Below are 57,671 nucleotides of genomic sequence, written 5' to 3'. Positions count from 1 at the left end.
GCAACAGGTCGGTTGCGCGTTCCAAGGCCGCCGGGTCGGCGGATTCGTGCAGCGGGGCCCAGAAGCCCGCGTCGGGCTCGGCGGCCAAGGCCAGTTCCGGCGGGGTGCGCCAGGAAGCGGTGAGGCCGAGACGCCAGGAATGCAGGTAGGTCCGCGAGGGGGCGCCGGAGCGGTCGAACAGGGGATCGCCGACTATCGGATGGCCGGTCCAGGCCAAATGGACGCGAATCTGGTGGCGACGGCCGGTCACCGGGCGCAGCGCGAGAATGGTATGCGCGGGACCCCGCAGCACCGTCGCGAACCGGGTGAGCGAGGGGTAGTTCTTGGCGGGCAGCAAGTCGGCGTCGTCCACGAACCAGCGGCCCGCCTCCTGGCGGATGCTTTCGCGCGGCGCCGCGATCCGCACCCGGTTCTTGCGCCCCACGCTGAGCGGCAGATCGAATACGCCGGTATCGGGCAGGCCGGTGGCCGCGACGACGGCCAGGTACGCCTTGTCGGCGGTCTGCTTGTTGAACTGCCTGGTCAGCTCGCCGTGGGCGGACAGCTCCTTCGCGAAGAGGATCAAGCCGGAGGTCACCTTGTCGATCCGGTGCACCGGATACAGCGTTTCTCCCTCGGCCGCCGCCAGCTCGACGAGATCGGTGTCGTGGCGCTCGCCCATCACGGAGATCCCGGCGGGTTTGTGCAGGGCGAGAATCGCCGCGTCCTCCTCGACGAGGCAACGCGCGCGCAGCTGTGACCAGTCCTTGTCCACCGGACGAGCCTAGGGCGGCCGTCGGGGTCGGGCGCAGATCGGGGCTATCCGCCGTTCTTGCCGTTGTGGCGCAGCAGGTGCGGACGCAGGCGATTGAAGCCGCGCACTCGGACGCTGCGCAACTGCTTGATCGCGAATGCCGGGTCGCCGTTCAACTCCGTGGCGGCGTGGTCATCGATCAGGACCGTGCCCGGCCGCGCGACGCCGGTGAGCCGGGAGGCGATGTTCACCACCGAGCCGTACAGATCCCCGAACCGTTGCAATACCGGGCCGTAAGCGAGGGCGACGCGCAACTCCGGCGTGCCCCCGACCATCATGGTGGACTCCTGGATGGCCAGCGCTATGCGCGCGGCTTCGGCGGCGCTTTCCGTGGCGAACATGACTTCGTCGCCCACGTTCTTGATCACCCATCCGCCGTTCTCGGTGATGGCGGCGGTGGTGGTGGACTCGAACGCCTCGAGCAGCATGGACAGCTCGTCGGGATGCAGATGCCTGGTCAGCCTGGTGTAGCCGACCATGTCGGCGAAACCGACGGCCAGTTCGCGCACCGACTCGCCCGCGCTCGTCCCCGGGTCGAGCGACCGCGACAGCGACGCGGCCAGGTGCCGCCGCCAGGCATAGGTGTTCAGCTGCTCCAACGTGGCTATGGCGCCCTCGGTGGCGGTGCGCACCGTCTCCTCGGGGTCGGCGCCGGGATCGGCTCGGGCGATGCGCTCCTCGATCTCCGCGAGCACCAGGTCGACCTGCCATTCCGCCAGGCGCGCCATCCCTTGGCCGAGCGTGCGCGCGGTCGCCGACTGCTGGCGGGTGTCGGCCGAGGACAACACGGTCAGCTGCTCGAAGTTGCGCACCGCCGCGATGTCGGCGTCGGTGTAGTCCACCGCCTCGTCACCGATGCTCGACGGAAAACCGAGCGCCATCCACAATCGCCGGGTGAGCGCCGTCGTCGTCCCCGACTGTTCGGCGACCTCGGTGCGGTTGTACCGGCGCGCACCGTCGAGCAGATAGGACTCGACGACCGATTGCACCGACTGGGACCTCTCGCTGGGCACCATGATCGGTACCTTACGGCCCTGATCCGACGAGGCGGCTTCCATTGGGCGAGTTCACATACCTCTCCTACGCCACGTCGATTCCGGTGCCGCACCGATAACATGCACGCCCTCCGCGATCCAGCCGGACTGCCGCCGCCGTGACGCGCGGGTTCGGTCCGTCCGGCCGCGTTCGCATCCCGGCGAAGGCCGTCCGCGCAGCGCGTGGCTGCTCACCCGGCAGTGGACGGGGTGCGGCCGCGGAAGGTGCGGCGCAGATCGTCGACCCACTGGGCCGGAATCTCCCACGGGATGAAGTGACCACCGTGGTCGTGGGCGGTGAGGTTGACGTGGTTGTACCAATCGCCGCGGTCGCTGTCGAGGAACGCTTGCACGCGCCGGTCGGTGTCGACGCCCGGCGGGTTCTCGTAGCCGACGAAGGTGATGCCGGTCGGAGCCTCGATGGGCGGCTGCCGGTCGTGCGACGGCGTCCAGGGATAGCGATTGTTGTTGGCGTAGGTGCGGATGGACGTGCCGATGGAATTGGTGACCCAGAAGATCATCGCGTGGGTGAGCAGGTCGTCCTTGCCGAAGACCGACTCGATGTCGCCGCCGTTGTCGCTCCAGCTCACCCAGCGCTGCAAAATCCAGGCCAGCAACCCGGCGGGTGAGTCGGACAGCCCGTAGGCGAGAGTGCTCGGCTCGAGCACATGTGCGGTCAGGTGGACGGCGAAACGCCGTTCCAGTTCGAGGATCCGGTCGTGCACGGCGGCGGGCAGGCCCTCCGGGATGGGATTGCCGCCGGTGATGTCCCAGGCGCGGTCGCCGCTGAACAGGGTCAGCTTCTGACCGGAGCCGATGTGGATGCCGTACAGCTCGTCGGCGTACTTGTGCCCGAGCTGCCCGGTGACCAGCGCGCCGACGTCACAGCCCGCCGCGGCGTACTTCGCGTGCCCGAGGGTCTCGGTCATCAGGACGTGCCAGAGGTCGGCGACCTTCCAGAAGTTCATATCCGGGTTCTTCGGCAGCGGTGCGGAGAATCCGAATCCGGGGAACGACGGGACGATCACATCGAAGGCGTCGGCGGGGTCGCCGCCGAACGCCGCCGGGTCGGCCAGCGGGTCGATCACCTTGGCCCAATGCCAGAAGGTCCATGGCCAACCATGGGTGAGGATCAACGGCGTCGGGTCGGGTCCGACGCCCGGCTTCCGCAGGAAATGCACCGGCACCCCGTCGATCTCGACGAAGTAGTGGTCATAGGCGTTCAGTGCGGCCTCGGCCGCACGCCAGTCGTAATCGGTGCGCCAGTACTCGACCAGCTCCTGCAAATAGTCGCGGGACACGCCGTAGGACCAGTCGTCGTTTTCCGCGTCGACCGGCCAGCGGGTCAGTTCCAATCGCCGCCGCAGGTCGGCGAGCATGTCGTCGGATACATGAATAGGCGTGGGATCCAGCGGGAACGGCCGCGTATCGGCTCCACGCGAAGAGGGCTCCTGACTCACCGGGCCAGTATGCTCCGTGCGCTCTTCCGCGAGGCTGTGCAGAACATCACGGTGGGATTTGACCACCGAGGTAATCGCGCCTCGCGGCAGGCTCCGCTAGCGTCGGGAAGACGGACGGAGATCTGAGCGGAGGGCGCTGTGGTCGGGACCGGGCGGGCTGCGCGGCCCGAGATCACCGAAGGCGTGCTCGAGCACGGCATGCCGTACTTCGCGATCGGTTCCGGTCGGCCGCTGGTCTTTCTCCGGTGGTTCAGTCCCGACCACGCGAATCCCCGCGGTCGGATGCTCGACTCCGAGGTGAGAGTTCTGCGGCCGCTGGCGCGGAGCTTCCGGGTCTACGCGGTGGGCCGCGCGCCCGGCATGGCTCAGGGCATCACGATGGCGGAGATCGCGGCCGAGCACGCCGACGCGCTGCGCGCCGAGTTCGGCGAGCCGGTCGACGTGCTCGGCATCTCCTCGGGCGGGTCGGTGGCGCTGCAACTCGCCGCCGACCATCCCGAGGTCGTGCGCCGCCTCGTCGTCGCGTCGTCCGGATGCCGTTTGGATCCGGTCGCCAAGGAAGGCCAGATGCGTTACGCCGAAGCGGTTCTGCACGGGCGCCGTGCGATGCACCACCTGGCGTCGAGCAGCGTCTCCTCGCCCGCCGCCGCTCGTCTCGCGGCGGCCGCCATGTGGTTGCTGGACCCGTTGAGCCGCCCGCGCGAACCTGCCGACACGTACGCCTTTCTCCGCGCGGAGGACGAATTCGACATCACCGAGCGCCTCGGTGAGATCCAGGCCCCGACGCTCGTCATCGGAGGCGAACGGGACGCCGCCTACAGCCTCGCCACTTTCCGCCGCACCGCCGACGGCATCCCCGATTCCCACCTCGCCATCTATCCGGGCGCGGGGCACGTGAGCGCGCTCAGGCGCCCCCGCTTCGCCATCGACGTCGTCAACTTTCTCGACCAGCCCTGACTCGCCACCGCCGTGCGCCTGGATAGTCGTCGGCTGTTCCTCTCGGCTCGGTCAGGTGACGGCCCGCGGGACGCTGAAAGGGTTCGGCGCGTTCACGGTTCGGGGGTAGGAGTCCAGTAGCCGGCACGGTGGTGTACCGCGGCCGTGCGGATCGCCGCGCGGAGGCGATCGGTCAACTGGGCGGGAGCGGACAGATCGCCCCAGGTCCAGCGCACGACCACCCAACCGAGTGCGCGGAGCCGATCCGCGCGGACGTTCTCCGCCGTGACCACCCGAGCGGTGGGCGGCTCGGCTCGGCGGTGCTCGCTTCCGTCGAATTCGCCGATCACACCGAGATCGGGGAACAGGAAATCGACACGGCCGACACAGATCTCGTCATCGGAGAAGACCCGAGCCTGCACTTCGGGAGCCGGAAGACCCGCCCGGTGCAGCAGGATCCGGCTCAGCGACACGCCGACGTTCGCGCTGCGCCCGTCCAGGAAGTCCAGGACGTGGGCGGCACGGCGGCATCCGGGCCTGCGCCGGGCCCGGCGCAGGTGTTCCCGCAGTTCCGCCGTGGTGGTCAAGCCCTGGCGTAGCGCGGAATCCCCGAGAGCGACGGACTGTTCGAATCCTTCCGAGCGCGCGATGTCCAAGACCGTCCGCGCCGGGGTGGTCACCCGTATGTCGTCGACCAAGGTGATCTCGTCGGGCTCCATCCGAGCCGAATGGACCACCACCCGCCGGCTCAGCCTGCCGCCGTTGATCCGGTTCCTGGTCAGATGGACCCGGTCGAGCGGAATGCCCCAGGTCGTCATCCCGTGCAGCACCGCCGCCGAACAGTGGCTCGTGACGGCGGAGTCGGACGTGGACTCCGCGGTGGCCAGCGTCATCAGCAGATGCCTGCCGGTGGCGCCGAGACCGGAGCCCGGCGCGCTCAGATAGTGCCCGGCGCGCAGCCGCTGCCATTTCCCGGTTCTGCACAGCCGGTGCAATGTCTTGTCGGACAGACCGGATGCCAGCGCCTGCTGACGCGAGATCAGTTGCGGTGCTTCCATACCGACGATCGTGATCGACCGGCGATCCGGGAAACCCCCGCGCGGCGGCGCATGTGGACAACGCACGGGCTGTGGACAACTCCGGGGAGTCAGCCCATCTGGGTCATTCCGGCCGCGACCACCTGGGCTACGTTCAGCACTTCGTCGGCGGTGGGCAGCGGCACGCCGTCGAGCGCGTGCAGCCGGTCGGTGCTGGCGATCGCGAACATCGCCGAGACCCAGGCCGCGGCGCACGCGCGCAGGGTTCCGGGACGGACCGGGCCGGGGGCGCTCGCCTGGAGCACCTTCGCGGTCACCTCCAGCATTTGGTCGCGCAGGCGGCGCAGTTGCCGCCGCACGTCGGGATGGGTGTCGGCCTCCCGCCACAGGATCACCCGCAGTACCGACGAGTGGTGGTCGCGCAGGTTCAGCGCGGCGTCGAGGTTGACCAGGCTCGCCGCCGGATCTCCCGGCGTGACCACGGTGCCGATGTCGTCGATCGGCCGCGCGGGCACCCGCTCGGACATCAAGGCGGACAGGATCGAATCCTTGGTCGGGAAGTAGTAGAAGACGAGTCCTTTGGGGACGCCGGCCGCGGCGGCGATGGCCGCCGTCGCGGTGGCGTCGTATCCCTGTGCCGCGAAGAGGTCCTCCGCGGCGTCGAGGATCAACTGCCGAGCGTCGCCGTCGGCTTTCGCGCTGCGGCGGCGTCCGGCGCGCCGGGTTCCCGGTCGCTGCATCAGTGATGCGGAGCCATGTCGTGCAGACGCCCCGACACCGTCGGCAGCGCCGCGACCGCAACCACCGCCGTCACCACCCCGACTACCCATGCGGTCCAGGATGCGCTGCGGTACGCGGTGAAGTCCATGGCCCACGGCGAGATGAACAACAGCAGGCCGCACAGGCCCATCGCGTAGTCCGCCGACGCCATGTCGGGGCGGGCCATCTGCGCCAGACCGGTGAGCGCGATGAGCACGCCGAGCACGATCAGCGCCCACATGGCGTTGTTGTTGTGGTCGACCCACAGGGGTGACAGTGCGGCGAAGGCTCCGAGCACGACGGCCAGGAGATCCTGCGCGCGGCTCTCGGTGAACATGTGTACCTCCTCAGGCTGTGCGTATGTCCTGACCTCGGTCTAGTCCTGATTGACCGCCCGATCAACATCGGAACGGACACGGTTGTGCGACGGTTGACCGGCCGCTCCGCGTGACGGCCCTCACAGAGGAATGAACCAAGCAGAGGTTAGGGTGAGCTTCGTCGCACCGCCGGTTCCGCGGAATCGGCGGCCGGATTCCACTGAAGGGATGGCCGCATGACCGCGCCGATCGTGATCGTCGGAGCCGGCCTCGCCGGCCTGCGCACCGCGGAGGAATTGCGCCGCGCGGGCTACGCGGGCGACCTCGTGCTCGTAGGTGACGAGTCGCGGTTGCCCTACGACCGGCCGCCGCTGTCCAAGCAGTTCGTACGCGGCGAAACCGATGACACCACACTGCGTCCGAGCGAGTTCTACGCCGAGAAGCAGATCGATCTGCGCCTGAGCACCGCAGCCGTCGGGGTCGACACCGGTGCGCGCCGCGTTCGCCTCGCCGACGGCGCCACGCTGGACTATGACCAGCTGATCATCGCCACGGGTCTGCGCCCGCGCCGTCTGCCCGGCCTGCCCGAGTTGCGCGGCGTGCACGTGCTGCGCGGCCACTCCGACGCCGTCGCCCTGCGCGCCGATCTGAGCGGTGCGAGCACCGCGCTGGTCGTCGGCGCCGGCTTCATCGGCTGCGAACTCGCCGCGAGTTTCCGGGCGGCGGGAGTGGATGTCGTGCTGGTCGAACCGCAGGCGACGCCGCTGGCCTCGGTGCTCGGCGAAGCGGTGGGCGAACTGGTCGCGCGGATGCATCGCGCGGAAGGGGTGGATCTGCGCTGCGGCATCGGCGTGGACACCCTGTTCGGCGACGAGTCGGGGCGGGTGCGCGGTGCGCGACTGTCCGACGGTACCGAGATCGCCGCCGACCTCGTCGTGATCGGCGTGGGTTCGCGGCCGGTGACCGAATGGCTGAGCGATTCCGGGATCGCGCTGGCCGAACCGTCGGCCGGCGGCGGCGTGCTCGCCGACGAGGTGGGACGGACCTCCGCCGACGGCGTCTGGGCGGTCGGCGACGTGGCGGCATGGCTGCACGAGACCGGACTCCGCAAGCGTGTCGAACACTGGACCAACGCCGGTGAACAGGCCAAATTGGTCGCCTGCGCGCTGCTGGGCGCCGAACCGCCCACGGCGGCGCGCGTCCCGTACTTCTGGAGCGACCAGTACGACGTCAAGATCCAGGCCCTCGGCACTCCCGGCGCGACCGACGAGGTGCACATCGCCTCCGACGACGGCCGCAAATTCCTCGCCTACTACGCCCACGGCGGCAACCTCACCGGCGTCGTCGGCGCGGGCATGACGGCCCAGGTGATGAAGGCCCGCGCCAAGATCGCGTCCGGTGCGCCGGTGACCGAGTTGCTCGCACCCAGCTGAGGGCGCGCCCGGCGGGAGCCGCGGAACGGCTACGGCATCGAGCAGGTGCGGGTACCGGTCGCCGAATCCTCCGCGACTATGGCCGCCGTGACCCGCGAGCGCGCGCCGGTTGCGGAGCGTGCGCCGGGGCGCGCACGGCGTGTGGGGGTGTCATGGGGCTGTAATACGGTGGTGCGGTGATCGTCGCGCTCATCGACTCGGGTCTGGGGTTGCTGCCCACTGCCGCTTGGTTGCGCAAGTTGCGGCCCGACGTGGATCTGCTGCTGCAGCTGGATCCGGACGGGGCGCCGTGGGGGCCGAAGCCGGAGGACTGGGTGGTCGAGCGGGTGGTGAACGCCGCGCGGACCTCGCTTCGTTCGGGCGCGGAGGTGATCGTGCTGCCGTGCAACACCGCCAGCGTGACGGCGCTGGAGCACGTGCGCGCGGAGGTCGGGCCCGACGTGCCGGTGATCGGCACCGTGCCCGCGATCAAGCCCGCGGCGGCCGTGTGCCGGTCGGTGGCGGTCTGGGCCACCGCGGCGACCACGGCGAGCCGGTACCAGGCCGATCTGATCGCGAAATTCGGCGGCGACGCCGATGTGGTCGGGGTGGCGTGTCACGGGTTGGCGGACGCGATCGACCGTGGCGACCTGACCGCCGCCCACGAAGCGATCGGCAGCGCGGCGGAGCGGACGCCGCCCGGCGTGGAAGGCGTGGTGCTCGGCTGCACGCACTACCCGCTGGTGACCGACGCGATCGTGGCCGCGTTGCCAAACGGCGTCCGGCTCTTCGACAGCGCGCAAGCCGTTGCCGCGCAGACCATTCGGCGCATCGAGGCGCTGGGCCGCCCCACCACGGGTACCGGGGTGATCCGGGTGCTCAACAGCGGTCGGCCCGGTGCGCTGCCCACCAGCGCGGCCGCCTTCGAGTCCGGCCGCGTACTGGGCGCGCAAGGGTGAACCGCTGCCCGGCGCGGGCGCGTCCGCCACTTCTCGGAACAGGAGCATGGTTCGATGACCGACTCGGTGACCGAGGCCGACGTGCGGGCGGCGTTGCGGGAACTGGCGAATCCGGCTGATGCGACGCAGCTACAGCGGTTCTTCAAGACCGGTCCCGGCGAATACGGCGAGGGTGACGTGTTCCTCGGCGTCCGGGTCCCGGCGAGCCGCCGGGTCGCCGAGCGCTTCGCGACACTTCCGCTCGACGAGATCGACCGGCTGCTCGACAGCGACGTGCACGAAGACCGGTTCGCCGCGCTGGTGATCTTGAACGCGCGATTCGCCAAGGCGTCCCAGCCGCGCTCCTTCGACGACGCCGCCCGTGCCGCCATGGTGCGGTTGTATCTGGCGGCCGTGCGCCGCGGACGGGTGAACAACTGGGATCTGGTGGACGTGTCGGCGGAGAACATCGTCGGCCCGTGGCTGCTGGACAAACCGCGTGACCTGCTGTTCGAGCTGGCGGCCACCGAGTCGCTGTGGGAGCGGCGGGTGGCGTTGCTGTCCACGTTCGCGTTCATCAAGGCGGGTGACGCCTCGACCACCTTCGCGCTGTGTGAACTGCTGCTCGACGACCGGCGCGACCTGATCCAGAAGGCGCTGGGCTGGATGCTGCGCGAAGTCGGCAAGCGCGTCGACCGCGGCCTGCTGACCGGATTCCTCGACCGGCACGCCCCGGCCATGGGACGCACCGCGTTGAGCTACGCGACCGAGCATCTGCCGCCCGATGCTCGCGCGGAATACCGCGCGCGATAGGCGAAGCAAACGATCGGCGAATTATTTCAGGCGAGCGCGCTCAGAACTGGATCTTCAGGTGGTCGGTCACCGGGTGCGCCTGGCAGCCGAGGATGTAGCCGTTCTCGATATCCTCCGGGTCGAGAATTTCGGCGTTGTCCATTTCGACCTTGCCCTCCAGCACCGTGCACGCGCACGAGCCGCACTCGCCTTCCTGGCAGGAGTAGGGCACGTCCAAGCCCTTGGCCAGCATGATGTCCACCAGCGTCTGCTTGCGCGGCCACTTCAGTTCGTGCACTTCGCCGTCGAGTTCGACTTCCACGGTCGCCGCGTCGGCCGCCTCCTCGTCGGAGACCTCGACCGGCGCCTGATCGGCGAACGGATCGCCGGCCAGCGAGTTGAACACCTCGGCGTGCGTGCGCGTGCGCGGCACGCCCAGTTGCCCGAGCGCGTCGTGCACCCGGTCCATGAACGGCTTCGGCCCGCACATGTACGCGTCGTAGCCGCGATACGGGGCGACGAGGGTGGCCAGCGCGTCGGCCGTCGGCAGGCCCTGCAGGTATTCCAGCCAGTGGATCACGGTGAGCCGCTGCGGGTGCTTGTCCGCCAGATCGCGCAGCTCACCGGCGAAGATCACGGACTCGTGGTCGCGGTTGGCGTAGACCAGCACGATGCGGCCGTTTCCGCGGGCCAGAGCCGACTTGAGGATCGACATGACCGGCGTGATGCCGCTGCCCGCGCCGAACAGCAGCAGGTCGTCGTCGAGATCCTTCGGGGTGAAGACGCCGGAGGGCGGCAGCACCTCGATCTGGTCGCCCTCTTTCACGTTGTCGCACACCCAGTTCGACCCGTAGCCGCCCTCGGTCCGCTTGACGGTCACCTTCGGACGGTCGTCGGTGTAGGGCGAGCTGGCCAGGGAGTAGCACCGCGCCACCGAGCCGGTCCGGTCGCTGGGGATGCGCAGCGTGAGGAACTGTCCCGGCTGGTAACGGAACTTCTCGGCCAGCTCGTCGGGAACGTCGAAGACCAGCGAGCGGGTGTCGGCCGTCTCGGCGATGACCGCGGACACCCGCAGCACGACCGAGCGCGAGCCGTGGGGAACCTCGACAGTGGTCATGTCGTCCTCTCGAACCTGGCACGGGCAACCCGCGACGCAAAAACTAGAACGTGTTTCAGTTTCATCGTACGTCGGTCGTCGCCTGGCGGACAAGCTGGGCTTCCAGACCGGCGATCAGCACCTCCATGCCGAAGTCGTAGGAGTAGCGTCCGCGCAGGTCACCGATGTACCGGGTGGCCCGATCGACAACCGGTGGCAGCGTGACATCGGCAGGCGCCGAGCGGTCGCGCGGGTTCACCCGGCTGCGGCCGAACAGGTAGGTGTGGATGGTGGCGTAGGCGGCGAGAATGTTGCGATCGCCGAACCCCGCGTCGTCGAGGATGTCCATGATCGCGGCGATCAGGTCCAGCTGTTTGCCCAGCATCTGCTCGATCAGGATGTCGCCGAGGCCGGGATGCTTGCGCAGCTTCTCGTCGATCTGGTCGACGAGATCGCGCAGCCGATGCTGCCACGTGCCGGATTCGGCAGATGGCGTGCGCACTCCGGTGAGGGCCGCGCTGGCGACCAGATCCAGCAGCTCGCGCTTGTCGGCGACGTAGTAGTAGGGCGCCATCGGGGAGACGCCGAGTTCGCGGGAGAGTCGCCGCATCGACAGCTTCTCCACGCCGTCCTCGCGTACCACCCGCAGCGCGGCCTCGACGATCTCGGACTCCGACAGCGTGCTGCCGCCCCCGTTCGTCTGCATTCGTCCGACTCCCATGCCACCTCTACCACTGCGGGCGTGCTGCCCGTCACATTCTGTTCAGCTGCTTGCCACCCGCAGTCTAGAGCGCCGGGCATCGGTCCCGTCGCCGCCTGTTCCACTCCGCTCGCGGCGGAATCGGCTCCTCGCTCGGAGCGCGCGGCCGCGGGGACTCCCGGATCGACAAATGAAACCTGTTCTTTTGTCAGTTTATGACGTTATTGTGTGAGCACGGACTGCACCGGGCAGTTCGCACACGGATCGTCCTCGCGGAGGTAGCCATGCCGGAATACGGGTCCACCGGACACGCAGACACCGACAACACCGGACGGCTGGAGGCCGCCGCCGCGCGGTCGGCCGAAGAAGCGCCGCTGGTCGAGGAGAGCCTCATCGAAGAGGTATCCATCGACGGCATGTGCGGCGTCTACTGACGGGCGGTCGATGACGATGCTCGATCTCGATACCCGCTGGCAGCTGCATCCGCGAGTGGCGCTGCGTCCGGAGCCGTTCGGCGCGCTGCTCTACCACTTCGGCACGCGCAAGCTCTCCTTCCTGAAGAATCCGCGGATCGTCGAGATCGTCCGGTCGCTGCCGGAGCACACGTCGGCGCGCACCGCCCTGCGCGCGGCGGGCGTGCCGGAGAAGAACGCCGCGGCTTACCTGAAAGCGCTGACACAGCTCGCCGAATCCGACATGATCATCGGTGCGCCGGCCGGCGCACCGACGGCGCCCTCCGTCGCGAGCGCGGCCACGGCGCCGCCGTCGACGGCGGGGGTGGTCCCGCCGTCGGACGCGGCGGTTCGCCTGGTGGACCGCTTCGAGTCCGGTCTCGCCGCGCCGATCTGCCTGACCTGGGAACTCACCTACGCCTGCAACCTGTCCTGCGTGCACTGCCTGTCGTCTTCGGGGCGCAGGGATCCGCGCGAGCTGAGCACCGAGCAGTGCAAGGCGCTGATCGACGAGTTCGAGCGTATGCAGGTGTTCTACGTGAACATCGGCGGTGGCGAGCCCACCGTGCGCCCGGACTTCTGGGAACTGGTCGACTACGCGACCGCGCACCATGTGGGCGTGAAGTTCTCCACCAACGGAGTGCGGATCACGCCCGAGGTCGCGGCCCGGCTGGCCGCAAGTGACTACGTCGACGTGCAGGTGTCGCTGGACGGCGCCGACGCCGAGGTCAACGACGCCGTGCGCGGGCCTGGCTCCTACGCCATGGCCATTCGCGCGCTGGAGAATCTCGCCGCGGCGGGTTTCCGGGACGCGAAGCTGTCGGTGGTGGCGACCAGGCACAACATCGCACAGCTCGACGAGTTCCGCGCCATCGCCGAAAAGTACGGCGCCACCTTGCGTTTGACCAGGTTGCGGCCGTCGGGCCGGGGTGCGGACGTGTGGGACGACTTGCATCCCACGCCCGATCAGCAGCGCGTCCTCTACGACTGGCTGCTGCGCAACGGGGAGGGCGTGCTCACCGGCGACTCGTTCTTCCACCTGTCGGCGTTCGGTGCGGCGCTGCCGGGGCTGAACATGTGCGGTGCGGGCCGGGTGGTCTGTCTGGTCGACCCGGTGGGTGACGTCTATGCCTGCCCGTTCGCCATTCACGATCGGTTCCACGCCGGAAACGTCGTGGCCGACGGCGGTTTCGAGGCGGTATGGCGATCCTCGGAACTGTTCGGGGAGCTGCGCGAGCCCAGTGGCGGCGGCGCGTGCGCGTCGTGCAGCCATTACGACGCCTGCCGCGGCGGCTGCATGGCGGCGAAGTTCTTCACCGGGCTGCCCGCCGACGGGCCTGATCCGGAGTGCGTCCAGGGGTACGGCGAAGCGGCGCTGGCCGACACGGCGCGGATGATCCCGCGTTCGTCGGTCGACCATTCCCGCCGGGTCGCCCCGCGCGCGGGCGGGCGCAAGAGCGGACCGGTTCCGCTGACGCTGAGCGCGACGCGCCCGGCCGGATTCACGCCGGAACGCCGCCCGGCGCGGGCCTGCGACGAGAGCCCGCTGGCGTGAAGCCATGAAGTTTGCCAAAAGTATGCTGAGAGCGCGGGTGTGGCTATCGCCCGGTCGTCGACCGGGCGATAGCCGCTCCGTTGCCGGATGCTGGGAAACTGGTGCGAGCGAACACTCGGCATCGGGTACGGCGCGCGGCCGTTCCGGTGGCGGGCCGGTTTCGCCCGGAAATCTGCCGTTTTTTCCGGACTGTTGATGTCTACCCGCGAAACTCCGCCTAGCATGCCAGGAATGCGCCATGATCGCCTGCCCGATGGATTCGGGGTGCGGATCGATCCCCGGGTACGCGCATACTCCGGCGGGCGGGTTCTGATCGGCGGTTCGCCGGCCAGGTTGCTGCGACTTGCCCCGGAGGCCGCCGAGATGATCGGCGACGGGTACCTCGAGGTGACCGGCCCGAAGTCCGCCGTCGTTGCCAGACGGCTGCTCGACTCCGGAGTGGCCAACCCCCGCCCCCGGCTGCTGCCTTCGCCGGACGACGTCACCGTCATCGTGCCGCTGCACAACAACGCCGAGGGACTGGCGCGGCTGCTCGCCGCGTTGCGCGGGCACAACGTCATCGTGGTCGACGACGGGTCCGACCAGCCGGTGCGGATACCGCGCAACCGTGGCACCAGGTGCCGGGTGACCGTGCTGCGGCACGACCGCAAGCAGGGACCGGCGGCCGCGCGCAACGCCGGCTTGCGGGCGGCGACAACCGACTTCGTCGCATTCCTGGATTCCGACGTGGTGCCGCGCAGCGGGTGGCTGGAAGTGATGCTCGGCCATTTCAGCGACCCCGGGGTGGCGCTGGTCGCCCCGCGGATCGTCGCGCTGGACCCGGAGTCCAACGCGCTGGCGCGCTACGAGCACACCCGCTCCTCGCTCGACCTGGGCAGGCGCGAGGCTGCGGTGCATTCGCGCGGGCTGGTGTCCTACGTGCCGAGCGCGGCGCTGCTGGCGCGGCGCAGGGCGCTGCTGGAACAAGGCGGCTTCGACGAGTCGATGCACGTCGCCGAGGACGTCGACCTGTGCTGGCGGCTGGAGCGGGCGGGCTGGCGGCTGCGCTACGAGCCCGCGGCCCACGTGGCGCACGACCACCGCGTGTGCTTCCGCGCGTGGTTCGGCCGAAAGCTGTTCTACGGCACCGGCGCGGCGCCGCTGGGCGAGCGGCACGCGGGAACGGTGTCACCGCTGTCGGTGCCGTCCTGGACGCTGCTGGCCGCGTTCCTGTTCGCGACGCTCACCAAGTGGGGACTGTTCGGCGGCATCGTAACCCTGGTCACCGCGCTGGCCCGGTTGCGCCGCGTCTTCGCCGGGCTGGACAACTCCACCCGGATCGCCGCGATCTATCTGGCGCGCGGCTTCTTCGCCGGACTGTGGCGTCTGGCCTCGGCGATGTGCAGGCATTACTGGCCGATCACGGTGCTGGCGATGTTCTTCTCCCGTCGGGTGCGGCGCATCGCGATCACCATGGCCGTCGCGGACGGATTGGCCGACTGGTTCACCCACCGCGACTCGGGCGGCCTCGATCCCGTCCGCTACACCGTCTACAAGCGCCTCGACGACATCGCCTACGGCACCGGCCTGTGGCTCGGCGCGTTCCGCGCGCGCAGCGTGGAAGCGCTGAAACCCACCACACCATCCCGTTGATCGACCCGAATCACACGCGATGACCTGGATCTTGCCCGCACCCTCGCCGCGCCGCCGTCCGGCTACGCGGACCGCGCCGAGATACTGAACGGGAGTCCGAATGGCCGACACGCTCATCGTCGGGGGCGGTACCGCCGGGTGTGTCCTGGCGGAGCGGTTGAGCGCCGATCCGGCGCACACGGTGCGGCTGCTCGAAGCCGGTCGGATGTGGAGCAGTCGCGAGGCGATGCCCGCCGAGTTGCTGGACGCCGCGTCGCTGCCGATCGGTCCGGAGGCCCCGTGGCTGTGGCGTTACGAGGTGGTCCTCGCCGACGACCCGCCGGTGCCGGCAACCATCGTGCGCGGCAAGGTGATCGGCGGCTCGGGGGCGGTCAACGGCGGTTACTTCGTCCGTGCCACGGTGGCGGATTTCGACGCCTGGAGCCGGGTGCTCGGCGACTCGGACAGCTGGTCGTTCGATTCCGTGCTTCCGCTCTACTGCCGGATCGAGCGTGACCTCGACTTCGGCGAACAGCCCTGGCACGGCGACCGCGGCCCGATTCCCGTGGTGCGCAGCTCGGATCCCTCGCCGGTCAGCGCGGCGTTCACGGAGGCCTGCCTCGCGTCCGGGTTCGCCGAGGTGCCCGATCTCAATGCCCCCGGCAGCGGGGCGGGGGTGGGCGCGGTGCCGTGCAATTGCGACCGAGGCAGGCGCATCGGCCCGTCGATCGGCTATCTGCTGCCCGCGCTGGCCCGCCCGAACCTGACCGTCGCCGGGGAAACGTCGGTCACGCGAATCCGCTTCGACGGAACCCGTGCGGTCGGCGTGGAGTACGTACGCGATGGCGAGAGCGGCATCGCGTGGGCCGACCGGATCGTGCTCTGCGCGGGCGCGATCGAGTCGGCCACGCTGCTGTTGCGCTCCGGCGTCGGCGACCCGGAACGGCTGCGCCCCCTCGGCATCCCGGTCGTGCACGCCGCCCCGGTGGGCTCCTGGCTCAGCGACCATCCGGAAGTGGGCATCTCCTATCTGCTGCACCTGGCCGAACCGCCGAGCGTCCCGCTGGAGACGGTGCTCGAGGTGGACGATGTCGAAATCCGGCCGTACGCCGTGTCGTTCACACCCGGGGTGCGCAGGCTCGGCGTCACACTGATGCGGCCGCGATCCTCCGGCGTGCTCCGCTTGCGGTCGGCCGACCCCGGCGCCGCGCCGCTGATCGACTACCGCTACCTGACCGCCGACCAGGATCGCGCCCGATTACGCGACGCGGTGGCGACCGCGGGCGGGCTGCTGCGACGAATGAACGCGCGGCCGGTCGATCCGATTCCGCGGCCCGCGGATCTCGATGCCTGGTTACGCGCGAATCTCGCCACTTCGCAACATTTGTCCGGAACCTGTCGAATGGGCCGGGAAAACGATGCGGCCGCCGTGGTGGACGAGCGCTGCCGGGTGCACGGAGTTACCGGGTTGTCCGTGGTGGATCTGTCCGTGGTGCCGGTGCCGCTCGGTCGTGGACCGCAGGCCACGACCATGGTGATCGCGGAAAAGGCGGCCGCACACCTGTGCTCGTGAAGTGAAAGACGGTTCGGTCACAATTTGCCGGGATGTGCACCGGGTGTGACCTGGCGGACAAAGCCGAACATCGGTCGGTCCCGCCCTGAGTGCGCCGGTACAGTTTGGGGCGGAAAGAAAGGCAAATGGTCAGCAACATCGCAGGTGGGCGACCCCCACGGCCGGGCGTGGAGCCGGGCGCCCAACTCGGTGCGCTCGAAGTCTACGCCGCGCAGGCGCACGGATATCTCGGCGCGGGTGGCGATCAACTTGCCCGCCTCGCCGGTCTGCTGCGTCCCGCCGTGCTGGAGTCCTGGCTGCGCAGCTTGCGCGGCGGGGTCGATCCGATGGACGCGGTCGACGGCCGCGGTCTGCGCGGCGCCGATCTGCAGCGCTATCTCCAGGCACATCCGATCGCCGCGCTGATGCCGCTGATCGACAAATTGCTCGTACAGGACACGGCCAGAACAGGTTTGATCGTCGTGGTGGCCGATCAGTTCGGCCGGGTGCTCTCGGTGCACGGTGGTGACGAACAGGTCGCGGCCGCCGCGGAGATCGGCCTGCGCGCCGGTGACGACCTGAGCGAGCGCCGCATCGGGACGAACGCGGTCGGCCTGGTGGTGCGCACCGGGCGCGCCGCGTGGATCCACGGCCCGGAGCACTTCCTGCACCGGATGCACCAGATCACCGGAGCCGCGGCCCCGGTGCACGATCCGGACGGCAGGCTGGTGGGAGTGCTGATGATCGCGGGCGGCGTCCGCGTGGCCAAGCCGGAGATTCTCGCCCTGATCAAAGCCACCGCCACGGCCGCGGAGATGGACCTGCTGCTCACCGCGATACGGTCCGGCGAGCGTCGGAACGACGGTCGCGGCAGGCGTGACCCGGCGCAGCCGCACCCGGCGGGCAGGCTCGCGCTCGACGTGCTCGGCCTCGGTCAGCCGCAACTGAGCGTCGCGGATGATCGAGTGCCCCTGTCGCAGCGGCATGCCGAGATCCTGCTGCTGCTGGCCGAACATCCGGAGGGACTCGGCGCCGATCATCTCGCGCTGTTGCTCGATGACACCGATCTGGACAACGGCACCATCCGCGCGGCCGTGTCCCGCTTGCGTTCGGTGGTCGGTCCGACCGTGTTCGGTTCGCGGCCTTACCGTTTGCGCGTTCCGGTCGCAACCGATGTGGAGGCGTTGCGCGCGGCGCTCGACTCCGGTGATGTCGATTCCGCATTACGGCTCTATGCCGGGCCGGTGCTGCCGCGTTCGACCGCGCCGGGCATCATCGACATTCGCGACGAACTGCGGGTTCGATTGCGCACCGCGGTGCTGGCTTCGGGCGACCCGGCGGTGCTGCGCCGGTGGACCGCGTGTCCGGAGGGGCGCGACGACGCCGCGGCGTGGGCGGCCTACCGGGCCACGGTCGATCGTGACTCGCCGCTGTACGCGCAGATCGAGGCCAAGATCCGGGTACTGGATCGCCGCCTCGGCGCCGATGCAACGCGAATGCAACGTTTCGGCTCATAGTCTGCACAGCCATCGGCGTCGCCGCGGTCGAATGTGATCGCGCATTACGCTTTGCCCTGGACTTCCGGCCCTGGTAGCCGCGTTGGACAAGCGTCCAGAAGTTTTTAGTGCAAATTGTTCCCTTTTATTAACGAAGCGCCTAATGTTCGCAATGCACGGATCACGACCGTGTGACGTAGCTGACATAGCCGTGGCGCCCGCTCCACGGCGATGACGTTGGAGGATTGGCGGCTTTCCGCGCGAGCGTGCCCGAGCACCGCTCGCGCTCTCATCGAATCGCACGTGGTGGTCGACGCCATGCGCCCGGGCTGGGCAGCCGGGCGCAGCGGCTTGTTCGTGCTGCTCGAAAGCGTTCGGACAGCCGTTGTTCCGCCGAGTAGGAGGCTCTGGTGCACGATACGGAGTTGGGTGGGGCCAGCGCGTTGCCGCCGCGTTCCGTCGAGCCGGAGTCGTCCCGGATCGCACCCGAACCGTTCGCTCTGGCGCCCGCGCAGCTCGGCGTCTGGTACGCGCAACTGCTCGACCCGGACGCGCCGATCAACGTCGCACAGTACGTGGACGTGCACGGCGAGTTGGATGCCGTTCTGCTGCAAGAGGTCTCGATGGAGGCGGCGCGCGAGTACGAGTCGGTGCTGGTGCGGCTGGGGGAATCCGGCGGCGTCCCGCATCAGTACGTCGACTTCGGTCTCTCGGTCGACATTCCGCTGATCGACCTGCGCGACCAGGCCGACCCGGTGGCCGCGGCGCACGCCTGGATGCGCGCGGACGCGAGCGCGCCGGTCGACCTGCGCACCGACCGGCTGTTCGCGGGCGCCGTATTGCGCGTCGCCGAGCGGCGGTACTTCTGGTACCTGCGGGCTCATCACATCGTGCTGGACGGCTACGGCGCGCTCACCAACACCACGCGGGTGGCCGAGCGGTACACCGCGCGGATGCTCGGCACCGAACCCGAGGCCGTGCGGCCGGGGACGCTCGCCTCGTTGACGCAGGCCGAACTCGCCTACCGGAGCAGCCCCCGGTTCGAGTCCGATCGCGCGCACTGGGCTCGGCGGGTGGCCGGGCTGGACGGCGTGACCAGCCTCACCGGTCGCTCCGCACCCCGTGGCGCGACCAACCTGATCGCCGGGCGAGCGCTCACGCCGGAACTCGTCGAACGGATGAACGCGCTTGCCGCGAGCCAGGATTCGACGCTCGCCGTGGTGCTGCTCGCGGCGTTCGCCGCCTACCTGGCACGACTGACCGACCGGGACGAGGCGGTGCTGAGCCTGCCGGTGACCGCGCGCACCACCGCGGCGCTGCGGCGCTCGGCGGGCATGCTGTCGAACATCGTGCCGCTGCGGTTGCCGGTCGACGGCAGCTGGGGCGCGTTGCTGCGCGCCACCCGCGTCGAGGTCGCCGGGGCGCTGCGCCACCAGCGCTACCGTCACGAGGACATCCAGCGCGACACCGAGCGCGCCGCCGGTCCGGCGCGCCGCGGGCTGTTCGGCCCGCTGGCCAACATCATGCTGTTCCGCAGCGATCTCACCCTCGGCGCCACCGTGGGGCGGTACCACGTGTTGTCCACCGGTCCGGTCGAGGACCTGAGTCTCAACGTCTACTACGGCGACCGGGACCGGGTGCACGTCGACTTCGAGGCCAATCCGCACCTGTACACCGCCGACGACGTCGCCAGGCAGCACGCCCGGTTCCTCCGCTATCTGGAGCGCCTGGCAGCCACCGAGCCGGACACCGCGCTCGCCGCCGTGGAAGTCGCGACCGAGCTGGAACTCGAGGTCAGCACCCGGATCTGGAACGAGACGGGTTTCGACGTGGAAGCGCAGCTGCCGGGTCGCTCCGCGGCCTTCGCTCCCGTGGCGACGCTGGTGTCGATGTTCGAGGCGCAGGCGGCCCGCACGCCGAGCGCGGTGGCGCTGCGGGCCGCCGGTGCGCCGGACCTGACCTACCGGGACCTCGCCGCGCGCGCCAATCGACTCGCCCGCACACTGATCGCGCTCGGCGTCGGGCCCGAAACGCTGGTGGCGCTGCGCCTGCCGCGCTCGCCGGAGCTGGTCGTCGCGATGTACGCGGTGCTCGCCGCGGGCGGCGCCTATCTGCCGCTGGATCCGGATCACCCGCCCGAGCGCACCGCGCACATCCTGGCCACGGCCCGTCCGGCCTGCGTGCTCATCGCCGGGGACGAGCGGCCGCCGGAGCTGTCCGGTCTGCCGGTGGTGCGGGTGGACCGAGCCGACGAGACGGTCGGGGCGGGGCCGATATGGGACCGGGAACGAGTCGCGGCCTTGCGGCCGGAGCATCCGGCGTATGTGATCTTCACCTCCGGATCGACCGGTCTGCCCAAGGGCGTCGCCATCACCCACCGCGCGATCGTCAACCGGTTGGTGTGGATGCAGCAGACCTACCGACTATCGGCGCAAGACGTTGTGCTGCAGAAGACTCCGGCCACATTCGACGTGTCGGTGTGGGAATTCTTCTGGCCGCTGCAGATCGGCGCGACGCTGGTGCTCGCCCAGCCGGACGGGCACCGCGATCCCGCTTATCTGCGCCGGGTCATCGATGAATACGGCGTCACCACGACACATTTCGTGCCCTCGATGCTCGCGGCGTTCCTCGCCGATCAGCATGCCGCGTTCCGCACGCCGCTGCGCACGGTGTTCGCCTCCGGGGAGGCGCTGCCCGCCGCGCTCGCTCAGCGGCTGCGCGCCATGACCGGCGTTCGCCTGCACAATCTGTATGGTCCGACGGAAGCAGCGGTCGACGTCACCTTTCACGAAGTCGCCGACACCGATACCCTCTCGGTGCCGATCGGCGCGCCGGTGTTCAACACCAGGCTTCATGTTCTCGACTCGCGGCTTCGGCCGGTGCCGGTCGGGGCGCCGGGTGAGCTGTATCTGTCGGGGGTACAGCTCGCCCGGGGCTATGTGGCTCGACCGGAACTGACCGCGGCGCGGTTCGTAGCCGATCCGTTCGGCGGGCCCGCACCGGCGGGGAACCGGATGTATCGCACCGGTGACCTGGTGCGATGGACCACGCAGGGCGAGCTGGAGTATCTCGGCCGCACGGACTTCCAGGTGAAGCTGCGTGGTCTGCGCATCGAACTCGGCGAGATCGAGGCCGTGCTCGCCAGGGTGGACGCGGTGGCCCGCGCGGTGGTCGTGGTGCGCGACGACACGGGGATCGGCGAGCAGTTGGTGGCCTACGTCGTGGCGGCGGAGCCCGGCGCGGTGCGGCCGGAGCGGCTGCGCGCCGTGGCGGCCGAGGCGCTGCCCGGGTACATGGTGCCCGCCGCCTACGTGGTGCTCGACACATTGCCGGTGAACGCGTCCGGAAAGTTGGATCGCGCCGCTCTACCTGTCCCGAGCAGGGCTTCGACGGGCTATATCGCGCCCGCCACCCCCGTGGAACGGGCGGTCGCGCGGGTGTTCGCCGAAGTGCTCGGTAACGAGCTGGTCGGTCGCGACGACGACTTCTTCGCACTCGGCGGAAACAGTTTGGTGGCCACGCAGGTCGCCGCGCGGCTGTCCGCCGACCTGAACTGCCCGCTCGGAGTCCGCGACGTGTTCGCCGCCTGCACGGTGGCCGAACTCGCCGGGCTCGTCGAGCGGGCCGGTGGATCCGGCGGCGCGTCCTTGGTCGCGCAGCTGCGGGCACGGCCACGGCCGCCGCTGGTTCCGCTTTCTCCGGCGCAGCAGCGCATCTGGTTTCTCAACCGGTTCGAGCGGGCCGGCGCGAGCTACAACATGCCCTTCGTGGTGCGGCTGCGCGGGGCGGTGGACGTCACCGCGCTGCGGCAGGCGCTCGATGACCTGGTTCTCCGCCACGAAGTGCTGCGCACGATCTTCCCCGCGCTCCTGCCCGGCGACGGCGCGGGGCTCGCGGCACGGCAGGTCGTGTTGTCGGTGGCGCCGATCGCCGCCGCGCCGGAGGCGATCGGCGCCGCCGACCTCGACGAGCGGCTGAGCGCGTTCGCCGCCCGCGGCTTCGATCTGGAACGTGAGATCCCGATCCGGGCGCGGACCTTCGCGGTGGACGACGGCAGTCACGCCCTCGCGCTGGTCCTGCACCACGTCGCCGCCGACGGGCTGTCGCTGCGCGTGCTGGCCCGCGACGTGATGACCGCGTACGGGGCGCGCCGCGGCGGCAGCGCGCCCGCATGGGCCCCGCTGCCGATTCAGTACGCCGACTACAGCCTCTGGCAGCACGAGTTGCTGGGCTCCTCGGACGATTCGTTCGCGGCCGATCGGCTGTCGTTCTGGACCGACGCGCTGGCGGGCGCGCCCGACCAGCTCGACCTGCCCGCCGACCGGCCCCGCCCTGCGGTCGCCTCCGGCCGTGGCGCGGTGTTCGGTTTCGAGTTCCCCGGCGAACTGGTCGCCCGGATGAACGAATTCGCCCGCGCGCACGGCATTTCGACCTTCATGCTGACGCACGCCGCACTGGCCGCGCTGCTGGCGCGGCTGTCCGGCGCCGACGACATCGTGATCGGCACCCCGGTCGGAGGTCGGGGCGACCGCGCGCTCGACGACCTGATCGGCATGTTCGTCAACACCTTGGCACTGCGGACCCGGGTGGACGCCGCCGAGCCCTTCACCGCCTTGCTGGCGCGGGTACGCGAGGACGACCTCGCCGCCTTCGGCCATGCCGAACTGCCGTTCGAGCGGGTGGTCGCGGCGCTGGATCCGCCGCGTTCGCAGGCGCGCCATCCGTTGTTCCAAGTGCTGCTCGCCTTCGACAACGCCGAGGCAATCGCTTTCGAACTGCCCGAACTGTCGGTCGCCACCAGTACCCTGGACACCGGAGTGACCAAGCTGGATCTCCAGCTGACGGTCACCGAGAACGCCGCCGGTGCCGGACTCGGGGAAGGTTCGGCACCGGCGGGGGTTCCCGCGGAATTCACCTACGCCACCGATCTCTTCGACGAAGCCACCATCGCGAGTTACGCGGGCAGGCTGATCGGCTTCTTGTGGGCGATCACCGCCGATCCCGCGATCGCGGTGCGCGATCTGCCTCTCCTGGACCGCGACGAGCGAGCGCGCGCACTCGCGGCGGCGCAGGCCGTCGCGGGCGCACAGGACCCGGCGGAGACGTTGCTCACCGCCTTCGAGGCACAGGCGCGGCGCACCCCCGACGCGGTCGCGGTGCTCGATGCCGAGCGGCGGCTGACCTACGCGGAGTTCGCGGGTGCGGTCAACCGGCTGGCGCGTCGGCTGATCGCCGCGGGGGTGGGGCCCGAGCGGTTGGTCGTGCTCGGCATGCCGCGTTCGGTCGATCTCGTGGTGGCCGCGTACGCGGTGCTGACCGCGGGCAGTGCGTACGTGCCGGTGGACCCGGACCAGCCGGGGGCCCGGATCGCGCAGGTGATCGCCGCGGCCCGCCCGGTGTGCGTATTGACCCGATCCCGGGAGGAGGCGGGGGAATTCGCCGATCGATGCGCGCTCGCGGAGCTACCCGCGACACCGGTGCTCACGGCCGACGACCCTGAGGTCGCCGAATACTCCGCCGCGCCGGTCGGCGACGCGCATCGTCTCGCCCCCTTGCGCGCTTCCGGTACCGCGTACGTCATCTTCACCTCCGGTTCGACCGGCCGTCCCAAAGGCGTGGCGGTGCAGCATGACGCGGCGGTCAATCAGGTCAGGTGGATCGCGGACGAATACCGGATCGACGCGAACGACGTCGTGCTGTTCAAGACCCCCGCCACCTTCGACGTGTCGGTGTGGGAGCTGTTCGCGCCGCTCACCCGGGGCGCGCGGATCGTGGTCGCCGACCACGACGGGCACCGCGATCCCCGGTATCTCGCCGCGACCATCGCCGCGCACCGGGTGACGATGACCTCCTTCGTTCCGTCCATGCTCACGGTGTTCGCCGACGCCGCCGCGCCGGGAGCGATCGCGTCCCTGCGCACCGTGCTGGTCGCAGGGGAGGCGATGACCGGTGAGGCCGCTGCCGCGTTCGCCGCGGTGAGCCCCGCGCGGCTGCACAACCTGTACGGGCCCACCGAATTCACCGTGCACGCCACGTACGCCCCGGTCGACCCGGCCGCGAGCGGTCCGGCGCCGATCGGGCGTCCGGTGCCGGGCAGCCGTGCCATGGTCCTGGACGAACGGTTGCGACCGGTTCCGGACGCCGTGGTCGGCGAGTTGTACTTGTCCGGCGTGCAACTGGCACGCGGCTACCTCGGCCGGGCCGACCTGAGCGCGGAGCGTTTCGTCGCCGACCCGTACGGGCCGGCGGGCAGCCGGATGTACCGGACCGGGGATCTGGTGCGCCGCCGCCGCGACGGCGCGCTGGAGTACCTGGGCCGCGGCGACTTCCAGGTGAAGCTGCGTGGGCAGCGGATCGAGCTCGGCGAGATCGAGGCCGCCTTGCTCGCCATGGACGACGTGCGGGCGGCGGCGGTGCGGATCGTCGCGCAGCCCTCCGGCGAGACGCTGGCCGCCTACGTGGTCGGCGCGATCGCCCCCGATCGGCTCGCCGCGGAGCTGGAGCAGCGGCTGCGCCCGGTGCTGCCCTCGTACATGGTGCCCACCGCGTACGTCCCGCTGACCGCGATGCCGCTGACTCCGTCGGGCAAGCTGGACCGCAAGGCGCTGCCCGACCCGGTGCCGGTCACGAAGACTTTCCGCGCGCCCTGCACGCCGGTGGAGCGGACCGTCGCCGACGTGTTCGGGCAGGTGCTGGGGATTGATCCGGTCGGCTCGGACGACGATTTCTTCGCGCTGGGCGGGAATTCGCTGGTCGCCACGCAGATCGCGGCCCGCCTGGCGGACGCGCTGGACACCGAGGTGCCGGTGCGGGCGCTGTTCGAGTTCCCGACCGTGTCGGCGCTGGCCGCGCACCTGTCCGGCGGCCGGGCGCGTAGACGGGCGCCGCTGGTCGCCGGGGCGCGCCCCACACTGATCCCGCTGTCCTACGCGCAGCAGCGCATGTGGTTCCTGAACCAGTTCGACGCGGCCTCGGTGGCGGACAATCTGGTCGCCGCCATCCGGTTGCGCGGCGCGCTCGATCAGACGGCGCTGGCGGACGCGGTGGTCGACGTGCTCGCCAGGCACGAGTCATTGCGCACGGTCTACCCGGCGGCGGAGGGTATTCCGTATCAACTGGTGCTCCCGGTCGAGGAGGCGCGGGTCGAGCTGGTCGCGGAATCGGTCGACGAGCGGCGGCTGACGGAACGGATTCGCGAACTGGTGGCCACGCCCTTCCGGGTCGATCGCGAGCCGCCGGTGCGCCTCGCCCTGCTGCGCCTCGGTGCGGAGCAGCACGTGCTCGTCGTCGCTTTGCATCACATCAGCGCCGATGGTTGGTCGCTGGCACCGCTCACCCGTGATCTCATGCGCGCCTACGAGGCTCGCCGTGCGGGCGGCGCACCCGACTGGACGCCACTGGCCGTCCACTACGCCGACTACGCGTTGTGGCAGCGGGAGGTCCTCGGCTCCGAGGACGACCCGGACGCGATGCTGGCCGAGCAGATCCGGTTCTGGCGGGGCGAATTGGCCGGTCTGCCGGACGTGACGACGCTGCCCGCCGATCGGCCGCGCCCAGCCGTCGCGTCGGGTCGCGGCGCGCGCCATGTCTTCACCATCGATGCCGCTACGCGGCGCCGGTTGCGCGAGATCGCGGACAGCGCGAACGCCTCGCTGTTCATGGTGCTGCACGCGGCGTTCGCCACGCTGCTGGCCGGATTGACCGGGCAGCGGGACATCGTGATCGGCACCCCGGTGGCCGGTCGCGGCGAGCGTGCGCTCGATGAGCTCGTCGGCATGTTCGTCAACACCGTCGTGCTGCGCGCCGACGTGCGGGCCGAGTTGGCGTTCACCGGCCTGGTCGCGGCGGTGCGCGAGCGCGACCTGGCCGCCTTCGCCCACGCCGACGCGCCGTTCGAGCGTTTGGTCGAGGTGCTCGCGCCGGAGCGGTCGGCGGCCAGGCATCCGCTGTTCCAGGTGATGCTGGACTTGCAGAACACCGCCCGCACCGAACTCGAGTTGCCCGGCCTGACCGTTTCCGGGCTCGATATCGACACGGCGACGGCGAAATTCGATCTGCACCTGTCGGTGACGGAGGCGGCGGACGGTTCCGGCCTCGCCGCGATCTTCGAATACGCGACCGATCTGTTCGATTCGGCTACCGTCGCGTCGTTCGCCCTGCGTTTGCGCCGGGTGCTCGACGCGGTGGCCGCCGACCCGAGGGTGCCCGTCGGCGCGATCGACCTGCTCAGCCCAGGGGAACGTGTCCGCATCCTGGGCACCTGGAATGCCACCGGGCACCCGGTGGATCCGGCCGCGACGCTCGTGTCGCTGTTCGAGGCGCAGGCGGCGCGGACGCCCGAGGCGCTCGCGGTGACCTTCGACGGTGCATCGCTCAGCTACGCCGAGTTCGCGAGCCGGGTGCACCGGCTGGCCAGGCTGCTGGTGTCCGTCGGCGTGCGGCCGGAGCAGCCGGTGGCGGTGGGCATGCGGCGGTCGGTCGATCTCGTGGTGGCCCTGTACGCGGTGCTCGCGGCCGGGGGAGTCTACGTTCCGATCGATCCGGAGCATCCGGCCGGGCGGATCGCCGACATGCTGCTAACGGTGCGGCCGGTGTGCGTGCTGAGCCGCTCCGCGGACGGGCTCGACCTGTCCGGCCGGGCCGCCGGGATGTGGGCGGTGCTGGACGTCGACCTGTTCGATACCTGGGACTATTCCGGCGAACCGCTGACCGACGAGGATCGTCTCGGGACGCTCGCGCCGTCGAATGCGGCGTATGTGATCTTCACGTCCGGTTCGACGGGTCGTCCGAAGGGTGTGGCGGTTTCGCATTCGGCGATCGTCAACCGCCTGGTGTGGATGCAGACGGCCTACCAGTTGACCGGCGCTGATGTGGTGTTGCAGAAGACTCCTGCGACCTTCGATGTGTCGGTGTGGGAATTCTTCTGGCCGTTGCAGATCGGCGCCCGTCTGGTGGTGGCGAAGCCGGACGGACATCGCGACCCGGCCTACCTCGCCGAGATCATCAGCGCCGAGAAGGTGACGGTCACGCATTTCGTGCCGTCGATGCTGGCGGTGTTCGTCGCGGACGCTGCTGCGGCGCAGTGTGATTCGCTGCGTTTGGTGTTCGCTTCGGGTGAGGCGTTGCCGCCCAAGCCCGCGCATCGGTTGCGTGAGTTGACCGGCGCTGCGTTGCACAACCTGTACGGCCCGACGGAGGCGGCGGTCGACGTCACTTTCCACGAGGTCGTGGATGCCGATATCGAGTCGGTGCCGATCGGTGCGCCGGTGTTCAACACGCAGGTGTTCGTGTTGGATGCGCGGTTGCGTCCGGTGCCGGTGGGTGTGGCGGGTGAGTTGTATCTGGCGGGTGTCCAGCTGGCGCGTGGCTATGTGGCGCGTCCGGATCTGACCTCCGATCGGTTCGTGGCGAATCCGTATGGGGAGCTGGGTGCGCGGATGTATCGCACGGGTGACTTGGTGGCGTGGACCGAACACGGTGAACTCGAATACTTGGGCCGTACGGACTTCCAGGTGAAGTTGCGTGGTCAGCGTATCGAGCTGGGTGAGATCGAGTCGGCGCTAACGGGTCTGGAGGAAGTCGCTCAGGCGGTCGTGGTTGTGCGCGAAGACGCCGGGACCGGCGAGCGGCTCGTCGCCTACCTGGTCTCCGCGTCCGGCGCGGACCTCGACCCCGGTGCGCTCGAAGCGACGCTCACCCGGCGTCTCCCGGCGTACATGATCCCGTCGGCATACGTCGTGCTGCCCGAATTCCCGGTCAACGCCTCCGGCAAGCTGGACCGCCGAGCGCTACCGACGCCCGCGATCGAGCCCGCGCGGTTCCGCGCGCCCGCGACGCCCGTGCAGAAACTCGTCGCCGCGGCGTTCGCCGAGCTGCTCGGCGTCGACCGGGTGGGCCTGGACGACGAATTCTTCGCCCTCGGCGGCAACTCGCTCACCGCTGCCAGGGTCGTGGCCCGGCTCGGCGCCGCGCTCGACACCCGGATTCCGGTGCGGGCGCTGTTCGACGCGCCGACGGTCGCCGCGTTGGCGGCTCGCGCCGAAACGCAGCGGGGCGACGGCGGTCGCGTCCCGCTGCGCCCCCGCCCGCGGCCGGAGCGCGTCCCGCTGTCCGCGGCCCAGCAGCGCGTCTGGTTCGTCAACCGCTTCCACGCCGACGAGCAGGCCGGGCCCGCCGTCGCGATCGACAACATCCCGGTCGCGCTGCGCCTCGCCGGTGAGCTCGACGTCGCGGCGATGACCACGGCGTTGGCCGACGTGGCGGCCCGGCACGAGATCCTGCGGACCGTCTACCCGGACGGCTCGGACGGGCCGGAACAACTGGTCCTGCCGCAGTCCGCGCCCGACCTCCCGGTCACGCGTGTGGCCGAAACCGTACTGGGGGAACAGCTTCGGGAGCTGGCGGCCGCGCCTTTCGATCTGACCACGGAAACACCGTTGCGGGCAGCGCTGTTCGCGATCGACGGTGCGCCACAAGCGGAATACGCGCTCGCCCTGGTGCTGCACCACATCGCCGCGGACGGTTTCTCGCTCGGTCCGCTGGCCGAGGATCTGATGACCGCCTACTCGGCCCGCCGGGCCGGGGCAGCGCCCGCGTGGGATCCGCTGCCGGTGCAGTACGCCGACTACACGCTCTGGCAGGCCGATCTCGCCGACGCCGATCGGCAACTCGACTACTGGCGCGGCGCCCTGGACGGCCTGCCGGAGCAACTCGAACTGCCCACCGACCGTCCCCGTCCGGCGATCTCCTCCCATCGCGGTGCGACGCACCGCCTGCGGATCGATTCCGACCTGCACAGCGAGCTGGGCGAGCTGGCGCGCAAACGCGAGACCACGCTGTTCAGCACGGTGCACGCGGCCTTGGCGGTACTGCTGGCCCGGCTGTCGGGCGGCGCGGACATCGCGATCGGCACCCCGGTCGCCGGACGCGGTGACGCGGCGCTGGACCGGCTCGTCGGCATGTTCGTGAACACGCTGGTGCTGCGCACCGCCGTCGACTCCAGAGCCAGGTTCGAGACCGTGCTGGACGCGGTGCGCGACCAGGACCTCGACGCGCTCTCGCACGCCGACGCGCCGTTCGAGCGGCTCGTCGAGATGCTCGCTCCGACCCGCGCGCGCAACCGTCATCCGCTGTTCCAAGTGGCGCTGACCTTCCAGAACTTCGCCTTGCCCGAGCTCGAGCTGCCCGATCTACGGGTGCGCGCGCAGGAGTTCGACGCGCCGGTGGCCGAGTTCGACCTCCAGTTCACCGTGCTCGAATCGAACGACCCGGACGGGCGCGCCGACGGCATGCAGGTCGAGATCCGCTATGCCACCGACCTTTTCGACGCGCCGTCGGTCGCCGTTCTCGGCAGGCGGTTCACCCAGGTGCTCGCCGCCATCGCCGCCGATCCCACGGTGGTCGTGGGCGACATCCAGTTGCTCAGCGCCGAGGAGCAGCATCGCGCTTTGTACGAGTGGCCGGTCGGCGGCCCCGACGTCGCGGACGCCACCGGCAGTGTGGCCGAGCGTTTCGCGCGGGCCGCCGCGCTGGACCCGGCCGCCGTCGCGGTGCGCGACGGGGCACGGTCGCTGGCCTATGCCGAACTCGACGACTGGTCCAACCGGTTGGCGCGGCGGCTGATCGCCGCGGGCGTCGGGCCGGAAACACTGGTGGCCGTCGCGCTGCCCCGCTCGGCGGAACTGGTGGTCGCCCTGCTCGCGGTGCTCAAAGCGGGCGGCGGATACCTGCCGATCGATCCGGCCTACCCGGACGACCGGATCGAATACGTCCTGGACGATGCCCGGCCGATCTGCGCGATCGCCGGGGCCGCCACCGAGTTGCCGCGCGGCTGGTTCGGCGGACCGGTGATCGACGTCGCCGCACCGAACCTCGTCGAGTTCGGCGGCGAGCCGGTCACCGATGTGGATCGGCGCGCCCCGCTGCGCTCCGGTCACGTTGCCTACGTCATCTATACCTCCGGTTCCACCGGCAGGCCCAAAGGCGTCGTGGTGCCGCATCGCAACGTGCTGCGGCTGCTGGACAACACGCGGCGGCGCTTCGGCTTCGGCCCGGCGGACGTGTGGACCCTGTTCCACTCCTACGCCTTCGACTTCTCGGTCTGGGAAATGTGGGGACCGCTGCTGTCCGGCGCGACGGTGGTGGTGGTCGACTACTACACCTCGCGCTCGCCGCGGCAGTTCCGTGAGCTGCTGATCGCCGAGCGGGTCACCGTGCTCAACCAGACCCCGTCGGCGTTCTATCAGCTCGTCGCCGCCGATCTGGCCGAGCCGGAACCCGCCGCGTTCGCGTTGCGCGTCGTCGTCTTCGGCGGCGAGGCGCTGGAGCCGCAGCGCCTCGGTGGTTGGTTCGCCCGCTACCCGGACGCGCCGCGCCTGGTGAACATGTACGGCATCACCGAGACCACGGTGCACGTGTCCTATCGGGAGATCGACGGGCACACCGGCTCGGCCGGCGTGATCGGCGCCGGGTTGCCCGGACTGACCGTCCGCCTGCTCGACGACCGGTTGCGGCCGGTCCCGGTCGGCGTGCCCGGCGAGATCTACGTCTCCGGCGGCCAATTGGCGCGCGGCTACTTGCACCGTCCCGCCCTGACCGCGGGCCGCTTCGTCGCGGACCCGTACGCGGGCGACGGAGCGCTCACCTACCGCTCCGGCGATCTGGCCCGCTGGAGCGCCGACGGCGAGCTGGAGTATCTCGGGCGCGCGGACCAGCAGGTGAACCTGCGCGGCTTCCGCGTCGAGCTCGGTGAGATCGAGGTCGCGCTGCTCGAGGCGTCCGAAGCGGTCCGGGAAGTGGCCGTGGTGGTGCGCACCGATCTGGTGGACGAACCGCGCATCGTCGCGTACGCGGTCGTCGCGGACGACTCCGTCGACACCGCCGCGCTGCGGCAGGCCCTGGTGTATCGCCTGCCCGAGCACATGGTGCCCGCCGCGATCGTCCCGCTGCCGCGCGTCCCGTTGACGGTCAACGGCAAGCTGGACCGCGCCGCGCTGCCCGCGCCACGGTTCGAATCGACCACCTACCGGGCGCCGTCCACGCCGAGCGAACGGGTCGTGGCGGAGGTATTCGCCGAAGTGCTGGGCGCGGAGCGCGCCGTCGGCGCCGACGACGACTTCTTCGCGCTCGGCGGCAGCTCCCTGCTGGCCGCGAAAGCGGTCAGCAGGATCGGCGCGGCGCTGGGCCGGACGGTCGGTGTGCGCGCACTGTTCGAAGCTCCCAGGGTCGCGGACCTCGCGGCGGCGGCGAGCGCGGTGGCCATGGGAGGCACCCTGCCCGCGCTGGTGGCGGCGCCGCGCCCGGAGCGGGTCCCGCTCTCGCCCGCGCAGCAGCGCATGTGGTTCCTCAATCGGTTCGACCAATCCTCCACCGCCTACAACATCCCGGTGGCCCTGCGGCTGTCCGGTCGGCTGGACGTGCCCGCGTTGCGCGCCGCGCTCGGTGACGTGGTCGCCCGGCACGAGGCGCTGCGCACTCGCTATCCGGAGATCGACGGCGAACCGGCGCAACTCGTCGAACCCGCCACCGCTCCGGCGCTGCGGCCGATCGATGTCCCGGAAGGCGAACTACCGCGGCGGGTCCGGGAACTGGCGGAGACGACCTTCGACGTCACCGCCGAGATTCCGGTGCGGATGCGATTGTTCCGCGTGCGCACGGGCGCGCGGCCGGAGTTCGTGCTCGCCGCTGTGCTGCACCACATCGCCGCCGACGGCTCGTCCGTCGCGCCGTTCGTGCGGGACCTGATGGTCGCCTACACCGCGCGCCGTGGTGGCGCCGCGCCGGACTTGGCACCGCTGACCGTGCAGTACGCCGATTACGCACTGTGGCAACGCGATTTGCTCGGCGCCGAGGACGACGCCGAATCGGTGGCGGCCCGCGAGATCCGTTTCTGGACCCGGACACTCGCCGGACTGCCGGATCAGCTGGCGCTGCCGACCGACCGCCCCCGCCCCGCGAGGCAGACCCTGCGCGGGGACAAGGTTCCGCTGACGATCGGCGCGCGGCTGCACGCGGATCTGGCCGCCCTCGGCCGACGGCATGGCGCGACGCTGTTCATGGTGGTGCACACCGCTTTCGCCGTGCTGCTCGCGCGGTGGTCGGGCGCAGGAGACATCGCGATCGGCACGCCGGTGGCCGGACGCGGCGCCGCCGAACTGGACGACGTCATCGGGATGTTCGTCAACACTCTCGTCCTGCGCGTCGGTGTCGACGGCGGCGAATCGTTCGCCGGACTGCTGGCCCGGGCGCGGGCCGCCGACCTGGCGGCGCTGGAACACGCGACGGTGCCGTTCGAACGTCTGGTGGAAGTGCTCAACCCGGTGCGCTCCACCGCACGCCACCCGCTGTTCCAGGTCGGCTACTCGTTCCAGAACCATGAGCGCGGACAGCTGCGGCTGCCCGAACTCGAGATTCGCGAGTTCGAGTTCGACAATGGCGTAGCGCAATTCGACCTGCACCTGTTCGCGGTGGACGCCTACGACGCCGACGGCGCGCCCGACGGCATCGAGCTGTCCCTCGGCTACGCCACCGACCTGTTCGAACGCGCGACCGCGTTCCGGTTCGCCGCCCAACTGCGCCGGGTGCTGGAAACGATCGCGGCGCGGCCGGAACTGCCGGTGGGCGACATCGACCTGCTCGGGACCGACCGATCGCAGGTGCTCGCCGAGTGGAACCGGACCCGGCGGCCGGTCCCGCGGGCCACGCTGGCGGATCTGATCGACGCGCAGACCGCGCGCAGCCCAGGTGCGGTCGCGCTGGTGGACGCGACGACCGGCGAAGAGCTGCGCTACGCCGAGTTCGACGGGCGGGTGAACCGGTTGGCGCGCATGCTCATCGCGTCCGGTGTCGGACCGGAGTCGACGGTCGTGCTGGCGATGCGCCGCTCGCTCGAACTGGTCGTCGCGATGTACGCCGTGGTGCGGGCGGGCGGCGCCTATGTGCCCATCGATCCGGACCATCCGGCCGAGCGGATCGCCCACATCGTGGCCACCGCGGCGCCGGTCGTGGTCCTGACCACCTCGCGCGACGGGTTCCCGTTCGAAAGCGACTGCGTTGTCATGGAAATCGATCGGCTCGACGTCGCCGGGCTCGCCGCGACGCCGATCACCGACGCGGACCGGATCGGTCCGCTGCGCCCCGAGCATCCGGCGTACGTCGTCTTCACCTCCGGCTCCACGGGCGTGCCCAAGGGCGTGACGGTTCCGCACGCCGCGATCGTCAACCAACTCGCCTGGCTGGCGGACAGATACGGCCTCGGCGCGAACGATCGGGTGCTGCTGAAGACGCCCGCGACCTTCGATCTGTCGGTGTGGGAGTTCTGGTCCGCGCTGGTCACCGGCGGGTCGCTGATCGTCACCGCGCCCGGCGCCGAACGTGACCCGGACCTGCTGCGCGCGCTGCTGCGCCGCCACGGCGTCACCGTGCTGCACGCGGTGCCCGCCCTGATCGGCATGCTGCTGGCGGCCGAGCCGGGTGGCGCGCTGCCGGAAACGCTGCGCCACGTGCTGGCCATCGGCGAGGCGCTGCCGTCGGCCACGGCCGTGGACTTCCTGTGCCGCGATAGCGGCACGACCACGTTGGACAACCTGTACGGCCCCACGGAGACGGCGGTGTCGATCACCGCGTTCGCGGTCGACACTCAGCCGGAGCACACCGTCCCGATCGGGTCGCCCGCCTGGAACAGCCGGGTCTACGTGCTGGACGGGCGGTTGCGGCCCGCGCCGATCGGAGTGCCCGGCGAGCTGTACCTCGCGGGAGCGCAGCTGGCGCGCGGCTATCAGCGCCGTCCGGCGCTGACCGCCGACCGCTTCGTGGCCGATCCGTTCGCGGTGGAACTCGGTGCGGCGGCCGGCGAGCGGATGTACCGCACCGGCGACATCGTGCGCTGGCGTCCCGACGGCACCCTGGAATACCTCGAGCGCGCGGACTTCCAGGTGCAGATCGGCGGCTTCCGCATCGAGCTCGGCGAGGTGGAGGCCGCGCTGCTGCGGCAACCCGGGGTGGCCGCGGCCGTGGCGGTGGCGAAGGCCGACGACCGCGCGGGAACACGGCTCATCGCGTATGCCGCAGTGCCGGAGGCGGATCCGGTCGCGTACGCCGACCTGGCCGTGTCGCTGCGCGCCGTTGTGGCCGCGCGACTGCCCGGATACATGACGCCTGCCGCCGTCGTCGTGCTGGCGGCGCTGCCGCTCACGGCCAACGGCAAGATCGATCGTTCGGCGCTGCCCGAGCCGCTGTTCGCCGAGGCGGCCTTCCGCGCGCCGTCCGGTGCGTTGGAGCGCCTGGTCGCGGACGCGTTCGCAGAGGTCGTCGGCGTGGACGCGGTGAGCGTCGATGACGACTTCTTCGCCAGGGGCGGCAACTCCCTGATGGCCACCCGGCTCGCGGCCCGGCTCGGCGCGGCACTCGGCGGCCATGTCGCGGTGGCCGCGGTGTTCGAAGCCCCGACGCCCGCCGCACTCGCAGAACGCATCGCGGCCACCGAGCGCGGCGTGGCCCGGCCCGCTTTGGTCCGTCACGCCGATACCGGGCCGGTGCCGCTCGCGCCCGCGCAGCAGCGCATCTGGGTGCTCGACCGGCTCGCACCGGACTCGTCGGCCTATCACATTCCCACGGCGCTGCGGCTGCGCGGCCGGCTGGATGTGGCGGCGCTGGCGGCGGCGCTCGGCGATGTGCTCGACCGGCACGAGACGCTGCGCACCAGGTACCCGGACACCGAGGACGGACCGGTCCAGGAGGTCGTGCTCGCGTCACCGGTCGACCTGACACCGATTCCAGTGGGCCGAGCGGAAATGGACAGGCGGATCGCGGAATTCGTGTCCCCCGCCTTCGATCTCGCTTCCGCGCCGCCGGTGCGCGCCGCCCTGTTCACCCCCGCCGCCGACGAACACGTCTTGGTGGTCGTGCTGCACCACATCGGTGCGGATGGATACTCGATCGCGCCGTTGACCGCCGATCTGGTGCGCGCCTACCTGGCCAGATCCACCGGACACGCGCCGGACTCGGCCCCGCCCGCGATCCGTTACCGCGACTACAGCGCCTGGCAGCACGAGCTGCTCGGCGACGGCGCGGCCCCCGACAGTCTGCTGGCGCGCCAACTCGCCTTCTGGCGCGCCGAATTGGCCGGTGCGCCGGAACTGCTCGCCCTGCCCACCGATCGACCGCGACCGGCCAGGCGAAGCATGCAGGGGGCAAGCGTTACCCGGGAGATCGACGCCGAGCGCACCGTCCGCCTGGAGCGACTGGCCCGCGAACACGGCGGCACACTGTTCACCCTGGTGCACAGCGCGCTCGCGGTGCTGCTGGCGAAACTGTCCGGCGCGGGGGACGTCACGGTCGGCGTGCCGGTCGCCGGACGCGGTGTCCGCGAGCTGGACGAGCTGGTCGGCATGTTCGTCAACACCGTGGCGTTGCGCACCGAGGTCGATCCCCGTGCGAGTTTCGGCGAGCTGCTGCGCCAGGTCACCCGGCGGGATCTGGCGGCGTTCTCGCACGCCGACGTCCCGTTCGATCAGGTGGTCGAGGCGCTGGGCGTCACCCGTTCCGGCTCGTACGCACCGCTGTGCCAAGTACTGCTCACCTTCCAGAACTTGCCGCGGGCGGAGGTGGAACTGCCCGGCCTCGCGGTCGAGGCGATCGACCTGACGTCGGCGGAGGCGAAGTTCGACCTCCAGGTGACCGTGCTGGAGCAGTTCGCCGCCGACGGTGCGCGCGCCGGTATGGAGCTGCGCGTCGGCTACGCGACCGACCTCTTCGACGAACCGACGGCGCACGCGTTCGGTGACCGCTTGCTGCGGGTGCTGGAGGCGGTGGCCGCGGATCCGGCGGTAGCCCTTCGCGCGATCGACATCCGTTCCGCGGCCGAACGGCTGCCCCGGCCCACCGCGTCGGTGGCGGACCTGCCCGCGCTGATCGCCCGGGCGGCCCGGGCCGTCCCCGCCGCCACCGCGTTCGAGCACGGCGATCGGCTGGTCTCCTTCGGCGAGCTCGACGCGAAGCTCGCGTCCGTCGCGAAGGCGATGGGCCCGGCGGCCAAACCCGAAGCCCTGATCCATGTCTCGCTCGCCGGGTTGGTTCCCGGCCTGCTCGCCGCACTCGGCGGCAGCGGTCTGGCGGCCTTGCTGCGGACCCTGCCCGCCACCGCCGAGGCGCTGCTCGCCGACTCGGCGGCGGCCCTCGATTCGGAAGGAAACCGCTGATGACCCACGCAGACGCCGTGCGCCGCGGCTACGGCATCGACGACCTGCCCGGTCTCATCGCGACTGTTGCCGGGCTGGACCCGCAGCGCGTGGCGTTGCGGCACGAAGAGCTCACCGTCACCTACGCGGCGCTGGCCGACGAACTCGCGGCCCTGTCCGAAGCCATGGGCGCGGGGGTGGGCGCGGAGGCGCTGGTTCCGGTGGTGGTCTCCGGTCGACTGCCCGCGCTGCTGGAATCCGGTGACGGCGCGCTCGGCGCGGTGCTGGACGCACTGCTCGTCGACGCGCTCGCGGCCGCGCCCGACCTTCCGGCGACCACCACCGCGCCGGTCGAGACATTGGTGAGCCTGTTCGAGGAGCAGGTGTGGCGGACTCCGGACGCGATCGCCGTCGAATACGCGGGAATCACCCTCACCTACGCCGAATTCGACGGCCGGGTCAACGCGCTGGCCCACCACTTGGTCGAATTCGGCGTGCGGCGGAACTCGCTGGTGGGCTTGGCCGTGCGGCGCTCGATCGACCTGCTGGTCGGCATATACGCGATCCTGCGGGCGGGCGGCGCGTACCTGCCGATCGACCCGGACCATCCGGCCGACCGCATCGGCTACGTGCTCGAGGTCGCCGAGCCGGTGCTCGTGCTGACGACCACGCGTGACGAGCCCGACTTCGGCGGTGCGGTCGCGACGCTGCGGATCGACGAATTCGCTGGCTCGCCCACGCCGGAAGCGCCCGCGGTCGCCCGGTCGGCCGACGACCTCGCCTACGTGATCTTCACGTCCGGCTCGACCGGCAGGCCGAAGGGCGTCGCCGTGTCGCACCGCGCGATCGTGGCGAATCTGCGGTGGCGGCAACGGATGTACCGGCTGCGCGCCGACGACGTGGTGTTGCAGAAGACGCCGTTCACCTTCGACGTGTCGGTGTGGGAGTTCTTCTGGCCGTTGCAGGTCGGCGCCCGGCTGGTCGTCGCGGCGCCGGACGGTCATCGGGACCCGGCGTACTTGGCGCGTGTGATCACCGAAAACGGCGTCACGGTGGCGCATTTCGTGCCGTCCATGCTCGCGGTCTTCGTCGCCGAGTCGGTCGCGGTGGACTCGCTGCGGCTGGTCTTCGCCTCGGGTGAGGCGCTTGCGGCCGCCACCGCCGCGGCCTTCCGCGACGTCTGCGGGGCGACGCTGCACAACCTGTACGGGCCCACCGAGGCGGCGGTCGACGTGACCGCGCACGAGGTGACCGGCGCGGACGTGGCGGGCGTGCCGATCGGCGTCGCCGCCGACGACACCGAGTTGCTGGTGCTCGACGACAGCCTGCGTCCGGTGGCGCGCGGCGTCGTCGGCGAGCTGTACCTGGCAGGCGTGCAATTGGCCCGCGGTTATGTCGCCCGGCCAGGGCTGACCGCCGAGCGATTCGTGGCGAACCCCGAGGGACCGGCCGGGGAGCGGATGTACCGCACCGGCGACCTGGTGCGCTGGGCGCCCGGGGTGGAGGGCGGGCCGGAGGAGCTGGAGTATCTGGGCCGCACGGACTTCCAGGTGAAGTTGCGGGGCCTGCGGATCGAACTCGGCGAAATCGAGGCGGCGCTGCTGCGCCACCCGCGCGTCACCCAGGCCGCGGTGGTGCTGCACCGGCACGCGAGCGGCGATCATCTGGTCGGCTACGTGGTCGGCGACGCTGTCGAGACCGCCGAGGTACTGGACTCCGTCCGCCGCGAGCTGCCCGAGTACATGGTGCCGACGCTGCTCGTCGCGCTGGCGGCGATGCCGTTGAACGCCAACGGCAAGCTGGACCGCAGAGCGCTTCCTGAGCCGAAATTCGATTCCGGGACAACGGCTTATCGGGCGCCGGAGACCGAGGCGGAGACGGCGGTCGCCGCGATTTTCGCCGAACTGCTGGACGTGCCGCGCGTGGGCGCGGACGACGACTTCTTCGCGCTGGGCGGCAATTCGCTGCTCGCCACCCGAGCCATCGCCCGGATCGGCGCGGCCATCGGCGCGACCGTGGACGTGCGCGATTTCTTCGATCGTCCCACCGTGGCCGCGGTGGTCGCGTCGGCGCATCCGGCCGCGGCGCGTCCGCCGCTGGTGGCCGGTCCGCGCCCGGAGCATGTTCCGCTCTCGCCCGCGCAGCGGCGCATGTGGTTCCTCAACCGGTTCGGCGCCGACGCCGATCAGGCCCGCGAGCTGGGCGCCGCCGCCGTGGACAACATCCCGGTGGCGCTGCGCCTGCGCGGCCCGCTGGACGTCGCCGCGCTGTCGGCGGCGATCACCGATCTGGTGGCCAGGCACGAAGTGCTGCGCACCGTGTATCCGCAGACCGCCGACGGGCCTGCGCAATCGGTGCGACGCGTACACGCGGTGTTCGACCTCACGCCCGCCGAAGTGCCGCGGGAGCGGTTGGCCGCGGCGATCCGCCGGGCGGCGAGCCAGGGCTTCGACGTGGCGGAGGAGATCCCGGTGCGGGTGCGCCTGCTGCGCTGCGAACCCGAGGACCACACGCTCGTGCTCGTCGTCCACCACATCGCGGCCGACGGCGTCTCGCTCGTGCCCCTGATGCGCGACCTGGCCACGGCCTATGCCGCGCGGCGCGACGGCCGCGGGCCGGAGTGGACTCCGCTGGCCGTGCAGTACGCGGACTACGCGCTGTGGCAGCAACGGGTCCTCGGTGCGGAGACCGACGCGGATTCCGTGGCGGCGCGCCAGCTCGCCTTCTGGCGCGCCGAGTTGGCCGAGCTGCCCGCGCAATTGGATCTGCCCGCCGATCGGCCGCGTCCGGCCGCGCCCTCGTACCAGGGCGCCACCTACGAGTTCGCCGTCGACGCCGCGCTGCGCTCCGCCGTCGAGGCGATCGCCGCGCGCGTTCGCGCGACGCCGTTCATGGTGCTGCACGCGGCGCTGGCCGCCCTGCTGGCCCGGTTGTCCGGCACCCAGGACATCGCTATCGGCACACCGGTCGCGGGCCGGGGCGAGGCCGTACTCGACGACCTGGTCGGCATGTTCGTCAACACCCTCGTGCTGCGCACCGAAGTGGACGCCGCGCGCGGTTTCGCCGACTTGGTGGCGCACGCCGCCGACCGCGACCTGCGCGCCTTCGCGCACGCCGACCTCCCGTTCGAGCAGTTGGTGGAGGCGCTGAACCCGCCGCGTTCGGCCGCCCGGCATCCGCTGTTCCAGGTCGCGCTGTTCATGCAGAACATCGGGCCGATCGCGCTGACCATGCCCGGTCTCGACACCGAGCAGGTCGACTTCGACTCCGGTTTCGCGAAGTTCGACCTCCAGCTCACGGTATCCGAAGCCGCCGACAGCTACCGCGCCGAATTCACCTACGCCACCGACCTGTTCGACGCCGCGACGGTGGGGGAGTTCGCCGCCAAGTTCGTCCGGCTGTTGCGTGCGGCGGTGGACGACCCGGACGCACCGGTCGGGGATCTCCCGCTGCTCGACGCGGGCGAGCTGGACTATGTCACCGCGAGCTGGAACGCCAGCGGGCACCGAGTGCCCGATCGGTTCCTGCACGAGGGTTTCGACGCGCAGGTGCGCCGTACCCCGGATGCCGTCGCGGTGGTCACCGACGGTGAGCGGCTGACCTACGCCGAGCTGTCCGACCGCGCCGACCGGCTGGCCAGGATGCTGATCGGGCTCGGCGTCGGCCCGGAAGCGCTGGTCGTGCTGGCCCTGCCGCGCTCGGTGGAATTGGTCGTCGCCATGTACGCGGTGGCGCGGGCGGGCGGCGCGTACGTCCCGGTGGACCCAGGACATCCCGCCGAACGCATCGGCCACATCCTCGACACCGCGCGACCGCATGCCGTCCTGACCACGAGCGATAGCGGTTTCGACGCCGCCGCGCAGGTTTCCGTTCCGGTGTATCACCTGGATGAACTGGATCTCTCCGCCTACCCCTCCGGCAAGATCGGCGACCGCGAACGCCACGGCGCGCTGCACCCGCAGCATCCCGCCTACGTGATCTTCACTTCCGGGTCCACCGGAAAGCCGAAGGGCGTGGCGGTCAGTCATCAGGCCATCGCCAACCAGCTGGCCTGGATGCACGCGGAGTACCGTCCGCGCACCGGCGATGTCTACCTGCAGAAGACCGCGAGCACCTTCGACGTCTCGCTATGGGGCTACTTCCTACCGCTACGAGCGGGCGCGACCATGCTGCTGGCCGCACCGGACGGAGATCGCGATCCGCGCTATCTCGCCGAGACCGTCGCACGCCACGGCGTCACGCTCACCGACTTCGTGCCATCGATGCTCGCGGTGTTCGCCGCGCACGCCGCGCCGGGCGAACTCGACTCGCTACGCGACGTATTCGTCATCGGCGAGGCGCTGCCGCCGGAGACCGTCGCCGCCTTCCGGCAGGTGTGCGACGCGGGCCTGCACAACCTCTACGGCCCCACCGAGGCGGCGGTGTCCATCACCAACCGCGAGGTCACCGAGGTGGACTCGCCGCAAGTGCCGATCGGCGAGCCGGAGTGGAACTCGCAGGTCTACGTGTTGGACGGACGGTTGCGGCCCGCGCCGATCGGCGTGCAGGGCGAGCTGTACCTGGCGGGAGCGCAGCTGGCGCGCGGCTACCACGGCCGCGTCGACCTCACCGCCGATCGTTTCGTCGCCAATCCCTTCGGCGCGCCGGGCGCCCGCATGTACCGCACCGGCGACCTGGTGCGCTGGAGCCGCGACGGCGAGCTGATCTATCTGGGCCGCAGCGACTTCCAGGTGAAGTTCCGCGGCCGGCGCGTCGAACTCGCCGAAATCGAGACAGCGCTGCTGGCGGCGGCCGGGGTCGGCCAGGCCGCGGCGCGGCTGGTCACCGGACCGGCGGGGGAGTTCCTGGCGGGCTACGTGATCGCAGCGCCCGGCGCGACGCTCGATCTCGACGCGGTGAAATCGTCTGTCGCTCAGCGTCTTCCCAGCTATCTGGTGCCGACCGCAGTGGTCGAACTGAACGAATTCCCCCGCAACACCAGCGGCAAGCTCGATCGCGCCGCCCTGCCGATCCCGGTGCTCGCGGCCGAGCGCTTCCGTCCGCCGGTGAGCGCCGCGCAACGTCTGGTCGCCGCGGTGTTCGCGGAAGTGCTGCGGGTCGAGCGGGCCGGGCTGGACGACGACTTCTTCGCTCTCGGCGGCAGCTCGCTGGACGCCACCCAGGTCAGCGCCCGCACGGGTGAGGCGATGGGAGTTCGCGTTCCGGTGCGCGCGCTGTTCGACGCGCCCACGGTGGAGGGTTTCGCCGCCGCCGTCGAGCGGCTCGGCGCCGCCGGGGCGCCGCGACTCCCGCTGGCCCGCCGTCCACGGCCCGAGCGGGTGCCGCTCTCGCCCGCGCAGCAGCGCCTGTGGTTCCTCAACCGCGTCGAGAGCCAGGACGGCGCCGACAGCGTCTACAACTTGCCGATCGTGCTGCGGCTGACCGGCCGCCTCGACGTGACGGCGCTGGAGCGCGCCGTACTCGACGTGCTCGCCCGGCACGAGACGCTGCGCACCACCTTCCCCGAAACCGACGACGGCCCCTGCCAATCCGTTCGCGACGCCGCCGACATCGGCCTGAGCCTGCATCCGGTGCCGATCGACCGCTCCGCACTGGAGGATGCCGTGGCAGGCATCGTCGGCGCCGGGTTCGACGTGACCGCCGAGTTGCCGTGCCGGGTCGCGCTGCTCGCGGTGGAGCGGGTCAACGAGGCGCGCGGCGTCACCGGCGACGAATACGTGCTGGTGTTCGTCGTGCACCACATCGCCGCCGACGCCTTGTCGATGGTCCCGCTGGTCACCGACCTGGTCGGGGCCTACCTCGCGCGCCTGACCGGGCGGCGGCCGGACTGGGAGCCGCTGGCGGTGCAGTACGCCGACTACAGCCTCTGGCATCGGGACCTGCTCGGCGCCGAGGACGTCCCCGGTGATCTCGCCTACCAGCAGCTGCGCTTCTGGCGCGACGTGTTGACCGGCGCGCCGGCGCAATTGCCCCTCCCGGTCGATCATCCACGGCCCGCGATCCCCTCGCACGAGGGAGCCGGCGTCGATTTCGTGATCGAGCCCGAGGTCGTCGCGGGCTTGCGCGCGCTGGCCCGGCGCGGCGGCGCGACGTTGTTCATGACGCTGCACGCGGCCTTCGCCGCCACCCTGGCCCGGTTGAGCGGCAGCGCCGACATCGTGATCGGCTCGCCCGTCGGCGGACGCGGGGAGCGGGCGCTGGACGCACTCGTCGGCATGTTCGTCAACACCCTGGCGTTGCGCACCCGAGTAGCCGCCGACGCCTCGTTCGCCGCGCTGCTGAGCGAGGTGCGCGAGGCCGATCTGGCCGCGTTCGCCAACGCCGACCTGCCATTCGAGCGCCTGGTGGACGTCATGGCGGTGGATCGCTCCGCGGGCGCGCATCCGCTGTTCCAGGTGATGTTCAGCTTCGAGACCGCGACGCCCGCATTCGGCGGGAAAGCCATGGAGGTGCCGTGGCTGTCGGTGCACCCGGTCGAGATCCCCGACAACGGAGCGAAATTCGACCTGCACTTGGTGGTGGCGGAGCGCGCGGATTCGGCGGGACTGTCGGGCACCCTGCGCTACGCGACCGATTTGTTCGACGCCGCGACCGTCGAATCGTTCGCCGACCGCTTCCAGCGGATGCTCGCCGCCGTCGCGGTCGACGCCGGTGCGCGAATCGGTGACATCGAACTGCTTTCGGACGCCGAACGCACACGGGTGTTGCGGGTGTGGAATGCCACCGACCGCCCGTTCCCCGAATCCGACACGCTCGCCTCGCTGTTCGCCGCGCAAGTCGAACGCACACCGGACGCGCCCGCGGTCACCTTCGAGGAGACGACGCGGGCCCACCCGTCGCCGGACCACAGCTCCTCAGCGGCTGGCTCCGCGGCGCTGGCCCACCCGTCACCCGACCACCACCCCCCAACGAGTCGCTCCGCGACGCGGGCCCACCCGTCACTCGGCCACCACCCCCCAACGAGTCGCTCCGCGACGCTGACGTATTCGGAATTCGCCGGGCGGGTCAACCGGCTGGCGCGGTGGCTCGTCACCCAGGGCGTCGGCCCGGAAACGCTGGTTGCGCTCGGTATGCGCCGATCCGTCGACCTGGTGGTGGGCATGTACGCGGTCACCGTCGCGGGCGGCGGATACGTGCCACTCGATCCCGACCACCCCGCCGAACGCACCGCTCACATCCTGGCCACCGCCGCGCCGGTGTGCGTACTGACCGCCGGCGCGGACCTGAGCTGCGGCGTGCCCGAGACGCGGATCGACCGGCTGGACCTGTCCGGTTACCCGGACACCCCGCTCACCGACGCCGACCGGCGCGCTCCGCTGCGCCCGGCGAACACCGCCTACGTGCTGTTCACCTCGGGCTCCACGGGCGAGCCGAAGGGTGTCGCGATGAGCCACCGCGGCATCGTGAACCGGTTGTGCTGGATGCAGTCCGCGTATGCCGCGCTCGGGCCGGGTGATGTGCTGTTGCAGAAGACGCCCGCCACCTTCGACGTCTCGGTGCCGGAGTTCTTCTGGCCGTTGCAGGTCGGCGCGCGCATGGTGCTGGCGCGGCCGGACGGGCATCGCGATCCGGCGTATCTGGCCCGCCTCATCCGCGCCGAGGGCGTCACCGCGGCGCACTTCGTGCCGTCCATGCTGGCCGTCTTCGTCGCGGGCGAGTTCGACGTGCCGTCGCTGCGTGAGGTGTTCTGCTCCGGCGAGGCGCTACCTGTCGGCGTGGCCCAGCGGATGCGCGAACTCACCGGCGCGCGGGTGCACAACGGCTACGGCCCCACGGAGGCCGCGGTGGAGGTGACCTTCCACGAGGTGCGCGACACCGACTTCGAGACCGTGCCGATGGGCGAACCGATCTGGAACACCAGAACGTATGTGCTCGACGCGCGACTGCGCCCGGTGCCTGTGGGTGTGCCGGGGGAGTTGTATCTCGCGGGCGTGCAGCTGGCGCGCGGCTATCTGGACCGCCCCGGCCGCACGTGCGACCGGTTCGTCGCCGACCCGTTCGGCCCGCCCGGTGAACGGATGTACCGCACCGGCGACTTGGTGCGGTGGAACGCTTCAGGAGAGCTGGAGTTCCTCGGCCGCACCGACTTCCAGGTCAAGATCCGCGGCTTGCGCGTCGAACTCGGCGAGATCGAGTCGGTGCTGCTCGCGACGCCCGGCGTGACGCAGGCCGCCGCGCTGGTCCGGGACGATCGCGGCGTGGGCGAGCGCCTGGTCGCCTACCTGGTGACGGACGGACCGGTCGAGATCGCGGCGGTGCGTGACGCGGTGGCCCAACGGCTTCCGGGCTACATGGTGCCGGAGGCGTTCGTGGTGCTGGACCGGTTCCCGGTGAACGCGTCCGGGAAGCTGGACCGTTCGGCGCTGCCCGCGCCCGTGATCGCCGGCGTGGTGTTCGAGGCGCCGAGCGGTGCGGCGGAAGAACTCGTCGCCGAGACATTCTCGGCTCTGCTCGGGGTGGACGAGGTCGGCGCCGAGGACGATTTCTTCGCCCTCGGCGGCAATTCGCTCAGCGCCACCCAGCTCGCCGCGCGGCTGGGCAAAGCCACCGGCGGGGAAGTGGCGGTGCGCACGATCTTCGACGCGCCTACGGTGCGGGCGCTGGCGCGGCGGATCACGGTCGACGCTCCGGCCGAGACCGGGCCCGTCGCGCTGCCGCCGCTCACGCCGCAGGAGCGCGGCGGGTCGATCCCGCTGTCGATCGCCCAGCAGCGCATGTGGTTCCTGAACCGGTTCGACACCACCAGCGGCGCGTACAACATCCCGTTCGCGCTGCGCCTCACCGGAGCGCTGAACGTGCCCGCCCTGGAGGCGGCGATCGCCGACGTGATCGCCCGGCACGAAACCTTGCGCACGATCTACCCCGAGCAGGACGGCGGTGCGACGCAGCTGGTACTGCCCGCGGGGACGAGGCTGGTCGAGCTGGTCGCACGGCCGGTTCCCGCGCCGCAGGTGCCCGAACTCGTCGCCGCCGCCGCGCGAGCCGGGTTCGACGTGACCGCCGAGGTTCCGCTGCGCGTGCGCCTGCTGCGCGTGGAGGACGACGCCGCAGCAGGCAGCCACCAGGTGCACGTCCTGCTGTTCGTCGTGCATCACATCGCCGCGGACGGTTGGTCGTTCGCGCCGCTCACCCGGGATTTGGCCAACGCTTACGTCGCGCGGTGCGCGGACACGGCTCCCGCGCCGGGAGCGTTGCCGGTGCAGTACGCCGACTTCGCGATCTGGCAGCGCACCGCGCTGGGTTCCGCCGACGACCCGGCCTCGGTGCTGGCACGCCAGCTGTCCTACTGGACCGACCGGCTGGCAGGGCTGCCGGAGGTGCTGACACTCCCGTCCGACCGGCCCCGCCCCGCGGTCGCCACCAACCGGGGCGGTGCGCTGACCGGACGGCTGGACGCCGCCCTGCACGAGCGGATCCAGGAACTGGCCGCCGCGCACCGGGCGACCCCGTTCATGGTGCTGCACACCGCGCTGGCCGTGCTGTTGAGCCGTTACGGCGCGGGCCGGGACGTCGTGATCGGCGCGCCGGTCGCCGGGCGCGGCGAGGAAGCGCTGGACGAGCTGGTCGGCATGTTCGTCAACACGCTGGTGCTGCGCACCGAGGTTCGCCCGGACGCGACTCTGGCCGAGTTGCTGGCGTCCGTGCGCGCGGCCGACCTGGCCGCCTTCGATCACGCCGCGGTGCCGTTCGAGCAGTTGGTCGAGGTGGTGAACCCGGTTCGCTCACAGGCGCACGCTCCGCTGTACCAGATCGCGCTGACCTTGCAGAACCAGACCGCGCCGGAGTTCCGGTTGCACCGGCTGGCCATCGCGGCGCTGGAGATCGGCGCGGCGCCGATCCAGCTCGACCTGGACTGGACGCTGACCGACCGCTACACCGCCGACGGCGCGCCCGACGGCATCGACGTGCACCTGCACTACGCGCTGGACCTGTTCGACGAACCGACCGCCGCAGGGTTCCTCGCCGCCTTCGACCGCGTGCTGCGCGCCATGGTGCGCGACGCCCACACCAGGGTCGGCACGGTCGAGCTGATGTCGGTGGCCGAACGCGGCCTGCTGCTGTCGGATCGCAACGCCACCGCGCACCCGTTGCCCGCCGAGACGCTGGACGACCTGCTCACCGCCCGCGTCGCGGCCACGCCCGACCGTGTCGGCGTGCGTTATGAGAACGAAGCGGTGACCTACGCGGAGTTCGCCTCTCGCGTCAACCGTCTGGCCCGCAAGCTGATCCGCACAGGTGTGGGCCCGGAGGACATCGTCGGCCTGGCCGCGGCGCGCTCGATCGACATGCTCGTGGCGATGTACGCGATCGTGCGCGCGGGCGCGGCGTATCTGCCGATCGATCCGGCGCATCCGGCCGAACGCCTGGCGCAGGTCGTCGCGAGCGCGGAGCCCCGGTTGGTGCTGACCGCCGGTGACGTGTCGCTGCACCCGCTCGACGGCGTCCCCGTGCTCGAGCTCGACGCTCTCGACCTCGATGACTTCGCCGACGGACCGGTGGCCGACGCCGAGCGCATCACCGCGCTGCGCCCGGACAACACGGCCTACGTGCTGTTCACCTCCGGCTCCACGGGGCGGCCGAAGGGCGTCGCGGTGACCCACCGCGCGATCATGAACCAGCTGCGCTGGCTGGAATTCCGTTACGAGGTCACGGCGTCCGACCGCATCCTGCAACGGGCCCCGCTGACCTTCGACGTGTCGGTGTGGGAATGCTTCCTGCCGATCGCCGTCGGCGCGCCGCTGGTGATCGCCCGGCCCGGCGGGCACCTGGACCTGGCCTACTTCGCGGATCTGCTGCGCGAACACCGGATCACCATCGCGGAGTACGTGCCCTCGGTGCTGGCCGCGCTGATCGGCGAGGGCATGGGCGACGCGCTGCGGTCGTTCCGGCATCTGCACTGCGGAGGCGAGGCGCTCACCCCGGACCTGCTCGCCGCGCTGCGCGGCAGCTTCGACGGCGCGGTGCACAACGCCTACGGCCCGACCGAGGCGGCGATTTCGGCGATCTACCACGAATTCACCGACAGCGACGCCGAATCCGGGCGGGACGTCGCGATCGGCCGTCCGTGCTGGAACACCAGGGCCTATGTGCTGGACGACCGGTTGCGCCCGGTGCCGATCGGCGTCACAGGCGAGCTGTATCTCGCGGGCGACCAGCTGGCGCGCGGCTATCACGCCCGCCCCGGACTGACCGCCGAGCGGTTCGTCGCCGATCCGTTCGGCGTGCCCGGCCGCATGATGTACCGGACCGGCGACCTGGTGCGCTGGAACCGCGACGGCGATCTGGTGTATCTGGGCCGCAACGATTTGCAGGTCAAGCTGCGCGGCCAGCGGATCGAGCTGGGCGAGATCGAGTCCGTCCTCGCCGCCGCGACCGGCGTGACCAACGCGGCGGTGCTCGTGGCTCGCGACAACTCTGGACAGGAATGCCTGGTCGGTTACGTCACCGGAGCCGCCCCGACGCCCGATGCGGTGCTCGAAGACGCGCGGGCACAACTACCCGCGTACATGGTGCCCGCCCACATCGTCGTGCTGGACCAGATGCCACTGACCACTGTGGGCAAGCTCGATCGGTCGGCGCTGCCCGCTGTCGAGCTCACCGGCGCCACGGGAGACTTCCGCGCACCGCGGGAGGGGACCGAGGCGGTGCTCGCCACCCTGGTCGCCGACCTGACCGGCGCGGAGCGGATCGGCGCGGACGACGACTTCTTCGCCCGCGGCGGCAACTCGCTGCTGGCCATGCGGCTGGTCGCCCGGGTCAACGCGGCCTTCGGGTGCGCGCTGACGGTGCGCGAGGTCTTCGAAGCGCCGACCGTGGCCGGACTCGCCCTGCGAGTGGCGGGATCGGAACGGCCGGACGTCACCCGGCCCGCGCTCGTTCGCCGCGAACGGCCGGAGCGGATCCCGTTGTCCCTGGCACAGACCCGGATGTGGCTGCTGCACCGGCTCGATCCGGATTCGGCGGTCTATCACATCCCGATCACCATCCGGCTCACCGGCGCGTTGGACCTCGCGGCATTGCGCGCGGCCGTGCGCGACGTGATCGATCGGCACGAATCGCTGCGCACCGTCTTCCCCGCCGACGCGGACGGCCCCGCCCAAGTCGTCCGCACCGACGCGGATGTGCCCGAACTGCCACTGCATCCGATCGAGGTGACCGAGCCGAACCTGCGGGACGCGGTGCTCGCGTCGATCGGCGAGAGCTTCGACCTGCGCAGTCGTATCCCGGTGCGGGCGAGCCTGTTCCGCGTCGCGCCCGAAGAACATGTGCTGGCCGTGGTGGTCCATCACATCGCCGCCGACGGCGTCTCCACCGCACCGCTGGCCCGCGACCTCATGACGGCCTATACCGCGCGCGTCGCGGGGGAGCGGCCGTCGTGGCCGCCGCTGCCCGTGCAGTACGCGGACTTCACCCTCTGGCAGCGCGAGGCCCTCGGCTCCGCGGATGATCCGGACTCGCCGCTGTCGAACCAGATCGCCTACTGGCGCTCGGAACTCGACGGACTCGCCCCGGTGCTGGAACTGCCCGCCGACCGTCCTCGCCCGGCGGTGGCCTCGGGGCGCGGCGCCACCGTCGAGTTCGCGATTCCCGCCGACCTCACCGGCTCGATCGCGGAACTCGCCCGGCGGCACGGCGTCTCGATGTTCATGGTGTTGCACGCCGCCTACGCCGCGCTGCTCGCCCGGCTCGCCGGAGTCGGCGACGTCGCCATCGGCACCCCCGTCGCGGGACGCGGCGAACAAGCGCTGGACGACTTGGTCGGCATGTTCGTCAACACCCTCGTACTGCGCACGCCGATCACGCCGGACGCGTCGTTCGCCGCATTTCTCGGCGGCGTCCGGGAGATCGACGTGCGGGCCTTCGCCCACGCCGACCTGCCGTTCGAGCGCTTGGTCGAGGAGCTGAACCCGATTCGCTCGCAGTCTCATTCGCCGCTGGTGCAGACACTGCTCACCTTCGAACAGCACGACGACACCGTGCTGCGCCTGCCCGGCCTGACGGTGACGGCCTATCCGCTGGACAACCGCGTCGCGCAGTTCGACCTGGCGGTGGAACTGACCGAACACCGCGTCGCGACCGGTTACGCGCTGCGCGGCGTGCTGCGGTATGCCACGGACCTGTTCGACCAAGCCACCGTCGAGACGTTCGGGGCGCGCTTCACGCGCGTGCTGCGGGCCGCGGTGGCCGACCCCTCGGTGCGGGTCGGCGACCTCGAAATCCTGGACGACGCGGAACGGGCACTGGTGCTCGACCGCTGGAACGACACCGCCGTCCCCGTCGACCCGGCCGCCACGCTGATCTCGTTGTTCGAGGCGCAGGTCGCGAGGACCCCGGACGCGCCTGCGGTCACGGTCGATGGGCGCACCCTGTCCTACGCCGAGTTCGCCGCGCGGGCGCGGCGGCTGGCGCGCTGGCTGGTCGGTCAGGGCGTCGGCCCGGACGCGCCGGTCGCGCTCGGCATGCGACGGTCGCTGGATCTGGTGGTCGGCATCTACGCGGTCACCCTCGCGGGCGGCGCGTACGTCCCGCTCGACCCCGACCATCCGGCCGAGCGGCTGGAGTACGTGCTGTCGACCGCCCGGCCGGTGTGCGTGCTCACCTCGGGCCTCGACCTGGACGCGGGCGCGGCGCGGCAGGTCCGCGTCGACCGGCTCGACCTGACCCGATACTCCGCCGATCCGCTCACCGCCGTAGACCGGCTCGGTGCGCCCGCCCCTGGCCACACCGCGTATGTGATCTTCACCTCAGGATCGACCGGTCGCCCGAAGGGCGTGGCCGTCACCCACGCGGCGATCGTGAATCGCCTCACCTGGATGCAGTCGGCCTATCCGCTGGTCGCGGACGATGTGGTGCTGCAGAAGACCCCCGCCACCTTCGACGTCTCGGTCTGGGAATTTTTCTGGCCCTTGGCTTTCGGCGCTCGCTTGGTGGTCGCACGTCCAGATGGGCATCGCGACCCCGGCTATCTGGCCCGCCTGATCGTCGAGCAACGCGTCACGACGGTGCACTTCGTACCCGCCATGCTGGCGGTTTTCCTGGCGGATCCGCGCACAGAAAAGTGCATTACGCTGCGCAACGTCTTCGCATCGGGCGAGGCATTGCCCGCGGTTGCCGCGCAGCGGGCGCGAGAGGTGATCGGAGCGCGGGTGCACAACCTGTACGGCCCTACCGAGGCCGCCGTCGACGTCACCCATCACGAGGTGACCGATCAGGACCTGGTGTCCGTGCCGATCGGCAGACCGGTGGCCAACACCCGCCTGCTGGTGCTGGACGCCCGGATGCGGCCGGTCCCGGTCGGCGTTCCGGGGGAGCTGTACCTCGCCGGTGCACAGCTGGCCCAGGGTTACGTGGCGCGCCCGGAGTTGACCGCCGACCGGTTCGTGGCCAACCCGTACGGACCCGCCGGGGCGCGGATGTACCGCACCGGCGACCTCGTCTCCTGGACCGGCAAGGGTGAGCTGGAGTATCTCGGTCGCACGGACTTCCAGGTGAAGCTGCGCGGTCTGCGCATCGAGCCGGGCGAGATCGAGTCGGCGCTGTCGGCGCTGGACGCGGTCGCCCAAGCCGTGGTGCTGGTCCGTTCGGACGAGCGGTTGGGCGATCAGCTGGTCGCCTACCTGGTTGCCTCGGGCCGCCACCCGATCGACATCGAGGACGTGCGGGCCGCACTGAGCGCCGAACTGCCCGCGTATATGGTGCCCACCTCGTTCGTCCTGCTCGAGCGGTTCCCGGTCAACGCCTCCGGCAAGCTGGACCGCGCCGCGCTGCCCGCGCCGCGGTTCGCGACCGTGGGGTACCGGGCTCCGGCCACTCGGACCGAGGCGACCGTCGCGGGTATCGTCGCGGCTCTGCTCGGCGTCGACCGCGTGGGGGCGGACGACGATTTCTTCGCCCTCGGCGGAAACTCGCTGCTCGCGACCCAGGTCGCCGCCCGGCTGGGCGCCGAACTGGACGCCGAGATCCCGGTGCGCCTGCTGTTCGAGGCGCCGACCGTGACCGCGCTGGCCGCGCGGGCCGAACGGCTCGCGGGGACGGGCGCCAAACCGGCGCTCGCGCCCCGTCCGCGCCCGGAGCGCATCCCGCTCTCGCCCGCGCAGCAGCGTATGTGGTTCCTCAACCGCTTCGATCCCGCCGAAACCGTGCACAACATCGCGGTGGTGGTCCGCCTCACCGGCTACCTGGACCCGGACACCCTCGCCGCCGCCGTCGGTGACGTGGTCGGCAGGCACGAAACGCTGCGCACCGTGTACCCCGACCACGAGGGCGTCGGGTACCAGCGCATCCTCGACGTCGATCAGGCGCCCGCGATCCGGATGCTGGAAGCGACGGGCGCGCTGCGGGAGTTCGTCGCCGCCCCGTTCGACCTGACCGCCGAAGTGCCGCTGCGCGTCGGCCTGGTGACCCGGTCCGATCACGACCACCTGCTGGCGCTGGTGGTGCACCACATCGCGGCCGACGGCTTCTCGATGGGCCCGCTGGCCCGCGATCTCGCCGCCGCCTACGCGGCTCGCGCGACGCGAACCGCCCCGGTCTGGACCGAACTCGACCTGCAATACGCCGACTACGCGCTCTGGCAGCGCGAGGTGCTCGGCGCCGAGGACGACCCGGACTCGGTGGCCGCACGCCAGCTCGCGTACTGGCGCGAGACGCTGCGGGCTCTGCCCGCCCAGCTCGACCTGCCCGCCGACCGGCCGCGCCCCGCCGTCGCCTCGCACATGGCGGCGAGCACGACCGTCGCTCTCCCGCAGGAGATCGGCGCGGGCATCGCCGACGTGGCCGCGCGCTACGAGGCCACACCGTTCATGGTCGTGCACGCCGCGCTGGCCACCCTGCTGGCCAGGCTGTCCGGCACGGAGGACATCGCGATCGGCGCGCCCGTCGCGGGCCGCGGTGACGCGGCGCTGGACGAGCTGGTCGGCATGTTCGTCAACACCCTGGTGCTGCGCGCGCAGGTTCCCGGCTCGGACACCTTCGCCGCCGTGCTGCGCCGGGTGCGCGAGCGCGACCTGGACGCCTTCGCCCATGCCGACGTGCCGTTCGAGCGCCTGGTCGAGCTGCTCGACCCGCCGCGCTCGCAGGCCAGGCACCCGCTGTTCCAGATCGCGCTGTTCTTCCAGAACCTCGCGCCGGTCACCCTGGACATGGCAGGCGTCGCCGTGGCGGAGCACGACTTCGATTACGAGACAACGCCGTTCGACCTCCAGCTCACCGTCACCGATGACGCGCTGCGCTTCACCTACGCCACCGACCTGTTCGACGCCGACACCGTGGCGACGTTCGGCGCGCGCTTCACCCGTCTGCTCGCCGCGGTGACCGCCGACCCGGAACAGGTGGTCGGCGACATCGACCTGTTCGGCGCGGGCGAACTGCGCCGCGTGGTCACCGAGTGGAACGACTCCACGCACACCGCCCTGGCCGACGAACTGCTGCTCGACGAATTCGAGGCGCAGGCCGCCGCGACGCCCGACGACCCCGCGCTGGTGTTCGTGCCCGACAGCGCGCTGCCTCCCGTCACCGTGACCTACGGCGAGCTGGACCGGCGCGCCAACCGGCTGGCCCGCCACCTGATCGCGGCGGACGTCGGCCCGGAAGCGCTGGTGGCGCTGGCGATCCGGCGCTCACCGGAGCTGGTGGTCGCGATGTACGCGGTGCTCAAGGCGGGCGGGGCGTATGTGCCGATCGACCCGGACCACCCCGCGCGGCGCATCGCCCACATCCTCGACACCTCCGCGCCCGTGGCCGTGCTCACCACGGCGGCCGACCCGATCGACGTCGGCGATTCCGTCGCCACCGTCCTGGTCGACGCCGTCGCGCTGGACGGTTACGCCGACGACCCGATCGCGGCCGACGAACGTCGCGCGCCGATCCACCCGGGCAGCCCGGCGTACGTGATCTTCACCAGCGGCTCCACCGGGAAACCCAAGGGCGTCAGCGTGTCGCATGCCGCGATCGTCAACCAGATGACCTGGATGCAGTCGCGGTACGGTCTCACCGCCGAGGACGTCTACCTGCAGAAGACGGCGACCACGTTCGACGTGTCGCTGTGGGGCTACTTCCTGCCGCTGCGGGTCGGCGCCACCCTCGTGCTGGCGGCTCCGGACGGCCATCGCGACCCGGCCTATCTCGCCGGCGTGATCGCCGAAAGACAAGTCACCGTCACCGATTTCGTGCCGTCGATGCTGAGCGTCTTCGCGGGGCACGTCGCCGCAGCGGGGCGCGGCGCCGCACTCGCGTCGCTGCACACGGTGTTCGTGATCGGCGAGGCGCTGCCCGCCGAGACCGTGCGGGCATTCGGCGCGGTGAGCGCCGCGCGGGTGCACAACCTGTACGGCCCCACCGAAGCGGCGGTGAGCATCACCCACCGCGACGTGACGGGCGAGAGCGACCGCACCGCGCTGCCGATCGGCAATCCGGAATGGAACAGCCGCGTCTACGTGCTGGATTCGCGGCTGCGCCCGACGCTGCCCGGCGTCGCGGGCGAGCTGTATCTCGCGGGCGTCCAGCTCGCGCGCGGCTACCACGGCAGGCCCGACCTCACCGCGGACCGGTTCGTGGCCGACCCGTTCGGCGCGCCGGGGCTGCGGATGTACCGCACCGGCGACCTGGTGCGCTGGGAGACCCGAGGGGACACCGCCGAATTGGTGTACCTGGGCCGCACCGACTTCCAGGTGAAGTTCCGTGGCCAGCGCGTCGAGCTCGGCGAGATCGAGGCCGCGCTCGCGGCCGCCCCCGGGGTGGCGCAGGCGGCGGCCCGGGTGGTCACCACCGTCACCGGCGACGATCACCTGGTCGGTTACGTCACCACCGAGCCGGGCACGGTGCCTACGGATGCCGAGGTGCTGCGCGCCGCCGCGCGCACGCTGCCCTCGTACATGCTCCCCTCGGCTCTGGTCACGCTCGACGCCTTCCCGCTCAACGCCTCCGGCAAGCTGGACCGGAAAGCGTTGCCGGATCCGGTTTTCGACCGCGCCGCCTATCTCGCCCCCGTCACCCTGGCCGAGCGCGTAGTGGTCGAGGCCTTCGAAACGGTGCTTGGCGATGGGCCGATCGGCGTCGACGACCACTTCTTCGCCCTCGGCGGCAACTCGCTCAGCGCCACCCGGGTCGCGGCCCGGCTGGCCGACCGGCTCGGGCGTCGCGTCCCGGTGCGGCTGCTGTTCGAAGCGCCGACGGTAGGCGCGCTGGCCGCGCTGCTCACCGCGGAGGCCGCCGCGACCGAACAGGTGGTGCCCTTGGTCGCCGGACCGCGACCGGAACGGATTCCGCTCGCGCCGGTCCAGCGTGGCATGTGGTTCCTCAACCGGCTCGATCCGGCGTCCGCCGCGCACAACATCCCGGTCGCGCTGCGCATCGAGGGCGAGCTGAACACCGACGCCATGATCGCCGCGTTCGCCGACGTCGTGGCCAGGCACGAGACCTTGCGCACGGTGTATCCGGCCGACGCGACCGGCGCGGGCCATCAGGTGATCCTGCCCGCGGACGGCGCTTCGGTGCGCTTGACGGTCGAGGCGCTGGACGGTCGCGCCGCCGACGACCGGATCGCCGAGGTCCTCGCCGCCGGTTTCGACGTCACCGCCGCCGTTCCGGTGCGCGCGGCGCTGCTGCGGGAGCACGCCACCAGCCACGTGCTGGTCGCGGTGGTGCACCACATCGCGGCCGACGGTTACTCGATGAGCCCGTTGCTGCGCGATCTGCTGACGGCCTATCTCTCCCGCGTACTCGGCGCCGAACCGGTCTGGCCCGCGCTCGCCGCCCAGTACGCCGACTACGCCCTGTGGCAGGACGCCCAGCTGGAAAACACTGCTGCGCAACAGCTCTCATATTGGGCCGAGACGCTGCGCGATCTGCCGGGCGCGCTGGAGCTGCCCGCCGACCGTTCGCGTCCCGCCGTCGCGAGCAAGCGCGGCGCCAGCGTGCGGGCCAGGATCGGCGACGGGATCGCGGCGCGGGTCCGTGAACTGGCGCTGCGCCACGACGCGACGCCGTTCATGGTGGTGCACGCTGCTCTCGCCGTCCTGCTGTCCCGGTTGTCGGGCTCCGGCGACGTCCCGATCGGCACCCCGGTGGCCGGACGCGGCGCGGCGGCCCTGGACGACCTGGTCGGCATGTTCGTCAACACCGTGGTGCTGCGCGCCGAAGTGCACGCCGACGAGTCCTTCACCGACCTGCTCGCCCGGATCAGGGCCGTCGATCTCACGGCGTTCGAGCACGCGAGCGTGCCGTTCGATCGGGTGGTCGACGAACTCGGCGTCGAGCGTTCCCAGGATCGGCATCCGCTGTTCACCGTGGCGCTGAGCTACCTGAACACCGCCACCGACGCCTTCACCGTGCCCGGTCTCGAACTCACCGCCGTCGCATTCGACGAACAGGTGGCGCGTTTCGACCTGCAATTCACCGTCGCCGCCGAGCCCGACGCCGACGGCCACCTCGCGGTCGAACTGGACTACGCCACAGACCTCTTCGACGCCGCCACCGCGCGCGCTCTGCTGCGCCGCTTCGGCAGGCTGCTCGGCACGCTCATCGCGCGACCGGACGCGCCGATCGCCGCCGCCGATCTACTCGCCCCCGCCGAACGCGCCGACCTGCTCGGCCGCCGGGGCGACGCGCCGGTGCCGCCGCGCACGCTGGCCGAACTGATGGCCGCCGCCGTCGCGTTCGACCCCGGCGCGGTCGCACTGGTCGGCGGCGAACGGCAGCTGACCTACCGGATGCTGGACGAGCAGTCGTCGCGGCTGGCGCGCATGCTCATCGGCCACGGTCTCGGCGCGGAGGACGTGGTGGCCGTCGCGGCGCCGCGCTCGATCACCTCCGTGCTCGCGGTGTGGGCGGTGGCCAAGACCGGCGCCGCGTTCGTTCCGGTCGACCCGACCTATCCGGCCGAGCGGATCGCGCACATGCTGACCGATTCCGGTGCGGCGCTGGGCCTGACGATCGCCACCTGCCGCGCGGCGTTGCCCGGTGCCGTCGACTGGCTGGTGCTGGACGCCCCATCCACGGCCGCGCGGATGCGCCGCAACAGCACGGCGCCGATCGACCCCGCCGAACTCGTCCGTCCCGTGCGGTGCGCGAACCCGGCCTGGATGATCTACACCTCCGGCTCGACCGGGACGCCCAAGGGCGTGGTCGCCACGCACGGTGGCCTCGCCGGAGTGGCCCTCGCCCAGCGGGACCGGTACCTGGTCACCGCGCACGCGCGCGTGCTGCACGTGGCCTCGCCCAGCTTCGACGCGTCCATGCTGGAACTGCTGCTGGCTCTGTCCGCAGGCGCGGCGTTGGTGATCGCGCCCCCTGGCGTATACGGCGGCGCGGAACTCACCGCGCTCATCCGTGACCAGCGGGTGACGCACGCGTTCCTCACCCCGGCCGTCCTGCCCACGCTCGACCCGGCCGAGCTGGACTGTATACGGCACCTCACCGTCGGCGGCGAGTCCTACGGCCCGGACACGGTGCGCCGCTGGGCCCCCGGCCGGTCGTTCCACAACACCTACGGCCCGACCGAGACCACCGTCATCGCGACGATCAGCGCCGCGCTGCGGCCCGGCGACCCGCTCGACCTTGGCACGCCGATCCACGGCATGTCGGCGGTGGTGCTGGACGGCAGGCTGCGGCCCGTGCCGGTCGGCGTCACCGGCGAGCTGTACCTGCGCGGTCCAGGCCTGGCCCGGGGATATCATGCCCGACCAGGGCTTTCGGCCGCACGGTTCGTCGCCGACCCTTACGGTCCCGCGGGTGGACGGCTGTACCGGACCGGTGATCTGGTGCGCTGGACCGGATCCGGTGCACTGCGCTATGTTGGACGTTCCGACCACCAGGTGAAGGTGCGCGGCCTGCGCATCGAACTCGGTGAGATCGACGCCGTGCTCGCGGCGCACGAGACGGTGCGCACGGCCGTCACCGTCGGCCACACCGATGCCTCGGGTGCGGTGTCGCTGGTCGCCTACGTGGTCGCGGCTGCGGGCCACACGATCGACGCCGCCGACCTGCTGGCTCATGCCGCGCGCTCGCTCGCCGCGTACATGGTGCCGAGCTGCGTGCTGGCGCTCGACGAGCTGCCCCTGACCCCGGTCGGCAAGCTGGACCGTAAAGCATTGCCGCAGCCCGAGTTTCGCGCTGCTCCGTTCCGTGCACCGCGTACCGAGACCGAGCGGGCGGTGGCGCACACGGTCGCGGAGGTGCTCGGACTCGACGGCGGCGTGGGCCTGGACGACGATTTCTTCGCCCGAGGCGGCAATTCGCTGACCGCGACCCAGCTGGCCGCGCGGCTCGGTGACCGGCTCTCGGTCGCCGTCGGCGTCCGCGCGGTGTTCGAGCACTCGACCGTCGCCGCGCTGGCCCGCGCGCTGGACGACGCCTCAGGTGGGTCCGCGCGTCCCGCGCTCACCCGGCGCGCGGTGACCGGTCCCGTGCCGCTCTCGCTCGCGCAGCAGCGCATGTGGTTCCTCAACCGCCTCGACCGGCAGTCCACCGCCTACAACATCCCGCTGGCGGTGCGCCTGACCGGCGAGCTGGACGTGGCGGCGTTGAACGCCGCGATCGGGGACGTGGTGGCTCGCC

Annotated in this window: 19 protein-coding genes and 1 pseudogene (2 of these 20 cut by a window edge); 12 read left to right on the top strand and 8 right to left on the bottom strand. The window is 71.1% G+C overall.

The features are described from left to right. From ACIA5H_RS05245 to ACIA5H_RS05235, 3 genes are all read right to left on the bottom strand, one after another. Window positions 1-754, bottom strand: partial view of an RluA family pseudouridine synthase gene (locus tag ACIA5H_RS05245; RefSeq protein WP_397074076.1) — the 5' portion only. The gene continues 14 nt to the left of window position 1, outside the view; only the first 754 of its 768 coding nucleotides appear in the window; the start codon lies at window positions 752-754; its stop codon lies beyond the left edge, outside the window. 44 nt (window positions 755-798) lie between these two features. Next, window positions 799-1,809, bottom strand: coding sequence for an adenylate/guanylate cyclase domain-containing protein (locus tag ACIA5H_RS05240; protein ID WP_379250561.1), 1,011 nt, complete (start codon window positions 1,807-1,809; stop codon window positions 799-801). A 209-nt stretch (window positions 1,810-2,018) separates the two neighbouring features. Then, entirely contained in the window at window positions 2,019-3,287 is a 1,269-nt protein-coding gene (locus tag ACIA5H_RS05235) for an epoxide hydrolase family protein (protein WP_397074073.1), read from the bottom strand. A 138-nt stretch (window positions 3,288-3,425) separates the two neighbouring features. On the opposite strand from ACIA5H_RS05235, the gene ACIA5H_RS05230 reads away from it, so the two are divergent. Next, window positions 3,426-4,244: an alpha/beta fold hydrolase gene (locus tag ACIA5H_RS05230; RefSeq protein ID WP_397074071.1), complete on the top strand. Its 819-nt coding sequence runs from the start codon at window positions 3,426-3,428 to the stop codon at window positions 4,242-4,244. A 92-nt stretch (window positions 4,245-4,336) separates the two neighbouring features. Here the strand turns inward: ACIA5H_RS05230 and ACIA5H_RS05225 are convergent, their stop codons facing one another. From ACIA5H_RS05225 to ACIA5H_RS05215, 3 genes are all read right to left on the bottom strand, one after another. After that, on the bottom strand, window positions 4,337-5,281 hold the full coding sequence (locus ACIA5H_RS05225) for a hypothetical protein (RefSeq protein ID WP_397074069.1): 945 nt from the start codon (window positions 5,279-5,281) through the stop codon (window positions 4,337-4,339). A gap of 89 nt (window positions 5,282-5,370) precedes the next feature. Further along, on the bottom strand, window positions 5,371-6,000 hold the full coding sequence (locus ACIA5H_RS05220; protein ID WP_379250567.1) for a TetR/AcrR family transcriptional regulator: 630 nt from the start codon (window positions 5,998-6,000) through the stop codon (window positions 5,371-5,373). Next, window positions 6,000-6,356, bottom strand: a complete 357-nt coding sequence (locus tag ACIA5H_RS05215) for an SPW repeat protein (RefSeq protein WP_355074862.1) — start codon at window positions 6,354-6,356, stop codon at window positions 6,000-6,002. Before ACIA5H_RS05215 ends, ACIA5H_RS05220 begins: the two co-directional genes overlap by 1 nt. 216 nt (window positions 6,357-6,572) lie before the next feature. Here ACIA5H_RS05215 and ACIA5H_RS05210 point away from each other — a divergent pair, with 216 nt between their 5' ends. The 3 genes from ACIA5H_RS05210 to ACIA5H_RS05200 all read left to right on the top strand — a co-directional run bounded on the left by ACIA5H_RS05210 (window position 6,573) and on the right by ACIA5H_RS05200 (window position 9,499). Further along, window positions 6,573-7,769 (top strand): NAD(P)/FAD-dependent oxidoreductase, encoded by a 1,197-nt coding sequence (locus tag ACIA5H_RS05210; RefSeq protein WP_397074066.1) that lies wholly within the window; start codon window positions 6,573-6,575, stop codon window positions 7,767-7,769. Window positions 7,770-7,945: 176 nt separating this feature from the next. Continuing rightward, complete coding sequence (locus ACIA5H_RS05205; RefSeq protein ID WP_355074858.1) at window positions 7,946-8,707, top strand: aspartate/glutamate racemase family protein; 762 nt, start codon at window positions 7,946-7,948, stop codon at window positions 8,705-8,707. 54 nt (window positions 8,708-8,761) lie between these two features. Beyond that, entirely contained in the window at window positions 8,762-9,499 is a 738-nt protein-coding gene (locus ACIA5H_RS05200; RefSeq protein ID WP_379250571.1) for a DNA alkylation repair protein, read from the top strand. A gap of 40 nt (window positions 9,500-9,539) precedes the next feature. Here ACIA5H_RS05200 and ACIA5H_RS05195 read toward each other — a convergent pair whose 3' ends face one another. Then, window positions 9,540-10,595 carry a ferredoxin--NADP reductase gene (locus ACIA5H_RS05195; protein WP_356963736.1) on the bottom strand — a complete coding sequence of 352 codons (1,056 nt, stop codon included), beginning with the start codon at window positions 10,593-10,595 and terminating at the stop codon, window positions 9,540-9,542. Window positions 10,596-10,656: 61 nt separating this feature from the next. Continuing rightward, the gene (gene mftR2, locus ACIA5H_RS05190; RefSeq protein ID WP_379250573.1) at window positions 10,657-11,280 is read right to left on the bottom strand and encodes a mycofactocin system transcriptional regulator MftR2; all 624 of its coding nucleotides are present in this window, start codon (window positions 11,278-11,280) and stop codon (window positions 10,657-10,659) included. Window positions 11,281-11,609: 329 nt separating this feature from the next. Here mftR2 and mftA point away from each other — a divergent pair, with 329 nt between their 5' ends. The 8 genes and pseudogenes from mftA to ACIA5H_RS05150 all read left to right on the top strand — a co-directional run. Then, on the top strand, window positions 11,610-11,708 hold the full coding sequence (gene mftA, locus ACIA5H_RS05185) for a mycofactocin precursor MftA (protein WP_157170973.1): 99 nt from the start codon (window positions 11,610-11,612) through the stop codon (window positions 11,706-11,708). A gap of 10 nt (window positions 11,709-11,718) precedes the next feature. Beyond that, window positions 11,719-11,919: pseudogene (mftB, locus tag ACIA5H_RS05180) on the top strand (mycofactocin biosynthesis chaperone MftB); the annotation flags it as partial. 51 nt (window positions 11,920-11,970) lie between these two features. Then, window positions 11,971-13,281, top strand: coding sequence for a mycofactocin radical SAM maturase (gene mftC / locus ACIA5H_RS05175; protein WP_356963898.1), 1,311 nt, complete (start codon window positions 11,971-11,973; stop codon window positions 13,279-13,281). Between the two features lie 231 nt (window positions 13,282-13,512). After that, complete coding sequence (gene mftF, locus ACIA5H_RS05170; RefSeq protein WP_397074062.1) at window positions 13,513-14,913, top strand: mycofactocin biosynthesis glycosyltransferase MftF; 1,401 nt, start codon at window positions 13,513-13,515, stop codon at window positions 14,911-14,913. Between the two features lie 100 nt (window positions 14,914-15,013). Further along, a complete protein-coding gene (mftG, locus tag ACIA5H_RS05165) occupies window positions 15,014-16,465 on the top strand; it encodes a mycofactocin system GMC family oxidoreductase MftG (RefSeq protein ID WP_397074060.1) in 1,452 nt (483 codons plus the stop codon). Between the two features lie 125 nt (window positions 16,466-16,590). Next, window positions 16,591-17,961, top strand: a complete 1,371-nt coding sequence (locus ACIA5H_RS05160; protein ID WP_356963738.1) for a GAF domain-containing protein — start codon at window positions 16,591-16,593, stop codon at window positions 17,959-17,961. Between the two features lie 389 nt (window positions 17,962-18,350). Continuing rightward, window positions 18,351-36,137 (top strand): non-ribosomal peptide synthase/polyketide synthase, encoded by a 17,787-nt coding sequence (locus tag ACIA5H_RS05155; RefSeq protein WP_397074057.1) that lies wholly within the window; start codon window positions 18,351-18,353, stop codon window positions 36,135-36,137. Then, a protein-coding gene (locus tag ACIA5H_RS05150) for a non-ribosomal peptide synthase/polyketide synthase (RefSeq protein ID WP_397074055.1) crosses the window boundary here: on the top strand, window positions 36,137-57,671 show its 5' portion. 3,815 nt of this gene lie beyond the right edge of the window; 21,535 of the gene's 25,350 nt are visible here — the first part of the coding sequence; it begins with the start codon at window positions 36,137-36,139; the stop codon falls past the right edge of the window. The genes ACIA5H_RS05155 and ACIA5H_RS05150 overlap by 1 nt, the downstream gene beginning before the upstream one ends.

The organism is Nocardia sp. NPDC051900, assembly GCF_044452545.1.
GTDB classification, from domain to species: domain Bacteria; phylum Actinomycetota; class Actinomycetes; order Mycobacteriales; family Mycobacteriaceae; genus Nocardia; species Nocardia sichangensis.
Note: the sequence above shows the minus strand (reverse complement) of the source record. Positions and strands in the feature narration are given on the sequence as shown.

Bases quoted from the DNA above. Each gene is read 5' to 3' on its own strand.
- ACIA5H_RS05240 (WP_379250561.1), bottom strand. From the start codon at position 1,809: ATGGTGCCCAGCGAGAGGTCCCAGTCGGTGCAATCGGTCGTCGAGTCC.
- ACIA5H_RS05225 (WP_397074069.1), bottom strand. From the start codon at position 5,281: ATGGAAGCACCGCAACTGATCTCGCGTCAGCAGGCGCTGGCATCCGGT.
- ACIA5H_RS05220 (WP_379250567.1), bottom strand. From the start codon at position 6,000: ATGCAGCGACCGGGAACCCGGCGCGCCGGACGCCGCCGCAGCGCGAAA.
- ACIA5H_RS05215 (WP_355074862.1), bottom strand. From the start codon at position 6,356: ATGTTCACCGAGAGCCGCGCGCAGGATCTCCTGGCCGTCGTGCTCGGA.
- ACIA5H_RS05210 (WP_397074066.1), top strand. From the start codon at position 6,573: ATGACCGCGCCGATCGTGATCGTCGGAGCCGGCCTCGCCGGCCTGCGC.
- ACIA5H_RS05200 (WP_379250571.1), top strand. From the start codon at position 8,762: ATGACCGACTCGGTGACCGAGGCCGACGTGCGGGCGGCGTTGCGGGAA.
- ACIA5H_RS05195 (WP_356963736.1), bottom strand. From the start codon at position 10,595: ATGACCACTGTCGAGGTTCCCCACGGCTCGCGCTCGGTCGTGCTGCGG.
- mftR2 (WP_379250573.1), bottom strand. From the start codon at position 11,280: ATGCAGACGAACGGGGGCGGCAGCACGCTGTCGGAGTCCGAGATCGTC.
- mftC (WP_356963898.1), top strand. From the start codon at position 11,971: ATGATCATCGGTGCGCCGGCCGGCGCACCGACGGCGCCCTCCGTCGCG.
- mftF (WP_397074062.1), top strand. From the start codon at position 13,513: ATGCGCCATGATCGCCTGCCCGATGGATTCGGGGTGCGGATCGATCCC.
- mftG (WP_397074060.1), top strand. From the start codon at position 15,014: ATGGCCGACACGCTCATCGTCGGGGGCGGTACCGCCGGGTGTGTCCTG.
- ACIA5H_RS05160 (WP_356963738.1), top strand. From the start codon at position 16,591: ATGGTCAGCAACATCGCAGGTGGGCGACCCCCACGGCCGGGCGTGGAG.